Here is a 49,774-nt window from a genome sequence, read left to right on the forward strand (position 1 = left end):
CCCGGCTGCCCAAGCTTGCCCCAGCTGGATACGGTTATGGCGTCCACGGATTGGCGAGCCCTCAATTGCCTGCCACAGCGATTGTAGAGCCAATCCGCGGCTGTAGTACTAAGGGAACCCCCAGATTCAGGATGGGCGGGGCGCTCGCGCCGACTGGGGCCAGGTTAATACTGCAGTCGTGGAGCGGGAGCCGGCCATCCATCTTGGCAATGCACGACTGCTGGAGTTGGGGTATCTCAATGTGTCAGCAGAGGCAACATTGCTCTACCAATAGCTTCAGCCCCAAACCGCGGCTGTAGTACTAACCTGATAGGAATTTCTCCATGAAACCCGGTGAAGGGTCGCTTCTTGATGTTGGAAAAAGAGCCAGGCGATGGGGAAAAAAGTAAGATAGCTATTATAAGTCTCAAGGCTAACTAATTTTAGGGCTTTGTGTTGGTTGGCAGCTAATCGTTCGTACCAGGCACGAATTGTCGGTTTATAATCGTCGAGGGAGTCGTGGGTGATTTTGAAGCCTGCGCGGTTGGCTGCTTCAAGATGTTTGTGATGTAAGACAAGCATCGATCCGGGAAAGAAAATTTGCAGCGCGAGCGCGCTTACCGGATAAGGTTCCTTATTAAAGGAGAAAAACTGATGTACTGCTATTCCCCCTGGTGTTAAAGCCTCGTAAATTTTACGATAAAGTCCATACAACTCCTGGGGTCGGACATGCTCTAAGGCGCCGATGGAGAAGATGCGATCATAGCTTCGATTGTCAAAAGAATCAGTCACGAAATTCTTGAGCTTGACATCAAGGTTCAGCTCCTGCTGAGCATATGCCAGTTGCTCTTTAGCAAGAGTGAGTCCGCATAACTTACCTTGATGGCCCGAATCTCGAAGGAATTTTAGCATTGCCCCCCAACCACAGCCTAAATCTACAGCAGTCATAGACCACATGTGAACGGAGCTAGCTTGTTGGGCAAAACTTTGGGATCCTCTCAAATGGGGATCGAAGCTTTCAGACACAAGCCCACTCGTCTGTTCACTATCCATGTGTTTTTGCTATAGAATTTTCTCTTGTCCACTGAGATTTAAAAGCTTACGCAGGTATTCCACTTTGTTTGCTTGTGCTTGTTCTAGAGTATCTTTTTCGCTGAGAAATCGGGCACAGGTATAAAAACGATATTGGGCATCGAGAAAAAGGGCGTAAAAATCATTGGAAACATCGTAGTGGGCTTCAATTCCAACTGCATGATCTGGCTTTAACATTTCATCAATATATGCCTTGCGCTTTGACTCTGAAGGATACCTTTTCGCAAAGTTCTCCAACCAAGTCGGTTTCGGGTTTTTCCAAAATTGCCAATTCTTAACGGGATCCAAAGGAAAAGGAGTCTGGATTCGGTATTGCGCGATTGCGTACAGCAATCCCCTATCGATGAAATCCGAAACAAGTTTTGAGAATCTTGCTAGTTGCACCATACTCCAAACTCCAATTGAGGCATTGCTCTGAGCTCAACTTTTGTCCTTTTGGATTTTAAGCAGCGTAGCAGAGGCATTCCAGCAGCGTATCAATAATACCAATTTGAGCAGCGGATGCACGCTTTCCAAAGAACATAACCCCCATATTGAGGAAATTTCGGAGATCAGAATCTAGCGCACAAGCCACGAGAATTGGTATAACTGGCGGTGGCGAATTCTGCCACAGTCGGGGATCTCGAAAAAAACACCGGCTATGGCTCTCGCCGGACAGCAGCTAGGGCGTCTTTTGCTCAAATTGGTATGACGGCTCGCTCGATGCGGTTGCGCTTCCGGTAGCTGCTTCGGTCAGAGGGGCCTGTCCGGGACTCGTTGCGTTTGTGGGGGATGGTCAGTCGAATGTTGGTGAGCGTAACGGCGGATGGCCCGGCTGCTGTAGGCTTTGTCGGCGACGAGCCGGTGGGGCTGGCACTTGGGCCGGCCGGGACCGTGCCCGTTGAGCTGCACCGGGCGCATCAAGGGTAGGAACATGGACGCATCGTGCTGGTGGCCTGCGGTTAGGGCCAGGACCAGTGGCTTGCCCATGCCATCAGTGCGTAGGTGCACTTTGGTACTGATACCAATTCTCGTGGCTTGTGCACTAAATTTCGACCTACAAAACTCCCTCAATATGGGAGTCATATTCTTTGGAAAGCGTGCATCCACTGCTCAAATTCGCTGCGCGCGAGCCTCGCGCGCAGTGCTGGTGAGCCTGGACCGCCGTGCTGTCGATGAAGTGCTGGTTCCAATCCAGCTGGCAGCGCTGCTGGGCCAGTTGCTGCAACTCCGTCCCAATGCGCTCCCAAATACCGGCCTGGCGCCAGCGGTAGAAACGGTTAGCGACTGTGGGCTAGGGACCGTAGTGCCAGGGCAGCTCGCGCCAAGGTGCCCCAGTGCGCAGGATCCAGAAGATGCCGTTGAGAATGCGGCGGTGGTTGTGGGCCGGTCGTCCGGTGCTTGGCTGGGGCATCAGTGGCTGCAAGCGGTTTCACTCCCAATCGGATAGGTCAGATTCGCTCATGCGGCCAACTTTAGGCCGCTCTACCTAGTTTGCGAATGCGCCCTAGTACTACAGTCGCGGTTTGCATCTGGAACTAGCCAGTAGAGCGATGTTGCATCTGCTGGCAAATTGAGATGCTCCAACTCCAGCAGTCGTGCATAGCCAAAGCCGTTGTAGGCGCGCTAGCTCGCGCTTGAGCTCGAACGAGCGAATGCCTTGAATGCTGTCGATGCTGCCCACATCGAGCAGCGACAGCTCTAAGGGGAGGCTTTTAGTTATACCGTCTGCAGGTGTTCGCCCAGCAGTCGGCAGCGGTGCCCGATACGCTACCAAATAGGTCGTGTCTTGGACTGAGACCTTTCGGCCGCGGGTATAGTAGACATTGGGCGCGAGTCCCAAAAGTGGCGCAACGCCAGAGAGCAGCCCTGAGGTGACATTTCCGGGCCGGCCGCCGATGCGGATGCTGCGCCAGCTCGGATCGAAGTTTTGCAACTGCCGTGTGAGCGGGAACCGGTTGCCGGCGAGCAGCTCGGTCAGCTGGGAGGCGCGGGCTGGCTGCCCCGCTGCAACTAGGGCAGCAGTGATCGCGGCCAGTCCAATGGCTGGCTAGCGGCGCATGGGGAGGTTCGAGCGCAAGTGCCTGAGTTCGTCAAGAGACTAGCGCTCTGACCTTAGCACAGCTGGCGTCCTGACAAGCCTTGCGCGCTCCTGGGTCGTTGCTGCCAGCAATGGCGGTTAAGCTGGTGTCTATCGAGCGACCGCCCCAGCGCCATGAGCGACAGTTCCCAACAAACGACGGATTTTGTCGGCCTGCACATCCACAGCGACTACAGCCTGCTCGATGGCGCCTCGCAGCTCCCGGCGCTTGTCGATCGCGCGGTCGAGCTAGGCATGCCCGCGATCGCGCTGACCGACCACGGCGTCATGTACGGCGCGATCGAGCTAATCAAGCTCTGCCGCAACAAAGGCATCAAGCCCATCATCGGCAACGAGATGTACGTCATCAACGCCGATGACATCCAGACCAAAGGCCGCTACCGCAAGTACCACCAGGTGGTGCTGGCCAAAAACACCCAGGGCTACAAAAACCTAGTCAAGCTCACCACCGAGTCCCACCTGCGCGGGGTGCAAGGGCGCGGGATCTTCGCTCGCCCCTGCATCAACAAGCACCTGCTGGCGCAATACAGTGAGGGACTGATCGTCACCAGTGCTTGCCTGGGTGGCGAGGTGCCCCAGGCCATCCTGGCGGGCGAGCTCAAGCGCGCGCGCGAGATCGCCCAGTGGTACAAAGCCGTCTTTGGCGAGGACTATTACCTCGAAATTCAGGATCACGGCTCGCCCGAGGACCGCATCGTCAACGTGGAGCTGGTCAAAATCGCGCGCGAGCTGGATCTGAGCATCGTGGCGACCAACGACTCGCACTTTATCTCCTGCAACGACGTTGAGGCCCACGACGCGCTGATCTGCATCCAAACCGGCAAGCTCATCACCGAGGACAAGCGCCTGCGCTACAGCGGCACTGAATACCTCAAATCGGGCGAGGAAATGGCGCAGCTATTTCGCGATCACCTGCCCGATGAGGTCATCCAGCAAGCCCTGGCCACCACCCGCGAAGTTGCCGAGAAAGTCCAGCCCTACGACATCCTGGGCGAGCCGCGCATCCCCGACTTTCCCGTACCGGCCGGCCACACCGCCGATAGTTACCTGGAAGAGCTTACCTGGCAGGGACTGCTCGAGCGCTTGGAGTGCAACGAGCTCAGCGAGGTCGGCAGCGACTACAAAGAGCGCCTGCAGCACGAGCTCAAAATCATGCAGCAGCGCGGGTTCTCCACTTACTTTCTAGTGGTTTGGGACTACATCAAGTTCGCCCGCGACAACGACATCCCAGTCGGTCCGGGGCGCGGCTCGGCGGCCGGATCGCTGGTGGCCTACGCGCTGCGCATCACCAACATCGATCCCGTCCACCACGGCCTGCTGTTCGAGCGCTTTCTCAACCCTGAGCGGTCTTCCATGCCCGACATTGACACTGACTTTTGCATCGAGCGGCGCGAGGAAGTCATCGACTACGTAACCCGGCGCTACGGCGAAGATCGCGTGGCCCAGATCATTACCTTCAACCGCATGACTTCCAAGGCCGTGCTCAAAGATGTGGCGCGGGTGCTGGGTATCTCCTTTGCCGAATCCAACCGCATGGCCAAGCTCATCCCAGTGGTACGCGGCAACCCCACGCCCCTGGCCACCATGGTCTCGGAGGAAACGCCCGAGCCGCAGTTCAAGCAGGAATACGAAAACGATCCCCAAATCCGCCGCTGGGTGGATATGGCCATCCGGATCGAGGGCACCAACAAAACCTACGGCGTCCACGCGGCCGGCATCGTTATCTCGGCCCAGCCGCTCGACGAAGTGGTCCCGCTGCAGACCAACAACGACGGGGCCACCATCACCCAGTACTTTATGGACGATCTGGAGTCGTTGGGCCTGCTCAAAATGGACTTTTTGGGCCTCAAAAACCTAACGACCATCCAGCGCACTACCGAGCTCGTGGCCAGCAACCGCGGCGTCAAACTGGATCCCGACGAGCTGACGCACCAGGAGCGCGAGGCCCAGCGGCTGGCGCTGGAGCAACAGCAGTCCCAACCGGACGACGTCCGCAAGGCCTACCAGCTGCTGCAAGACGGCTACCTGGAAGGGGTGTTTCAGCTCGAGTCGTCGGGCATGCTCAAGGTCGTCCAGGACCTGGGGCCCACCAGCGTTGAAGACCTATCCTCCATTTTGGCCCTGTACCGGCCCGGCCCGCTCGATGCCGGCCTTATCCCCAAATTCATCAACCGCAAGCACGGCCGCGAGGCCACCCAGTACGACCATCCCTGGCTGGAGCCCATCCTGAAAGAGACCCATGCGGTCATGGTCTATCAGGAGCAGATCATGCGCATCGCGCAAGAGCTCGCCAGCTACTCGCTGGGACAAGCCGACCTGCTGCGCCGGGCCATGGGCAAAAAGAAAATCAAGGAGATGGAAAAGCACCGCGAGATGTTTATCGACGGTGCGACTCAAAACGGCATCGACCGCCAATTTGCCGAGGATCTGTTCGAGCAGATGCGGCTGTTCGCCGAGTACTGCCTCAGCTACGACACCGAGGTCGTCACCCTCGAGTACGGGTTGATGCCCATCGGGCGCATCGTTGAGGAGCGGATCGCGTGCCAGGTCGTCAGCGTGGATCCCAACGGCTACGTCTACACCCAGCCTGTGGCCCAGTGGCACTACCGCGGCCAGCAACCGCTCTACGCGTACGAGCTCGACAATGGCGCCTGCATCCGCGCTACCCCCGACCACGAGTTCATGACGGCCCAGGGGGACTGGCTGCCCATCGATGAGATCTTCGAGCGCGGCTTGGAGCTCAAATCCGTTGCCCGAGCCTCCCCTAGCGAGCCGCTGCCGCCAGCAGCGGCAGAACCCTTCACGGTGCCGGGGCGAACCGCTGCCAGTTGAGCTCGCCGCCCCCATCCGCAAACCAGCGCAGCAGCGCGGCCGGCTGCCCAGGGGCCAGTCCCGGCTCCCCGATCGCGGCCCGGGGCGCTTCGGTGGCGAGCGTGATCGCCACCTCGGGCGCGCAGGCGCCCCAGCGCACCAGGTTGCACGCCCCTTCCAGCAGCGGCAGCGTGGTGCCGGCGAGCGTGCCGTCGCTCAGTCGCGCTGTGCCGCCAGCCACGGTGACCGTGCGACCGTCCCAGGGGTAGTCCCCTTCAGGCAGACCCAGCGGTGCCAGGGCATCGCTGACTAAAAACGCCCCCCGCTCGCCCTGCACGGCGCGCAACAGCAGTTGCAGCATGGTGGGACAAACGTGGACGCCGTCGGCGATGGTGCCGCAGCGCACCCCAGAGGCGGTTAGCGTCGCTCCCAGCAGGCCCGGTTCGCGGTGGTGCAGGCCCGGCATGGCATTGAAGGCATGGGTCACCATGGAGGCCCCTTGCCCGAAGGCGGCGCGCGCTTGCAGCTCGTCGGCTAGCGAGTGGCCCAGACTGACGGTCGTGCCGCGCGCGCGCAACTCGGCAATGGCATGGCCGTCGGGATCGAGCTCTGGCGCTAGCGTGACGATGCGCACGGCATCGCCGCGATCGCCCAGCAACTGCCGCACGCGCTGGGCCGTTAGCGGCTGCAGCCACTGTGCCGGGTGAGCGCCGCGCTTGTCCGGGTTGAGGAAGGGCCCTTCCAAGTGCGCGCCCAGGATGCGCGCCTCGCGCGCGGGTTGGGCTGCCCGGTACTGCGCGATCGCGGCCAGCGCTTGCTGCACCCGCTCCGGGGCGCTGGTGATGAGGGTGGGCGCGTAGGCATCGATGCCCTGCTGCCACAAAAAGGTGCCCACCTGGGCCAAGCGATCGCGGTTAGCCGGGGTTAGCTCGGGAAAGGCCAGGCCCAGCGCCCCGTTGACTTGCAGGTCTACCCCGCCGCGCGAGATCCAGTCGCCGGCGACATCGTACTGCGGCTGCGTTGGGGCTGAGGCCGGCGCTTGGGCCATGGGAGCAATTGCAGCGATCGCGCCATCGGCGCCGACGCTGATGCGCTGCCGGCCTTGCCCGCCAGGGACCCGCGCGTTGGTAATATCGAAACCGCTTGCCATTGCAGCCCTAGCGCCCCAAGGAAACGACCATGCCCGCCAACGAGCCGGAAGTCGGCGTCATTATGGGCAGCGACTCCGACCTGCCCACCATGCAGGGGGCCGTAACGGCCTGCGATGCCCTGGGCGTGGCGTGCGAGCTCGCTATTGTCTCCGCTCATCGTACCCCAGATCGGATGGTGGACTACGCCCGCAGTGCCAGCGATCGCGGGCTCAAAGTGATCGTGGCGGGCGCGGGTGGGGCCGCTCACCTGCCGGGGATGGTGGCCTCGCTCACGCCGCTGCCGGTGATCGGCGTCCCCGTGCCCAGCCGGCACTTGCAGGGGATGGACTCGCTCTACTCCATCGTCCAGATGCCGCCGGGCATCCCAGTGGCGACAGTGGCCATCGGCAATGCCCGCAATGCCGGCCTGCTGGCCGTCCAAATCCTGGCAGCCCAACGCCCGACCCTGCAGCAAGTGCTGCAGCAGTACCGCCAGCAGCTCGGCGATGCCGTGCGCGACAAGCAAGCCCAGCTCGAGCGCACCGGCATGCGCGAGTACCTGCGCCAGCAGGAGGGTCAGTAGGTGCTTGCGCGATCGCGCTGGGCCCGGCTAGGGCAACGCTGGGGGTGGCTGAGCGCGCTCGTAGCCCTTTTGGCGCTCGTCAGCGGCGCTTGCGAGCGCGAACCGCAGGTGCTCCAGCCCACCTACAGTACCCGCGAGGAGATCTTTCAAACCGAAGTCGTCAACCTGGGGCTGGAGCGCTTGGGCTTTGCCGTGGATGCCCCCGGCAAGCAGTTGAGCTACGCTACCGCGCACGCCGCCATTGCCGAAGGCAACTCCGATTACGCGGCCAACCACTGGAACCCGCTGCACGACCCCTTCTTTCAAAGCAGCGGCGGCGAGAGCGCCCTGCAGCGCTTGGACACCATCGTTGCGCCGGCGCTGCAGGGCTATCTGGTGGATGGGCAAACTGCTCGGGCTGTCGGCCTGAGCAGCCTGCAACAGCTGCGCCAACCCGAGATTGCCGAGCGCTTCGATACCGATGGCGACGGCCGCGCCAACTTGCTGGGCTGCAACCCGGGCTGGCAGTGCGAGTCCGTCATCGAGCACCACCTGCAGGAGTACGGCCTCGAGGACACGGTCGAGCAGGAGCAGGGCATCTACAGCGACATGATGGCTGATGCCATCGAGCGCTTCGAGCGCGGCGAGCCCATTTTGTACTACGGCTGGATTCCGTCTTGGGTTGGGGCCGTGCTGCAGCCTGGCAGTGACGTGCAGTGGCTGACCGTCCCTTATACCTCGCTGCCGCAGCGTCCCTTAACCGCCGAGAATACCCAAATGAACGGCCAAAATTTGGGCTTTCCGGCCAATCAAATCCAGACTCTGGCCAACGCTGGCTTTGCCCAGCGCCATCCGGTCGTGCGGCGCTGGCTGGAGCTAGTTGAGATTCCCATTAGCGATCTCAACGCCGAGTACCGCTACATGCGGCGCAACGATGCCACCCCAGCCGACATTCGCGATCGCGCCCAAGACTGGATCGCGCAGCACGAGCACCAGTTCGAGCGTTGGTTGGAGCGCGCCCGCAACGCCGCCCGGTGACGCGCGCTCTATCGGCCAGGGGCTTCAACGTATCCAACGATACAGAAAAGCGCGCGCGCTGCCCGCCAGAATGAGCGCGACTGCGATTGTTGGTGCTTAGCTAGCCCGCTTAAATCGCCCCAGCTACTGGCGGGCTAACCTGCGGTGTCCGCGCCCAGCGCGCGTTTGGAGCGTTCAAGGAAACCTGCATGTCTCTGCTCAGATCGAAAGTTGCAACATCAGCCGCAGCGCCGCCACACCGGCGCAGCGCTTACATAGAGCCGCTGGCAACGCTGCTGCGCTGGTTCTCCCCCGCTTGGCTGGGCTGCATCCCGCTGGTCGCCGCGATCGTCGTTCTCTGGCACCAGGCGGCGGCCGCCCTGGGCGTCGACAACTACGACGCCCCCCAAAGCCCGCAAGAGTTGGGCGTGGTGCTCGACTCCATCTTTTTGACGCTGGCGGCAGTGCTCGTGATTTTCATGCACGTGGGCTTCGCCATGCTGGAGGCGGGCTTTAGCCGCCAAAAAAATGCTGTCAACATCCTGGCCAAAAATGTGGTCGTGTTCAGCTTGGCCTCGCTTGCCTACTGGGCGATCGGCTATGCCTTGATGTACGGCGAGGGGAACCCGGTTATCGGCCTGAGCGGCTGGTTCCTGACGGGGTTGGACGATCCCTACCCGGAAGGCATACCGCTATCAATCGACTTTCTGTTCCAGATGGCGTTTGCCGCGACGGCCGCCACTATCGTCTCGGGAGCGGTGGCCGAGCGCGTCAAGCTGAGCTCGTTCATGGTCTTTAGCGTACTGCTAGTCGGGATTGCCTATCCCATCACCGGCCACTGGGGCTGGGCCGGCGACGGCTGGCTCAGCCAGCTGGGCTTTGCCGATTTTGCCGGTTCCACGCTGGTGCACTCGGTAGGCGGCTGGGCTGCCCTAATGGGCGCTGCCATTTTGGGGCCGCGCGAGGGCAAGTACCGCGAGGACGGCACACCCACTGCCATTCCCGGCCACAACATGGCCCTGGCGACCCTGGGCGGCTTCATTCTCTGGATCGGCTGGTTTGGGTTCAACCCCGGTTCGGAGCTGGAGGCTACCGCCAATGTTCCCGGAATTGCGGTCATGACCAACTTGGCCGCCGCTGCCGGCGCCGTGGCCGCAACGCTGACTTCTTGGGCGCGGGACGGCAAGCCCGACCTTTCTATGATGGTTAACGGCTTTTTGGCCGGCCTGGTGGCCATCACCGCCGGCTGTGCCTACGTCACGGATCTGGGCGCCATCATCATTGGCGGCATTGCGGGCTTTATTGTCGTGCTCTCAGTGGCTTTTTTCGAGCGCGCCCAAATCGACGACCCGGTGGGGGCCATCTCGGTCCACCTGATTGCCGGCATTTGGGGCACCCTGGCCGTGGGCATCTTTGCAGTCGCGCCTGGTAAAGACGTAGAAGCCGGCATCGACCAGTTTCTGAGCCAGCTGCTAGGCGTCGGCGCCGTGGGGCTGTTTACGGTCGTGGTCACCGGGATCTTTTGGGCCCTGGTGCGTGCCATCATGGGCATTCGCGTTACGCCCGAAGAAGAAATCCAGGGCTTGGACATTGGCGAGCACGCCATGGAGGCCTATAGCGGCTTTGTCAAAGAAGCGGATGCTTTTAGCAGCAGCGGCAGCTTCGGCAGCATGGGCGCTAGCTCGCGCGGCTCCCAGGCCCGCTAGCAAACGGGACCGGATGTTCCGGCAAGTCCGCCGGGCGCATCCCTAAGTTTGAGCTGCCCGGCCAGAATGGCACCATTGGGAGCAAAGCCAGCGTCGAGGCAGCCCAGCCAGGAGCGGCCCATGGATACCAAATCGTTCAAGCGCTCGCTTCAGCACTCGCCCAACTACCACCGCCGGGGCTTCGGCTATGAAGCCGAAGTCGCCGATGCCATGCAGTCGGAGTACCAAAGCGAGCTCATCCGCGAAATTCGCAACAACGGCAATTGGCTGACGCGCGGCAACGTTACCATCCGCCTCGCCGAGGCATTCGGCTTTTGCTGGGGAGTCGAGCGGGCTGTGGCGATCGCTTACGAAAGCCGCGAGCATTTTCCCAACGAGCGCATTTGGATCACCAACGAAATCATCCACAACCCCGGCGTCAACCAGAAGCTGCGGGATATGGAGGTGAGCTTCATTCCCGTTCGGGACGGCCAGAAGGATTTCTCGGTCGTTGACTCGGGCGATGTTGTGATCCTTCCGGCCTTTGGCGCGAGCGTGCAGGAGATGCAGCTGCTCAACGACAAGGGCTGCACCATCGTCGATACCACCTGTCCCTGGGTCTCCAAGGTTTGGAACTCGGTCGAGAAGCACAAAAAACGCCAGTTTACCTCCATCATCCACGGCAAGTACCAGCACGAGGAAACCATCGCCACCAGCTCATTTGCCGACAAGTACCTGGTCGTGCTCGACTACGACGAAGCCAGCTACGTTGCCGACTACATTCTCAACGGCGGCGACAAGGACGAATTCATGCGCAAGTTCGGCGAGGCCTGCTCGCCGGGCTTTGACCCCGACCGGGATCTGGAATACGTGGGGGTGGCCAACCAGACCACCATGCTCAAAAGCGAGACCGAGCAGATCGGTAAGCTGTTCGAGCGCACCATGCTCAAAAAGTACGGCCCCAGCGAAGGGAGCCAGCACTTTATGAGCTTCAACACCATCTGCGACGCCACCCAGGAGCGCCAGGACGCCATGTTCGATCTGGTGGAGGAGGACCTATCGCTGATGGTGGTCATTGGCGGCTTCAACTCCTCCAACACCACCCACCTGCAAGAAATCGCCATCGAGCGCGGCATCCCCTCCTACCACATCGATGGCGCCGAGCGCATCGGTCCGGGCAATCGCATCGAGCACAAGCCGCTGGGTCAGGGCCCCACCGTGACCGAGGGCTGGCTCCCCGAGGGGCACATCACCATCGGGGTTACCTCAGGTGCCTCCACCCCTGATCGCGCTGTCGAGGAGGTCCTGCAGCAGATCTTTGCGCTCAAAGCACCGGCCGAGCCGGCGCCCGCGCGCTCGTAGCCGGCGGGCGCGCTCAGCGCTCGCTGAGGTAGGTGCTGCGCTCGAGGCTGCGCCGGTAGTTGCGCAGCAGCCGCTGCGATGCCTGGGGATCCAGGCCGTGCCGTTCGGTGCGCTGGCGCAGGCGCTCGAGCAAATCGGCAGGGCTGTAGCCCACGGTTTGGAGGATGTCGGCGATCGTATCGCCCCCCTCGATGCGCTCGATGGAATAGCTATCGGCGGTGGCGCGGATGCAGGCCACGTTGGGATGGCCGAACAGGTTGTGGGCATTGCCCATGATTTGCTGGTAGGTCCCTACCAGGAACATGCCCAGGTAGTAGGGCTCGCGGCCATCGAGCGGATGGAGCGGCAGGACGCGCTCGGACTGGCCCGTCTGCGGCGAGACGAAGCGGTCGATCTGGCCGTCGCTGTCGCAGCTCAGATCGCCCAGCACGCCGCGCTGCGTGGGTGCCTCGTCCAGGCGATGGAGGGGCATGATGGGAAACAGCTGCTTGATCGCCCAGCTATCGGGGGCTGAGCGGAAGATGGAGCAATTGACGTAGTAAATCGCTGCCATGACCATCTCTAGGGCCGCGCGTTCCTCGCTGTTGGCAGCGCACTCGCGCACCAGCGCCAGCAGGCGATCGCAGCAGGCCCAGTAGAGCCGCTCGGCGCGCGCGCGCTCGGCCAGGCTGAGGTAGCCAAAATCAAACAGCCCCACCGCTTCTTCTCGGAATTGAACGGCGTCGTGGTAGGCCTCTTGGTAGTTGCCCGCCCCAAGCGCATCGTAGGTCTCCCACAAGTTGCGGATGATGCGGGGATCGCCCGCTTCGCGGCGGGCCGGTAGCGCCGTTGGGGGTTCGCTGCTGCCCAGCACGTCGAACGCGAGCACGGCATGGTGGGCGGCAATGGCGCGGCCGCTTTCGCTAATGAGGGTCGGGACTGGGACCGAGCGCGCCTCGCACGCCTCTTTGACCTCCGCCACAATGTCGTTGGCGTAGTTTTGCATGTTGTAGTTTTTGGAGGCCTGCCCCTGGCGTTTGGAGCCGTCGTAGTCGACCGCCAGGCCGCCGCCCACATCCAGATAGCGCAGGGGGACGCCCAACTGGCGCAGCTCGACGTACAGCTGGCTGGCCTCGCGGATGGCAGCCTTAATGGTGCCGATCGCCGCGATCTGAGAGCCGGCGTGAAAGTGCAGCAGCTGCAGGCAGTCCAGCATGCCAGCTTGCTGCAGCCGCTCGACTACCTCCAGCAACTGCGGCGCGGTGAGGCCGAACTTGGCGTGATCGCCGCTGGAGTGCCCCCAGTGACCCGAACCGGAGGCGCTGAGCTTGGCCCGAACGCCCAAAAGGGGGCGGATGCCCAAGTCGCGGCTGAGCTCGATGGCGGTTGCCAGCTCGCTGGGGTGCTCCAGCGTCAGTGCCGGCGTAGGACCCAAGCGCTGCGCCAGCAGGGCCATCTCGATGTACTCGCGGTCCTTGTAGCCGTTGCAGACCAGCAGCCCCGCCGTTCCGGGTTGGGCATCGAAGGTGGCCAGCGCAATTGCCAACTCGGGCTTGGACCCCACCTCCAGCCCGCAGCTTTGGGCGCTGCCAAATTGAGCCAGCGCCTGGCGGCAGTGGGCGTACTGGTTGCATTTGAGCGGAAAGACGCTGTAGTAGGCGCCCGGGTAAGCGTAGTGCGTGATCGCGCGCTCGAAGCAGGCCTGCAGCCGGGCCCAGCGATCCGCCAGGATGTCGGAGAAGCAAACCAGCAGCGGCGGGTTCAGGCCGCGCTCGCGCAGCGCGCCTACGATCTCGTACAAATCCAGCTGCGGCCCGCGATCGCCGCAGGGCGAGACCGTCACGCGCCCGGCCGCATTGACGCTAAAGTAGGGCTCGCCCCACTGGCGCACGCCGTAGAGCGCCTCGCTGTCGGCGGCGTGCCAGGCGCCACCCGCTTGGTGATCGCTGGCGGCGGCCCGCGTGCTGGGATCGGCTGCCATAGCAGCTCCAAATGCGGTCTCAGCTTAAGCTGACGGGGGGCTCGTAGCCCCAGCGCTCGATGAACGGATGCCAGCGATCGCGCACGCGCTGCGCGGTCTGGGCATCCAGGGCGTGCGGTTTTTTTTGGTACTGGCTGACCGAGTCGAGGTAGCGGGCAAAGGCGTCCCGGTCAATCTCAAAGCCATCCCAGTGCAACGTAGCGTAGATGCGCTCCAGCTCGCCCAGCGGATCGGCCTCAAACTGCTCGAAGCAGACCTCGGCCAGTTGCCCGGCCGGCAGCGCTGCCGTCTGCTGGAGGCACGCCTCCATCAGGCGCGGGTAGGTTTGCAAAATCCACTCGTCGCAATCCAGGCCCTCAACCGGTTGCAGGGCAAAGGTGCGAAACAGCTGGCGGTAGAAGGTCTGCATGGAGCTAAAGACGCGGTACGGGTTGCGATAGATGTGGATGAATTGGGCCTGGGGCCAGAGCGCCTGCAACAGGGCAACGCGCCCCGAATAGACCGGGTTTTTGATCAAAAGCGATTGCTGGGGGTGCTGGCACCAGACCTTGCTCAAAAAGTAAACGAAGGTGCGCTGCCAGGCCTCGCTCTCATCGTTAGTGCAGCCGTCGAAAAAAACGCCGCGATTGAAGTTGCGGGCAAAGTGCTGCGGGAAGTAAATCCCGTGGTAAAAAGACAGCGGCGTCATGTTGGCCAGTGCAATCTCATCTTCTTGGGGCGAATCCGGCTCGACCGGAATGCGGTCGATGAAGCGCTCGGCCGGCAGCGCGCGCTCCAGCAGCGGGCGCAGGGTGCGCGCCAGGCTCAACATTTCCCAGGGCAGCCCCGTCGCCAGCGGCGAGACGTAGTTGAAGGCCCGCGACTTGCTCAGGACGTTGTAGAGATGGGTCGTCCCGCTGCGCCAGTGACCGATGATGAACACCGGCGCCGGCATGGCCTGGGCCCGGCGCGCCAGCCCCAGGGCAGCCGCGCGCTCGGCCAGCGTGAACGGCCAGCGCAGCAAGACGGCGCTGGCAATGGCAGCCAGCTGGGGCCACTGCTGGTGCGGGATGGGGCCGTTGCCGGCCAGTACCTTTAGCAGCGTTGCCGGGTTGCTGCCGCTGAGCGGATGGCGGAGGCCGGGGCGGGCAGCGGGCATGGCAAGGGCGGCGTTCGGCCCCGACGAGCCTAACAAGCCGCCCTGGGCGCGCGCGATCGCGGCAGCGATTCAGCGTCTGATAAGATTCGAGCGCTAAATTCTGCTCGGATGTTGGAATCCATCGGTGGTGAGGAGCGGATGAGATGAGTGCCCAGCAAGATGCCCTAAGCGTTCTCGAAGCGACAAGCCGCACGTTCTACATTCCCATCGTGCGCTTGCCCGGCGAGCTGCAGGCCGCCGTGGCCTCTGGTTATTTGTGCATGCGCGCGATCGACGAAATTGAAGACTCGCCCCAGCTGCCCAACGCGGCCAAAGCCGAGCTGCTGCGCGGCATCAGCACCACGCTGCAGGCTTCCACCGAGCGCGATGCCCCAGGTAACTTTGCCCCAGTTTGGGGCGATCGCCGCGCGCAGCTAGCGGAAGTGACGTGTCGCATTGGCGAATGGGCAGTGCTGGCGCCGGCTTCCATCGCGCCGCGCGTTTGGGATGCCACGGCTGCCATGGCGGACCGGATGGCCTACTGGGCCGAGCGCAACTGGGCGGTACGCACCGAGGCCGATCTGGATCGCTACACGTTTGGGGTCGCCGGGGCGGTGGGCCTGTTGCTCTCGGATCTGTGGGCTTGGTACGACGCAACGCTCACCGATCGCACCCAGGCCATTGGGTTTGGTCGCGGGCTGCAGGCGGTCAACATCCTGCGCAACCGCAGCGACGACTGGGCGCGTGGCGTTGACTTTTTCCCCAATGGTTGGACCAGCAGCGACATGCACGCCTACGCGCAGCGCAACTTGCAGCTGGCGCGCGCCTACACGGCCGCTCTCCCGCAGGGGGCGGCGCGCGAGTTCTGCCAGATCCCGCTAGCGCTAGCCGAGTCCACGCTCGCGGTCCTGCAGCAGGGTCGCGAGAAGCTCACGCGCGCCGAGGTCGAAGCCATCGTCGAGGGTGCTACCGAGGCGACGGCGGACCCAGTGGCAGGCAGCGAACGGGGCTAGCCGAACAGGCTCGCCAGAGAGCGCACCATGTTTTGGGGGTGCAGCGAGTCCTCGGCGGCAGTGGGCTCGTAGCCGCAGTGCACCATGCAGTCGGCGCACTTGGGATTGCCGCTGGCGCGCCCGTACTGGCTCCAGTCGGTTTGTTCCATTAGCTCCTGGAACGTATCGAAGTAGCCGTCATCCAGCAGGTAGCAGGGCTTTTGCCAGCCCAGCACGCTGTAGCTGGGACTGCCCCACGGCGTGCACTCGTAGTCCTTTTCGCCGGTGAGAAAGTCGAGAAACAGCGGGTTGTGGTTGAAGCGCCAGTTTTTCTCGCCGGCCTTGAACGGCGCTAGCATCTCGCGGAAGAGCGCGCGGGTCTGCTCGCGCTGCAGAAAATGGTCTTGATCGGGGGCTTTGTCGTAGCTGTAGCCGGGCGAGACCATCATGCCGTCGACGCCCAGGCTCATGACGTAGTCGAAAAACTGCTGCATCTCGTACGGATCGGCGCCCTCAAAGACCGTGGTGTTGGTGGTGACGCGAAAGCCCTTGGATTTGGCGGTCTGGATGGCTTGAACGGCTTTGTCAAAAACGCCTTGTTGGTTGACGCAGCTGTCGTGTTGCTCGCGCAGGCCATCGAGGTGGATGCTAAAGGTGAGGTGACTGGAGGGCTGGAACTTGTCCAGGTATTGCTCGAGCAGCACGCCGTTGGTGCACAGATAGACGAACTTGCCGCGCGCGATCAGCCCCGAGACGATCTCGTCAATTTGCGGGTGCAGCAGCGGCTCGCCGCCCGGAATGGAGACCACCGGCGCCCCGCAGGTCTCGGCCGCATCGAAGCACTCCTGGGGCGTGAGGTTGCGCTTGAGGACTTCCTTGGGGTGCTGGATTTTGCCGCATCCGGGACAGGCTAAGTTGCACCGAAACAGCGGCTCCAGCATGAGCACGAGCGGGTAACGCTTGCGCCCTTTGAAGCGCTGGGTAAGAATGTATTTGCCAACGGTAAGTGCTTGCTTGATATTGATTGCCATAGTGCGCTCCTCACAATAGTGAATTTTTTAAAGATCGGGCGGGGGTATTACTCAAGTTTGGCATAGCCGCGCTCGAGGAACCAGCGAACGGCATCCCGCAGGGCGCCCTCGAGCGGCGATTGGGGCAGGCCCAACTCGCGCACTGCCTTGGAGCAATCGCAGTAGAGCGGTCGGGCCGCCATGCGCACCCCCTCCAGCGGAACTGAGGGAGATTTGCCCGCGAGCGCCAGGACGCGCTCGTCCGCCCAAGCTGCAATTGCGGGCAACCAGGGGGGCACGGCGACCTTGGGGGCGGTCAGGCCTGTTAGCTCGGCCAGGCGATCCAGCAGCGCCTTGAGCGCCAGGTTTTGGCAACCGAGCAGGTAGCGCTCGCCCGAGCGCCCGCGCTCTAGCGCCAGCAAGTGCCCCCAGGCCGCATCGCGGACGTCGATGGCATTGAAGCCAGTGGGCATATAGACCGGCATCTGGCGCCGCAGGAACCGCAGCACGATATCGCCAGCTGGGGTGGGTTTGGCATCGCCGGGACCCAGTGGTGTGGTGGGAATGGCGACGACGACCGATTGGCCGCTGCTGGCGGCCGAGAGGGCGGCCTGTTCGGCCCAGTACTTGGAGCGCTCGTAGGGACTGGCCAACGACTGGGGGCTGGCTGAGTGAGCTTCGTTGGGGAGCGAAGCCCGCCGGCTCGTGTCGAGGTTGACAGCCGAGCCGGTAAAGACTGTGCGCTCGATCCCGGCCTGGCGGGCTGCCGCTAGCACGTTTTGGGTGCCGCGGACGTTGCTGGCATGCAGCCGGTGGCGATCCGCCCACCACAGCGAGTTGCACGCAGCCAGATGGAACAGGTACTGGCACCCGCGCATGGCCCGGGCCAGCTCGGGATCGTTGAGATCGCCGGTGATGGTCTCGACTGCCAAGCCCTCGAGGTTGTCGCGCTGGCTCTGAGTGCGCACCAAGGCGCGCACGGCATAACCTTGCTGGCACAGCAGGTGGACCAGGTGGCTGCCAATAAAGCCGTTTGCGCCGGTGACGAACGCGCGCGCGCTCATGAGCGCCCCCTGGTGGCAGCATCGCTCCTCCATGGAAGCAGATTGGGCTGCCATCCTAGAGGGGCCCGATTAGCGCTGGCTGAGTCCTGTTGAGCCCCGATGCGCCCATCGATGCCGTCTTGGTGCCCCAAGGCATGGAAGCGCGCGCCGTCCGGCGCGGCTTGCGGCGCGCTGGCGCACCGCAGCCAACGCTGGTTGCGCTCCCCATGGGGCCGAGCGCAACGGCCGCCTGCCTGGGGCAATGGTTGCAGCAGAGGGCGTTCTGGCATCCGCCCCGCTGCCTGCTGCTGGGGTTGGCCGGGAGCCTCAGCGATCGCTACCGCGTAGGCGATTTGGCCGTGTGTGCGACGGGCTACTGCCGCTGCGACCCGGACGGAGAGCGGCAAGCCAGTTACGATCGCGCGCTAACGGCCTGGCTGCAGCAGCGCCTCGGGGCTCGCGCGGGGGTAGCCCGCGCACTGACCCACGATCGCTTGGTCGCTTCGGCCGCGCGCAAGCGCGAGCTGGCGCGTGCCTATTGCAGTGACGTGGTGGAGATGGAGGGCTGCGCCGCCCTGCAGGCGCTGGGGGCAGGTGGCGCCCGACTGGCGATGCTGCGCACCATTGGCGATGGCTGCGATCACGACCTGCCCGATCTGAGCCCAGCGCTGGGTGCAGACGGCTCGCTGCGATCACTGCCGCTTGCAGGGTGCCTGCTGTGCCAGCCCATCCGCGCGGGCCGTTTGGTCCGCGGCAGCCTGCGAGGGGTGCGCGTTCTGGAGCGCGCGGTGGCCTATTTATTCTCGGGGGCGGCGGGATAAACGCGGCCCTTCCAAGCGCCACCGCGCCCCTGCCAGTGGCGGCGGGCCGAATCCAGCGCCATCAGCGCGTACAGCATCGCGATCGCCGGCAACAGCAGCGCCAGCGGCGCGGGTTGCCGGTAGTAGCGCAGCGTGGGCACGTAGGCTGCCGCCATGAGCCCCCATCCCAGTGTGCCCGCCCCCGCAATGGCCGGTTTGCCCGCCATAGCACCGCCCATGGCGCCGGCCGGTGGGACAGCGTAAGCCAGCAGCAGGCCCAGGATCGCGGCTAGCAGCAAAATCAGGGAGCGGTGGAGCTGGACAAAGGCCGTGCGCGCCACGACGTGCCAAATTTGCCCCAGCGAGCCATAGGGCCGCAGGCTGCGCGTGGCAGTGCTCAACCCCAGCCAGATGCGGCCCGAGGGGCCGCGTTGCTTGATGGCGCGCGCCAGCGTGCAGTCATCGATTAGGGCGTGACGCACGGCCTCCAGCCCGCCCGCTTGCACCAGCGCCGCGCGGCGCACCAGCAGGCAACCGCCAGCCGCTGCGGCCGTCGGGCGCTGGGGATCGTTGGCCCAGCGGAAGGGATAGACCAGGCGAAAGAAAAACACGAAGGCCGGCACCAACAGCCGCTCCCAAACGCTGCGGCACTGCAGGCGCACCATGACCGAGACCAAATCCCGGTTGCCGCTGCGGGCCTGGGCGACCAGCCGGCGGACGTTGACCGCATCGTGGGCGATGTCGGCATCGGTAAGCAGCCAGTAATCGGGCGGGTGCTCCCCAGCGCTGGCATGATGGATGCCTTGCTGCAGCGCCCAGAGCTTGCCGGTCCAGCCGGGGGGCGGCTCTCGGCCGGTTACGACTGTAACCTGCTCCTGGGCGCCGACCTCGCGGGCTGCGGTGCGGGCAGCTTGGGCCGTTCCGTCCGTACTGCCATCGTCCACGACCGTGACCGTTAGCGATCCTGGGTAGCGCTGGGCCAGCAGCGACTGCAACGCCTGGGGCAAAAACGCTGCCTCGTTGCGGGCGGGCATGATGGCGCCCACCGAAGGGGGCGCCTCAGTGCCCAGCTCGGCCTCGGCGGGGACGGTCTCCTCCAGGATGGGTCGGGCGCGCCAGAATTGGCCCCACCCGAGCAGCAGGCCCACCCAAACAGCCAGCGCCATGACTGTCAGGCCTAGTGCGATTGCAGCCATGGGACAATTGCTAAGTTGCGAGCGCGGGCACTAGGATTGGCGCTGGTCTTAGGCTGTGGCAGGCGAGGAGCCCTTCCATGCAAGCACCGAGTTCGGTCACCGCCGCCGCCCTCTTCAGCGCGATCGCAGCCGGCCAGGAATACCTGTTGGGGCTGCAGGCGCCAGCCGGGTACTGGCAGTCGGAGCTCGAATCCAACGTCACCATAACAGCCGAGATCGTCCTGCTCCACAAGATCTGGGGCACCGAGGGCGACCGCCCGCTGGATAAAGCCGCGGCTTACCTGCGCCAGCAGCAGCTCGACAATGGCGGCTGGTCGCTGTTTTACGGTGATGGCGGCCACCTCAGCACTGCTATTGAGGCCTACATGGCGCTGCGGCTGTTGGGGGTCCCCGCTAGCGACGCGGCCCTGGGGCGAGCGCGCGATTTCATCCTGGCGCGCGGCGGCATCAGCAGTGCGCGCATTTTTACCAAACTCCACCTGGCGCTCATCGGCTGCTACGACTGGCGCGGCGTCCCCTCCATTCCGCCCTGGCTGATGCTGCTGCCCGAGCAGTCGCCGTTTACAATTTACGAGCTCTCCAGTTGGGCGCGCGCCAGTACAGTCCCGCTAATTGTGGTCTGCGATCGCAAGCCGGTCTTTGCCACAGACCCCGCCATTAAACTGGACGAGCTCTACGCCGAAGGCCGCGATCGGGTCCGCTTTGAGCTGCCCAAGCGGGGGGACTGGCGCGACGGCTTCGTGTGGCTGGACGATGCCTTTAAAGCCGCCGAGGACTGGAACCTCGTCCCCGGGCGCGAAGAAGGCGTCCGCGCGGCCGAGCGCTGGATCCTGGCGCACCAGGATCCCAGCGGCAACTGGGGCGGCATCATCCCGGCCATGCTCAACTCGCTGCTGGCGCTGCGCTGCCTGGATTACGACGTTGCCGATCCGGTGGTGCGGCGCGGCCTGCAAGCCGTGGACCGCTTCGCTATCGAAACGCCGCAGCACTACCGCGTGCAAGCCTGCATCTCGCCGGTGTGGGACACGGCTTGGGCGCTACGGGCCCTGCGCGATTCGGGGCTGGAGGCCGAGCGGCCCGAGCTGGTGCGCGCCGGCGATTGGTTGCTGGCCCAGCAAATTTTGGACTACGGTGACTGGGCCGTTAAGAACCCGCGCGGCGAGCCGGGCGGCTGGGCCTTTGAGTTTGACAACCGCCACTACCCCGATTTGGACGATACGGCCGCGGTGGTCATGGCGCTGCAGCGCGTGCGCTTGCCCGACGAGCGCCACAAGCGCGCTGCCATGGAGCGGGCAGTGCGCTGGCTGGCCTCAATGCAGTGCCAGCAGGGGGGTTGGGGCGCCTTCGATGTCGACAACAACCAGGCGTGGCTCAACGAGCTCCCCTACGGCGATCTGCAGGCCCTGATCGACCCCAACACCACCGATGTCACCGCCCGGGTGCTGGAGATGCTGGGCCACTGCAACCTAGCCATGCACCCCGATAGAGTCCAGCGCGCGATCGCCTATCTGAGCGGCCAGCAAGAAAGCAATGGGGCCTGGTACGGCCGCTGGGGCGTCAACTACATCTACGGCACCAGCGGCGCCCTGTCGGCGCTGTGCGAGACGGCGCCGCAGTCGCAGCAGCGCGTGATCGCGCGCGGGGCCGCTTGGCTCGCGGGCTGCCAGAACTCGGATGGCGGTTGGGGCGAGACCTGCCGCAGCTACGATGACCCCACGCTGCGCGGGCAGGGCAACAGCACCGCCTCCCAAACCGCTTGGGCGCTCATCGGCCTGATTGCTGCCGAGCGCACGGTGGGCGGGCTCGCGCGCGAGGCAATCGAGCGCGGCGCGGGCTATCTGCTCGCCACCCAGCAAGCCGATGGCAGCTGGGACGAGGCCGAGTTCACCGGCACGGGCTTCCCCGGCCACTTCTACATCCGCTACCGGCTCTACCCGCAGTACTTCCCGCTCAAGGCCCTGGGCGACTACCGCGCCTGGGCGGGCGCTAGTCCGCCAGCGGGCTAAACGAGCGCACGGCCAGCACCGGCCCGATGGCCGCAACAGTCATGACCTCCGGGCGTAGCTCCCCGGTTACGCGCACCGGGGTTTGGGTCCGGCAGAGCTCGGCCGGCGGGTCCTGGAGCTCGTAGGCCTCGCCGTCGTCGGCGACCAGCGCCCAAGCCCCCGGGCCGATGTCGCGCCGCTCCACGCGGCCGGTAACCGTCACGCTCACGTTGCCGGCCGCTCCTGATGGCTCGCCAACCCGGCCAAGCCCACGCAGAGCATCGCATTGATCCCCAAAAAGCTGCGGGCGATCGCGCCGCTGCCCAGCCCCCAAACAGCCGGGTCGGCGACGGCACTAACGCCCAGGCAGGCTGCTGTCCCCAACGAGGCGCCCACGGCAAACCACCGCCAGCGCGGATGCCCCAGCAGCAGGGCCACCAGCGCGAACGGCAGCAGGACGCTGGCAAACAGGGGATTGAGCTGGGTCGTTCCGGGCACGGCATTGCCCAGCTCGGGGAGCGAGCTGCCCAGCAACCGCATGGGCCACTGCGGCGCGTCCCACAGATACACCCCGCGCAGGAAAAACAGCCCGGAGCTGCCCGCCAGCAGTCCGCCCGCCAGCGGCCAGCTCCAGTTGAGCGGAAAAACGGTGCGCAGCAACCACGCCAGCAGGTACGAGCCCACCACCATTGCCAGCTTGGGCAGCACCATGGTGGGGGCGCCATCGATCCAGAACCAGGGGTTGAGGTAGCCGTTGCGGCGCAGCCAGCGCCAAAAGTCGCGCACCCCGATGCGCCCCTGCTCCGCCCGCTGGACGGCCGAGGCGGCATCCAGCTGGCCGGCCCCAAAGTGATTGAGCGGATCCTCGGCCACGGCGCGGGCGCTGCGCGCGAGCGCCTGGCGAACGGCCGCCGGCTGCTCCAGCCCGCTGGCTTTCATGAGCGCGACCGCACCCGAGACGTGGGGGGCAGCGGTGCTGGTGCCCTGAAAGCCGGCGAAAACGGCGCCCTCGGTTTGGGGATCGATGGTGTTTTGGACGATCTTGCCCGCCTCGCTGCCGCCGGGGGCGGCAATGTCAACGCCCGCGCCGAAGTTGGAGTAGGGCGTTTTTTCATCGGCCGGGTCCAGGGCCGAGACGCCAATGACCTGCGGGTAGCGGGCGGGGTAGGCTGCCGCGTTGCGGTTAGCGTTACCGGCAGCCGCCACCACGACAGCCCCCTTATCGGTGGCGTTGGCGATCGCATCTTCCAGCACGGCGCTTGCCCCCATGCCGCCCAGGCTTAGGTTGATGGCATCAGCGCCGCGATCAGCGGCCAACCGGATGGCTTCGGCAATGTCGGTTACCGTGCCGCTGCCGTTGCGCCCCAGCACCTTGAAGGGCATGATGGCGGCTTTGGGGGCAATCCCAGCAACGCCATAGTGATTGTTGGTCGATTGCGCGATGGTTCCGGCCACGTGGGTGCCATGCCCGACATCGTCGCTGGCTTGGGCGCGGTTGTTGACAAAGTCGTGCCCTTGCAGCAGCTCCGTCCGCGCCAGGTCGGGGACGCGGCTGACGCCCGTATCGATGACCGCCACCTTGATGCCGTCGCCTTTGGTCTCTTCCCAGGCGCGCTCTTGGTTGATGCTGCGCAGGTTCCACTGCTTGGGATAGCCCGGGTCGTTGGGGACCTCAAAGGCCCGGTAGCGGTAGTTGGGCGCAATCGCCTCGGTGAGCTCGCTGAGCTCGGAGCGCCGCAGCGCGGTCAGCCGTTCGGCATCGCCGCGGATGGTGTAGAGCCGCTCGCCGCGCGAGAACTGACTGTTGAGCTGCGGCTCGACCCCGTAGCGATCGCGCAGGGTTTCGAGCTCGCGCTCGACGGTGGCGGCCGGCACGCCGTCGCGAAAATCCAGGGCAATGGAGTCAAAAGGCGGGCGGTTGGGGGAGCCGGCCAGCCCGACTAACAGGCCTACAGCAACCAGCGCGAGGCCCCCAGTCAGCAGCAGCTTGCGCATGGCTATCCTCTCCGGTTGGCACCCAGCCGGTGCCCTCAAAGCCGTACTGCCAGCTTAGCCAACGGCTGTGCGGCTGCCCACAACCCTGGGGCTGGCGCTATTCGGGGTCGCGGTAGGCGCGAATCATGGCCTGGGTTCCCTGCTGGCGGCCGTCCTCGAGCTGGGCGACAGCCTGAAACAGGCGCTCGGCCAGCTGCGTGCCCGGGAGCTCGCTGGCATCGGGCACGCTCTCGCGCACCAACCGCAGGTCTTTGAGCATGTGGCCGATGGCAAAGCCAGGGGCCAAATCGGAATCGGCGGCGGCCAGTTTGGGGCCCAAGTTGGCCAGGATCCAAGACCCGGCAGCGCCGGTGCTGCAAACCTCTACCACCGTATTGGGATCGAGCCCCTGCTGGCGCGCTAGCTGCATGGCCTCGCACAGCGCGACCACGTGCAGCGAGGCCAGGGTTTGGTTGCAGAGCTTGACCGCCTGGCCGCTACCCACCGGGCCGCAGTGGCGGATGGTTTGGCCCATGACCGCAAACAGCGGATAGCAGCGCTCGAACTCGGCCGGCTCGCCGCCAGCCATGACCGTCAGCGTGCCGTTCTGGGCACCCACATCCCCGCCCGAGACTGGCGCATCGACCAGCGATAGCTCCTGCTGCTGCAACTGGCCTGCTATCCGGCGCGTGGCCTCGGGCCCGATGGTGGTCATATCCGCCACGAGCGTGCCGCGGCGGGCGTGGGTGGCGACCCCGCCCTCGCCCAGCAGGACGCGCTCGACATCGGGGACATCGCCCAGGCAAGTCACTACAATATCGGCCGCGGCGACCGCCTCGGGCAGCGAGGCAGCTACGGTCGCGCCAGCCTCGGCGGCCGTTTGGATGCCGGGGCGCTCGGGACTGCGATTCCAGGCTGTTACCGCGTACCCCGCCCGGGCGAGGTTGGCTGCCATGGGACCGCCCATGACGCCCAAACCGAGAAAGCCAACGTGGGGTGCGCTCATGGGGTTGCTCCGTGCGCGTCGCGTGCCAGCTTAGCTCGCCTGGCGCTTGCCCGTTACTGGCCCTGTAAGCCCCGGATGGCCTCCAGTAGGGCGCGCGCTTTGTTGAGGGTTTCTTGGTATTCCTGCTCGGGCTCGGAGTCGGCCACGACCCCAGCGCCCGCTTGCACCGAAACCCGCTGGCTGCCCTCGCCCGGTTGCACCACCATGGTGCGAATGGCAATGGCGGTGTTGAGCTGGCCTTCAAAATCGTAGTAGCCGTAGGCGCCAGCGTAGGGACCGCGCGGTTCAGGCTCGAGCTCGTTGATAAGCTCCATGGCCCGGATCTTGGGGGTTCCGGTGACCGTCCCGGCCGGAAAGCAGGCAGCAAACAGGTCCCAAGCGCCGCGATCGGCGGCGAGCTTGCCCGCGATGTTGCTGACCAAGTGCATGACCCGGGAGTAGCGCTCGATCGCCATGAGCTCGTCCACGCGAACGCTGCCGGTTTGGCAGGCGCGGCCCAAATCGTTGCGGCCCAGATCCACCAGCATGACGTGCTCGGCGATTTCTTTGGGATCCGAGCGCAGCGCCTGGGCGAGGGCCTCGTCTTGGGCGGGGGTCTCGCCGCGCGGGCGCGTCCCGGCAATGGGGCGCAGCGTGGCTTGCAGCTCCCCGTCACCATCGCGGCTCGCTTTGACCATGACCTCGGGTGAGGAGCCGATGAGCTGCCAGTCGCCCAAGCTGTAGTAGGCCATGTAGGGGGACGGGTTGATGGCGCGCAGGGCGCGGTAGAGCTCGAAGGGATGCCCTGGGTAGGTGGCTGACAGGCACTGCGATAGCGACACCTGGAAGATATCGCCCGCGCGGATGTAGGCTTGCGCCTGCCGAACGCTATCGCAAAAGCGCGCCTGGGTGGTGTTGCTGTCGTAGCGCGGCGGCGCGGCCGCTGGCGGCGGCGCCCAGCGCAACAGGGTAGCCTGGGCCGGCAGCGGTTGCTGGAGCTCATCCACCAGCTGGCGGACGCAGGCACTGGCCCGCTCGTAGGCGGCCTGGCACTCGGTGGTGGGATCGCGCAGGTCGGCATAGGTGATCGCCCAAATGCGGCGCTGGATTTGGTCGAAGGCAATCAGGCGATCGACCTGCATCCAGACGCCGTCCGGTAGCTCGCGCGCCGAGGTTGGGTGGAGGCTAATGCTGGGCTCGATCCAGCGAATGGCCTCATAGCCCCAAACCCCGAACAGGCCACCCAATCCGGGGGGTAGCTCGGCCAGCTTGACGGGCTGGATGTCGGCCAGGCAAGCCTGCAGGATTTGAAACGGGTTGCCCGAGTGCCGCTTGCAGGTGCCGTCGCGGTAGGTCTGGGTCGTGCCATCGCCGCTGGCGTGCAGCACCCAGATGGGATCGCAGCCCAAAAAGCTGTAGCGCCCCAGGCGCTCGCCGCCCTCAACCGACTCCAGCAAAAAGTTGTAGGGGTGACCGGCGCAGGTTCGGTACCAAGCGGAAACGGGCGTTTCCAGATCGGCGATCCAGGCCTGATAGACCGGGACGAAGTTGCCCTGTTGGGCCAGCGTGCGAAAGGTGGCGAAATCGGGCGCGATGGGCATGGCCTAAGGCGTCATGGCTACGCCAAAAAGGACTGGGGGTTACCCCAGTCCCAAACGGCTGGTTTTGGATGCGGGTGGCTAGACTTCGTAGGGCTCTTGCCCCGAGAACTTGAGGGTTGCCGGCTCGGGGTTTTTGCCGATGCTGCGATCGATTTTGCCCACGTAAGGACGCCCTTGGTTGGCCGTTTCGGGGAAGACCCCATCTTTGGGGTGGAGGTATTCGATCTCGCCGTTGGGATAGATGCGATAGATCTTGAAGTCTTGAATTTTGGGCTTGAACTTGGTTTTGAGTTGGGTCCCTAGCGCCAGGCACTGTTCTTTGCGGGCAAAGTAGCAGACGTTTTGGCCCTCGTTCATGATGGCCGCACCACCGGTGGGCATCTCGAATGCCTGCTCCTTGGAGCTAGTCCAGGTAATGGCGTATTTTTCTTCAGTTTCGGCGGCGGTGAGCAGCCCGCCCGTGCTGCCGCCGAATTGGGGGAATTGTCCGGAAAACTGTTCCGCCATGGTCCTACCGTCCAGTGCTAGAGCCTGTCTGTTCGTGCATACTACCACCGGCGGCGCGCGCCGCTCGTTGCAGGCGTTATCAAACGTAACGCGCCCTCAGCGCTGGAGGCGGTGTTGCCGGCTGGCGCGCTCGCGTGCCGATGGGTTGGCTTGCCGCTGCGCCACGGCACGCTCGGCTTGGCTGCCCGCAATGGGCACGGTAAAGCAAAACCGGGTGCCGCAGTCTTTGCCGGCCGACTGGGCCCAAATCGTCCCGTTCCAGCTTTTGACCGCCTGGCGGCAAATGGCTAGGCCCAGCCCCGTTCCGCCCGTGGTGCGCTGTAGCGCGCCTTCTTCCTGATAGAACCAGTCGAAGATGCGCTCGAGCTGCTCGGGTTCGATGCCGCGCCCGGTATCGGCGATGGCGACCTCAACTCGTTCGCTGTCCTGTTGCCGGGCTTCAAGGGTGACCTGCCCGTCAGCTGGGGTGAACTTGCAAGCATTGTCCAGCAGCTTGGCCAGCACCTCGACCAGCCACTCGCCGTCGGCGCGAACGAAGGGCAGATCCGGGGAGATGGCCTGCTCGATTGGGGGCAGTTCGTTGCCCTCGGCACTGTTGGCGCCGATATTGCCGCACGCGAGCTGGGCGCACTCGGCCACCGAGACGGCCTCGGGGTTCCACTCCACGCGGCCGCTCTCGAGCTGGGAAAGGGTCAAAAAGTCCCGCACGAGCTTGCGCATGCGCTCGGCATCGGCGAGGGCGGTTTGCAGCATGGTCTGCCGCAGCTCCTCGCCCATGTCCGGCTCGCTGGCCAAGCTCTCCAGGCAGACTTGAACGGTCGAGAGCGGGGTCCGCAGTTCGTGCCCGGTAATGGCAACCAGATTGGAGCGGGCGCGATCGAGGGCCTCAAGTTGCGTATAAGACTCGGCCTGGACTAGAGCCGTGCCCACCTGGGTGGCGACCGCCTCGACCAGCTCGATGTCTTGCTGGTTCCACCCGGCCCGGTCGGCGCGGCCCCGATGCAGCTCCAGCATGCCCTTGAGCCGGCCGCTGTACAGCACCGGCACCAGCAGCCAGGCATCGATCGAGTGGCGCTGAGCTAGCGATAGCAGGGATTCGTTCCACGGATCGCCCAATGGGCCCTCGGTGAGGCGCGCGTCCCGAGTGGCGCTCTCAACGTAAATTGACGCTTGTTGCGCCATGGCGGCCTGCGCGAGCGGATTGTCGCGCAGCGGCCACTGCACGCCGCGCAGCGCGCTGACCTGGGTGCCTAGGAACTCACTATCGATGGTGGCGGCCGCATCACTCTCGCTGCAGCGGTAAACGATGCAGCGCGACGCCTTGAGCGCTTCGCCCAAGCGTTGCACCGCGATCTCGAGGATTTCGTCCGGATCGAGCGAGCGCCGGATGACCGCGGTCATCGAGTGCACCAGGCGCTCTTTTTTCTCTTTGGCGGTGAGCGAGCGGTAGGCTTTGAGCAGCTTGTACTGGCCGGCCTGCAGGTAAGTCACCAACCGCTCGACAAAGGGATCGGGATTGGCAACGGGACGGCCGGCCCCATCGCCGCCGCTCGAACCCTGGCCCGGCAGCTGCAGGTAGGCCTTGCGGGCGCGCTCGGCTTTGTCTGCCAGCTCCGGCCGGTGCACCACGATGCGATCCAGCAGGATCCGGGCAGCGGTCTGGCCGACACTGGGGTCAAAAGTCCAGATGCCTTCAAAGCGCCGGGAGGGCTCGATGTCCAAATCGCTGCGCGACTCGGGACGCGCCCGCTCCCGGCAAATCAGGCAGGTGGCGTACTGCTGCCCCATGACCACCAGATGCCACTCGCGCGCGAGGGCATCGTCGGGGGCAAAGGCCACCGTTTCGTAGGTTTGGGAGCTGTTGCAAAACTCGGTCTCGGCCGCCGAGAGCACATAAACGTGATCGCTTTTGCGCGCGATGCGCTGGTAGCGGTGCGCTTCCTGCCGGTAGTAGCGCTCGCGCTGGAAGCTCGCAATGACCAACGGCTGCTCCGAGCCCGCCAGGACCCGATCTTCCATGGCGTGGGAGAGCGCCGTAAGCGAGGATTTGAAATAAATTTGCGGGCGCAACTGGGGCAGAGCTTCAACTAACTCTGCCAGCACGGAGCTCGGCATGCTATCGATGGGGGGACTATCGCGCGCTATCGGGCATCGATCGCCCAGCCGGCCCCGGCTGCAGCGGCTCTCAAACGCCTTAAGGGCAACTGCTGCGGCATCCGCACGGGCTTTCGGGGGCTCAGGCCCTATCGTACAAAAAACGTCACAGCTGCCTTCGAGCACGGCCGCTTATGGCTCGCTCCCCAACCACCGGCGCGATCACGCTCGTCACCGGCCCGGCCCACTCGGGCAAAAGCGAATGGGCCGAGCTGCTCGCGCGCCGCAGCTCGCGTGCGGTGACCTACGTTGCGACCGCCCGCGCCGACCCCGACGATCCGGACTGGCAAGCGCGCATCGCACGGCACGCGGCGCGGCGGCCTGCCAGCTGGCAGACTCAGCAGGTGCCCGTGGCACTCGCTGCAACGGTGGCGGCAGCCGAGCCGTCCCAGTGCTTGCTGATCGATTCGTTGGGCAGTTGGGTGACCAACCTACTGGCGCAGGAGCCTGCCGAGTGGCAGGCCAGCGTGGGAGGGCTGCTGCAGAGCCTGGAGCGAACGCCGGCCCAGATCGTGCTGGTGGCTGAAGAGACCGGATGGGGCGTCGTCCCGGCTTACGCTGCCGGTCGCACCTTCCGCGAGCGCTTGGGGGATGCCATCCGGCGGGTGGGCGCCGCGGCCGATGCCAGCTATTTGGTCGCCGGCGGCCGAGCGCTCGAGCTCAGCGCTTGGGGTACGCCGCTACCACCGCCCGATTAGCGGTGGCCCGCCAGCTGGCGGGCAGGCCGCCGCGGCACGGCGTAGCGCCAAAAGTCGCAAGCCAGGGTGGTGTTGGGAAAGATCGCCTGGGCTTCTTGGCGCAGGTCCTCAAGCTGGAGCGGATTGCCCGGGGCGTAGCGCGGACTGAAATGGGTCAGGATCAGCTGCCGAACGCCTGCTCCCAGGGCCACTTGCGCCGCCATGGTGGAGGTGGCGTGCTGGCGCTCGAAGGCAAGCTGCGCGTCTTGGTGGGCGAAGGTGGCCTCGTGGATGAGCGCGTCGGCATCCTGGGCGAGTTCCAGGGCCGCGTCGCAATAAATCGTATCGGTGCAGTAGGCGATCTTGCGGCCCGGCTCGTCGGGCTCGCGCAGATCCGTGCCGCGGATTCGCCGCCCGTTGGGGAGCGTCACGGTCTCGCCGCACTTGAGGCGCCCGTAGATGGGCCCGGGTGGGATCCCCAAAGCCGAGGCCTTCTCCGGTTTGAAGCGCCCGGGGCGGTCCTTTTCGGCAATGCGGTAGCCAAAGGTAGGAACGCTGTGCGCCAGCGGGCGGCAGCTGACGCTAAATTCGCTGTCTTCGTAAACTGTGCCGGTTGCCACGGCATGTACGCGCACCCGGTTGCCCCAGTTGATGCGAGCGTGCTTGCTGCAGGTTTGGAGGTAGTCGGCTAGCTCGGGCGGCCCGTAAACATCAATGGGCGAGCCCATTCCCGACAGGCCGCAGCTCGCCAGCAGCCCGGGCAAGCCAAAAATGTGGTCGCCGTGCATGTGGGTGATGAAGATCCGCCGGATCTGGGAGGGTTTGAGGTCGCTGCGCAGCAGTTGGTGCTGGGTGCCCTCGCCGCAGTCGAGCAGCCACATCTCGCCCCGCTGGGGCAAGCGCAGCGCCACGCTGGAGACGTTGCGCGATCGCGTCGGAACGCCCGAACTCGTGCCTAGGAACGTGATCTCCACAAATGGCTCCCAACGGCTCCCCGCAACTTATCCTGACACAGCCGGCTGTTTCCCCGCGCGTGGATTGACGGTCCTGGCGCTCGCAACTAGAGTTGGAGAGGTTCTGCGCCAGGCACCACCAGCGCGGTGCCGCCGTCGTGCAAGCGGAGGCGAGCGGCAAGCGAGGGAGTCACCATGCGCACCAACCAAGCAACCGCCCGTAAGTGGTTATCGCGCTCGCTAGGCGGCGGGCTCGGTCTGGGGCTGCTCGGGCTGGCATGGGCTGCTCCAGCGCAAGCGCTCGAGCTCCGCGTGGCGATCGAGCGGCAGGCCCAGCAGGTGAAGGTGGGCGCCTCCACCAATGCCGTCGTTCGCAACGCCGCCGGCCGCAAGCTGGGCGAAATCGAGGCGCGTCAGCCGCTGCAAGCGCACCCGCAAGGCAATGGCATCGTACTCAAAGGGTGGCGCGCGTCCCAGCTGCAGATCGAGCCCAGCGGCGATGGCTACGTTTGGATCGGCGATCGCTGGTACCGCGGCAGCACGCAGCTGGTCGCCGGCGAGCAGGGGGTCACCGCCATCAACCGCATCGGGCTGCAACCCTATCTCTACAGCGTGGTCGGCGCCGAGATGCAAGCGGAGTGGCCGCTGGCGGCGCTCAAAGCCCAGGCCGTGGCTGCCCGAACTTACGCCCTCTACCAGCGTGATCGCGCCCGGGCGCGCCCCTACGACTTTGGCGACACCACAACTTCACAAGTGTATCGCGGGATTGCGAGCGAACACCCGCGCTCCCAGCAAGCCGTGCGCCAAACCTCGGGCCAGCTCGTGACCTACAACGGCGCCCCCATCTTGGCAGCTTTCCACGCTGCCTCCGGCGGCTACACCGCCAATGTGGAGGATGTCTGGAGCCAGCGCTTGCCCTACCTGCGCGGCGTGCGGGATTTCGACCGGCAATCCCCCTACTATCAGTGGCAGCAGACGCTATCCGCCCGCACCATCGGCCAGCGCTTGGCGGGGGTAGATGCGGTCCAGGCCATCGAGCCGCAGCAGCGCACGCCGCGGGGCCGCGTCGCCGCCCTCAAGGTAGTGGGCGAGGGCGCAACGGTGCGCCTGAGCGGTCCCGACTTTCGCGAGGCTCTCGATCTGCGCAGCACGCAGTTTCAAGTCACCGAAACGCCCCAGGACTTTCGCTTTCGCGGCCGCGGATTCGGCCACGGCATTGGCCTCAGTCAGTGGGGGGCGCGCGAGCTGGCCCAGCGCGGCAACAACTACCGCCAAATCCTGGGACACTACTACAGTGGGGTCAAACTGACTGCTTTGGAGCAGTTGGCCCGCAATCGCAACCCGGCAGCCGAGGATACGCGCTCTTAACCCATGCGCCCAGCTTGCTTGCTCGCGGCATCGGGGGCTGCCATCGCTGCCACCGGCAGCGGGATGGCGGTGGCTCAAGCCCAATCTGATGGCTTCCAGCTGACTTATCCGCCCAAGCAGCACGAAACCACGGCCGAGCGCATCTTTTTGCTGGGGACAGCCCCGCCCGCCGGGCAAGTCTATGTCAACGGCGACCCCATCGAGCGCAGCCAAGCCGGCCATTTTGCCCCCAGCTTTCCGCTCGAGCCCGGGGTCAATCGCTTCGAGCTGCGCTACCGCGATCACACCATCCAGCGCCAAGTGACGCGCCTCGAGCGGGGGCCTAAGCCCCCCGAAGGCTTGGGGTTTGTTGAGGGCTCGCTCGCCCCCAGCCGCAACATCGCCCGCTTGCCTGATGAGCCGGTTTGCTTTAGCGCCGCGGCGCCGCCGGGGGTCGAGGCCCAGGTGCAACTGGCCGGGCGCGAGATTCCGCTCTACGAGCGATCGCAGGCGGTCGAGCTAGCTCCCAGCCACGCTGTGCTGACCGGCCAAAACGCCCCCGAGCGCTCGCAGGCCCGCCGCTATCGCGGTTGCACGACATTCGCGCAAGCGGGGCGCCTGGGACAACCCACCTTCGTGCTGCGCCAGGGGGGCAATCGCGCCACCCAGACTGCCGAGGGCCAGGTCGCGATCCTGCCGCCCACCCAGCTGGATGTGGTGGCGGTTACTGCCGAATCGGGCGATACGCGCACCGGCCCCGGCGATAACTACGCCCGCCAGACCCCGCTGCCGCAAGGCACCCAGGCCCAAGTCACCGGCACCCAGGGCAAGTGGCTGCGCCTGGGCTACGGCAACTGGATCCGCGAGGCCGAGGTGGAGCGCATCGGGCGCGGTCCTACCCCCGAGACACGCATCGCCAGCATCCGCTCCCGCCAAGCCCAAGGCGCCACCGAGTTCGTCTTTCCGCTGCAGGTGCCGGTTCCGGTGAGCGTGCGCCAGCGTGATCACAGCCTGACCCTGACCCTGCACAACACCACGGCCCGCACCGACACCATCCGCATCGATAGCCCCATCCTCAAGCGCCTAGATTGGGAGCAGCTCGATGGCGAGCGCGTCCGCTACCAGCTGCAGTTCCAGGGCTCGCAGCAGTGGGGCTACCAGCTGCGCTACGAGGGCACCCATTTAGTCCTGAGGTTGCAGCACCCGCCCGAGCGGAGCGGCACGGACTCTTCGCAGCCGCTGGCGGGGGTCGCTATCCTGCTCGATCCCGGACACGGTGGCGAGGAGCTAGGTGCTCGGGGGCCCAACGGCCGTCCTGAAAAAGCCGTCAATCTGAACGTCTCCCAGCGGTTGCGCGCTGCGCTCGAGCAACGCGGCGCCAATGTTGTCATGACCCGCCGCCGCGATCGCGCGGTCTCGCTGCAGGCGCGCGCCGATCGCATTGCCGCTGCCCAGCCCGCGATCGCGCTCTCGCTCCACTACAACGCCCTCCCCGACGGCGGCAAACCGGCGCAAACGGCGGGTGTTGGGGCCTTTTGGTACCACCCGCAGGCCCAGGGGTTGGCTCAGTTCCTGCACGACTGGCTGGTCTCGGAGGCCGGGCGCCCCTCCTATGGGGTGTTTTGGAACAACCTGGCCCTAACTCGCCCCAGCGCGGCCCCGACTGTGCTGCTGGAGCTGGGCTTTATGACCAACCCGCAGGAGTTTGAGTGGGCCACCGACCCGCAGCAGCAACAGCAGCTCGCGCAGTCGCTGGCTGAGGGCATTGCGGCTTGGTTTGCCCGCCAGCAGCGCTAGCGGCCCAGCAGTTGTTCCTGCTGCTTTTCTTTGAGCGTGCCGCGCCAGGTTTCGCGATCGATGCCGATGGCCATGCGCTCGTAGGCTTGCATTGAGGCCTCGGGGTCAAAGGGATCGAAGGCGCCTTCTACAATTGCCTGGTCCACGAGCGCGCGCGCGTAATCGCGATCGCGCTGGCGTGGGAATTGCGCGCCGGCCAAAAACACGCCGTAGAGCGTGCAAACCACCCCCAGCAAAAAGCCCAGCGTAAAAATGCTTATCATGCCCAGCCCCGAGCGCTTGCCGGCTGTTGGTATTGTCGCGCGCGCTGGCGGCTAGGGCCCATCCAGCTGCCAGGCATTGCCGTTGGGGACCGCGCTCAGCACGCGCTGCTCGGCCGCTAGCGGCAATGTGCGCGCCTCGATGGGCGCGTACTGCCAGCCTTGGATCCGGTCGCAGCCCGCGAGCAGCTCCAGCCACAGTTGGGCCAGATCGTCTTGAAAGCCCTCGAGCGCGCTGCCGCTGGGCTCGGCCATGGGCGGGGCCCAGATGCGGGCGAACAGACCGGTTGACTGCCCGGGGGCGCGCTCGCCTTCTAGGCCAACGTAGCGATCAAGCTGGGCTTGGGCCTCCCCCTGCCAAACCAACAGAGCCCAATACCCCGGCTGGAGGTCTGCCCCCTGGGGCGAGCGGGTCAGCAGGTGGGGCGGCGGCTCGCCCGCGATGGCGTGGCGCAGGCGCTCGCGGTGGCGCGGTTCGGGCGAGGTGGGGTAGGGGATGGCGTAAACGTAAAAGCTCTGCTCGGGCATGGACGCTGGGGCAGCGTTCGCTTGTGCGGCGTTCGCGCAGAAGGAGGTCGGTTCTGCCTTCGATCCTAGATACGGGGAGCGCCCGCCTTCAATTGCCGCTCTAGCGCCAGTAAGGCGCCATTGAGTGCCAGCGCCAACCCCGCCAGCGCGATCGCCCCGGCCCAAATTTGGGCCGGCTGGTTTTGCTGCACCCCATCAAACAGCAGCGTTCCCAGTCCGCCAGCGCCGAACTTGGCCCCGATGGCTGCGATCGCCAGCGTCACGGTCGCTGCCAACCGCACCCCAGCCAAAAACGGGTTCAAAATCAGCGGGAACTCCACCCGCCACCAGCGCTGCCAAGCCGTCATGCCCATGCCGCGGGCGGCTTCGCGCACCCCCGGATCCAGCGAGGCCAGCGCCGTTGCCGTTTGGCGCACCAAGATGGCCTGGGCGTAGAGCACCATGGCAGCCACGGCGGTGCGCGCCGATAGGCCCAGCAGCGGAACGAGCAAGACCGCCAGTGCCAGGCTAGGCACCGTGTAGAGCATCCCCAGCGCGCCCAGCACGGGCAATTGCAGCCAGCGGTAGCGCTCGATCGCCCAAGCCAGCGGCAGGGCCAGGGCTACCGCGACAGGCAGCGCCGAGGCAATCAGCTGCAGGTGCGCCAGCAGCAGTTCCCCAACTTCGCGCGGATGCTGCAGCAGGTACGCCATCAGGTTGGCTGGGTGGCGGCCGCCAGCGCGCGGATCTGCTCGAGCCCGATGGCCCCCACGCGCTCCCCCCCATCGAGCACGGCAAGCCGCTCGGCACCGGCGGCAAGCAGCTGCGCCAGGGCGCGGTATAGGTCATCGTGGCGGGCGAGGGTGGGGGAGGCCGGGAGATCGCCGGTGGGCGGGATCATGGCAGCCTCGACGGCGTGTGATCGCAGCCACCGCAGCTCCCCATCGCCGGCGATCAGATCGCGTACGAAGGCGCTGTTAGGCGCAGCCAGCAGGCGATGGGGGGTGTCGAACTGCTCGATCTGCCCTTGGCGCAAAACCAGCACGCGATCGGCGAGGTAAAAGGCTTCTGCTACATCGTGGGAGACGAACAAAACCGTTTTGGGCAGCTGCTGCTGCAGAGCGCGCACCAGCTGCTGCAGCGTTCGGCGGGTAATGGCATCCAGCGCCCCGAAGGGTTCGTCCATGAGCAAAACCCCCGGATCCCCAGCCAGGGCGCGCGCGATGCCCACCCGCTGCCGCTGCCCGCCCGAGAGTTGGGCCGGGTAGCGGTGGCGGTACTCGCGCGGCGGCAGCTGCACCCACCCCAGCAGTTGCTCGGTGCGCGCCCGCTGCCGGGCGCGGGACCAATCCAGCAGCCTAGGGACGACGGCCACGTTCTGGGCAACGGTCATGTGCGGGAATAGCCCGCCCTGCTGGATGACATAGCCCATGCGCCGCCGCAGTTGGGTGACCCGGAGAGTGCGGATGTCGGTCCCGTTGAGATAGATGCGGCCGCTGCTGGGCTCGCAGAGGCGATTGACCGTTTTGAGCAGCGTCGTTTTGCCGCAGCCTGAAGGCCCTAGCACCACGACGAACTCGCCGGCCGCCACGGCCAGGCTGCAATCGCGCAGGGCCGGCTGGCTGGCCTGCCGAAAGCGCACGCTGACGCCGTCAAAGGTGATCGCGCTCATGGGGCAGGCAGCAAATAGGCCTCGGTCAGCAGGGAGCGGGCCACGGCGGCCGGTTCCTGTTGCTTGCCCGTGACCCGGTAGTTGAGCTGCCGCATGCGCTCGGTGGTGATGTGGGGTGCCAGCTTGTTGAGAGTTGCCTGCAGCCCGCGCCGCTGCGCCAGCAGTTGGGCGCGCACCACGGGCGCAACTTGGTAGGGCGGAAACAGGTTGCGATCATCGGCCAGTACGACCAGATCGCGGGCGGCAATCTCGCCGTCGGTGGTAAAGCCCACGACGGCATCGGCCTCGCCGGCCAGCAGCGCGCGGTAGCGCAGGCCCGGGTCGACCGCTTTATAGGCTGCCAGCTCGAAGTTGCCATAAGCCTGCTTGAGCCCGGGCAGGCCGTCCGCGCGCGCTCGAAACTCGGGTGGCCCCGCCAGGATCAGCTCGCTGGCGCGAGCGGCAAAATCGGAAACGGTCTCGAGCCCGTATTGGCGTGCGGTGGCAGTCGTAGTGACCAACGCCTGGCTGTTGCTCATGGGCGAAGGTTGCAGCCAGCGCAGGTCGTAGCGCTGGCGGTACGCTTGCGCCACCCGGCGGTAGACCGCTTCCCGGTCGGCACTGGGTTCGCCCTCCAAGACGGTCAGCAGGGCCGTCCCCGTATACTCGGGGTAGCAGTCGATCTCGCCGCTGGTTAGGGCCGCGTGCGCCACAGGGGTCCCCCCCAAGTTGAACTCGCGCTCGACGGCGTAGCCGTTAGCGTCTAGCAGTTGCGCGTACGCCTCACCCAGGATGCGCTGCTCGGCAAAGTCTTTGGACCCAATGCGGATGGGCTCGCGCGCGGTCTCGCTCCCGCTGCCGCAGGCAACCGCCACGAGCGCGACTGCTACCGCCAGCACGCCCCAGCGCCCGAGCCGTCCGAAAATGGCCCCTGCCTCGTTGCGCTCTCCGAGCCCTTTGTTATAACAAAAGTAAAACCGATCGGGGGCAGTCCCCCAGATCGAGCGAGCGCTGTCGAGCTTGCGGGAGAGGGACCGATGCTAGCGCGCATTCTGGCTGCTGTGGATCGCTCGCCCGTCAATGAGGTCGTCTTCGAGCAGGCGCTCTATCTGGCGCGCCTCTCGGGCGCGACGCTCTATCTGCTCCACGTGCTGACCTCGCGCGAGCGTGCGGCCCCCAACCTGCAACCGGGCCTGTCCGTGACCAACCTCTACTTCCCGCAGTACGGCGGCGAGATGATTCGCGACTACCGCCACGAGTGGGGAAGCTTCGAGCGCGAGAGCCTGGATCGCCTGCAAGCGTTGGTGGGGCGCGCGCAAGCCCAAGGCATCTCGGCGGAGTACGTGCAGGTTGCCGGCAAGCCCAGCCGCCGCATTTGCGAGTTTGCGCGCGATTGGAACGTCGATTTGGTGGTGGTGGGCCGGCGCGGCCGGGCCGGCCTGCGCCGCCTGTCATTGGGTCGGGTTAGCAACCACGTGGTCAACCACGCCCCCTGCGCCGTCTGGGTTGCCGATGCCTCGCGCCCGTCCCAGGCTGAGGCTGAGGCCGATGGAGCAGCAGCCCTCGCCCAGCCTTAGGCCTGAGCGCGACAGGCCGCAGCCATGTGCTACCGTCGGCTGCCGAGGTGCGCCACCGCGCCCGCGATCGCGGACAGCAAGAGAGCGCTCATGCCACGCGGAACGCGAAGCCTGTTTGCGCTGGCGCTGCGAAGCAGCCTGGTTTTCTCCGTGTGTTTCCTGTCGGTGGGCGTGGCCGATGCCTCGGCTTCGCCGGATCCGCTGCTCAATCAGGAGTCCTCGCTACCGGCAGGCCAACCCGATTGGGTGCAGCTGCAGTCTGAGGGCCAAGCGCAAGCCGAAGCTGATCGCGCCCTGGAGCAGACGGTAACGCTGCTCAACGTTCTGTTGGGCGTGCTGGCGCTGCTGCTGGCGATTTTTATTGCCACCCTCTGGTTGCTGCGGCGCGCGATCGTCCGCGAGGTGGTAGCAACGGTCCAAAGCCACCTGCAAGAGGTGGATGCGTTGCAAAAGCGCGTCGCCGAGGCCGATCGGCAAGCCAGCGAGCTGCTCGAGAGCGCCCAGCAGCGCATCCAACAGCTCAGTCGCGAGGCCGAGCAGCTGCAGCAAGAAATCGGCACTCAGCGCGAGACGCTCTCGCAGCTGGTCTCGGAAGCCTCGCAGCAGCAGTCACAGGTCCTTGGCGATCTCGGCACCCACCGCAGCAGCACCGCCCAAAAGCTGCAGGACTGGGAGGCGACCTTCGGCCAGCAGCTGAGCGAGCTGCAACAGACTGCCCAGCAGCGCAAGGACGAGCTGCTGGCGCAGCTGCAGCAGTCCCAGGACGGGTTCGAATCGCAACTGGCCCAGCTGCGCGAGGCGTTGCAAGCCCAACAGCAGCAAGCAGCCCAGCAGCTGCAGTCGCACGCGCAGCAGCTGACTCCCCAGCTGGATGAGGCCGAGCAACAAGCCCAACAACAGCTCATCCAAGCCCGCGATCGCCTACTCGAGACCCTGCAGCAGCGCGAGCGCGAGCTCACCGAGCAGGCCTCGCAGCTGCAATCGGAGCTGCAGGCGCGCCAAAGCAGCAGCCTGGAAGAGATCGAGCGCGCGCGCACCGACTTTCAGAACCGCTTCTCGGGCTTCCAGACCGAAATCGAGCAGCACAAAGACCGCCTCATTCAGGGCTTTGACAGCGCCAAGGCTGACTTTGACACCCAGCTCGAGCAGCAGCAGTCGGCGGTCCAAACCCGCCAGAGCCAAGCCCAGGAGGCGATCGAGAGCGCTCAATCCCACTTTTCGCAGCGCGCCTCGCAGCTGCAGGCGGATCTGGAGCAGCAGCAAGATCGCATCCGCCAGACGCTGGCGGGGCTGGAGTCCGAGTTTAAAGAGCGCCTGGACCAGCTGCAGTCGGATGCCGACGGCCACAAAGACCAAACCATCCGCCAGCTGCAAGCGTTCCGCGCCGAGACCGAATCGCAGAAAAACACCATCGGCGAAAAGCTCGATGCCCTGGTTGCCGAGCTCAAGCAACGCCTGGACGAGCTGCGCTCGAGCGCCGAGTCGCGCCAGGGCCAGACCCTACAGCAGCTAGAGCAGTGGGAGCGCGAGACCAGCGAGCGCCTCTCGCAGCTGCAGGCCGAGGCCCAGAGCCAGAAAGACAAAATCCTGCAAGAACTGGCCGAGTTTTCGCCGCAGTTTGTGGCGGAGTCGTTTGCCAGCGAGACGCAGCAGCAGCTGCGCGAGAGCAAGGAGCAACTGCAAGCGCTCTCCGGCGAGCTGGAGACGCTCAAATCCCTCCACCCCGAGCTGTTCTGGCGGATCGAGGACTACATCCAGCAAGGGGACGCCCAGCTGGCCGAGGGGCAGCCCGAGCGCGCGCTAGCCCAATATGAGGGCGCGCTGGAGCGCCAGCCCGAGGGTCCCGAGCTGCACTACCGGCGCGGGATTGCCCTGGAGGAGCTGCAGCGCTACGAGCAGGCGCTGGAAGCCCTGGATGGGGCCCTCAAGCGCAAGCCCGACCACGCCAAGGCCCTGTTTCACCGCGGCGTGGTGCTGGGACGGCTGCAGCGCTCCCAAGACGCGATCGCTAGCTTCGATGAGGCCCTGGAAGTCCAGCCCGACTACGCCGAGGCCTGGATCAATCGCGGCGTGGCCTTTGGCAAGCTCAAGCAACCGGAGCAGGCCTTGCAGTCGTTCGATCGCGCCCTAGAGTACCGCAGCCAGGATCCCATTGCCTGGCGCAATCGCGGCTGTGCCCTCCAGGAGCTGGAGCGCTACGAGGAAGCGGTCGCCGCCTTCGATCGGGCCCTGGCGCATCGCCCCAAGGCCATCAAGACCTGGGAAAACCGCAGCTACGCCTGCTACCAGCTGGGCAACTACAACGAGGCCATCCAGAGCCTGGATCGCGTGCTAGAGCTGGACCCCGAGCGTGCCAGCGCGCACTACAACAAAGCAGCCTACTACGCCCTGCAATCCCAACTCGAGCCGGCCTTGGCTAGCTTGCAAAAGTCCATCGAGCTCGAGCCGCGTTACCGGGAGACGGCCGAGCGCGATTCCGACTTCGATGCGCTGGGCGAGAGCGAGCGGTTCTGGGATCTGATCGAGGGGTAGCTAGCCGCGCTCCTGCACGCTACGGGCGGCCTCGAGCGCCATCTCGCACAGGATCTGGTGGCTGCTTTGGGCGCGATCGGTGGAGGGAGGCTGGCGCTGCTGGTAGCTGCCATCGGACTGCAGCTCCCAAGCCTGGCAGTTGTCGGCCAGCATGATGCCCAGAATTTCGGCCAGCTCTTGCTGAATGTTGGCATCCAAAACTGGGGTCACGGCTTCCACGCGCCGGTCGAGGTTGCGCTGCATCCAATCAGCGCTGCCCAGGTAGTACTCGCTCTCGCCAGCGTTGTAAAAGTAAAAAATGCGCGAGTGTTCCAAAAAGCGCCCGACAATACTAATGACGCGGATGTTGTCGCTGACGCCTTCTACCCCCGGGCGCAGGCAGCAGATGCCGCGCACGATCAAATCGATGCTGACCCCGGCGCACGAGGCCCCGTAGAGGGCGGCAATAATTTGGGGATCCACCAGCGCATTCATCTTGGCGACAATGCGCCCCGACCCCCCATTGCGGCAGTTTTGCGCCTCGCGCTGGATTAGGGCGACCATGCGATCGCGCAAGTTCACCGGCGCCACCAATAGCTGGCGGTACGCCCGCTGGTGCGAGTAACCGGTGAGGTAGTTGAACAGGTCGGTGAGATCGGCCCCCAACTCCGTCCGGCAGCTGAGAATGCCCAAATCCGTGTAGAGGCCAGCGGTTTTGGGGTTGTAGTTGCCCGTGCCGATGTGGAAGTAGCGGCGGATGCGATCCGACTCGCGCCGGACCACCAGGGCAACTTTGGTGTGGGTTTTGAGCCCCACCAGCCCGTAGATGACGTGGACGCCTGCCTGCTCGAGCTTGCGCGCCCAGATGATGTTGTTTTCCTCATCGAAGCGCGCCCGCAGCTCGACCAGGACCGCGACTTGCTTGCCCCGCTCGGCCGCTCGGATTAAGGCATTGACAATCGCCGAGTCCCCCGAGGTGCGGTAGAGCGTCATTTTGATGGCCAGCACCTGGGGGTCCTCGACCGCTTCTTGGATGAAGCGCTGCACGGTCGTTCTAAAGTCGTGGTAAGGGGGATGGATTAGCAAGTCCCCCGCGCGAATGACCGAAAAGATATCCTGGCCGACCTCTAGCCGCCGTTGGGGGTCGTCCTCGCTGAGGGAGTCGCTAGCACTGGACTGCGCGCGCTCGGTGCGCTGCAAGCGAGGCGGCGTTACCGGCGTCCAGGGGGCATCTTTGAGCTGGGGCAGCGGCAGCTCTGCCAGCGACATCAGATCGTTCAAGCCCAGCAGGCCGTCGAGTTCGTAGACATCGCCCTGGGCCAAGCCCAGCTCGCGCATCAGCATGTTGCGGACGTTGGTTGGGGTGGAGGCATGCAGCTCCATCCGCACGGCCGAGCCGCCACGGCGCCGCTTGCACAGCTCCTGCTCGATCGCCAGCATGAGGTCGTCGGCCTCGTCCTCTTCGACGGTGAGGTCGGCGTTGCGGGTAATGCGGAACGGGTAGCACTCCTGCACCTGCATTCCGGGGAACAACGACTCCAGGTTGTGGGCAATCGCCTGCTCGAGCGGGACCCCCGTCCAGACCGAGACGGACTGCTCCGGGTCTTGGGGCGAGTGACCCAACTCCTCGGGGAGCTGGATGAAGCGCGGCAGCACCTTGGGGACCTTGATGCGCGCGAACAGCTCCTGGTCCGTCTCGGGCGAGCGCACCACTACTGCCAGGTTCAAGCTCAGGTTGGAGATGTAGGGGAAGGGGTGACTGGGATCCACCGCTAGCGGCGTGAGCACCGGGAAGATCTGCTCTTCAAAAAACGCTTGCAAGTAACTGCGCTGCTCCTGGTGCAGGTCCACATAGTCGATCAGGTGGATGCCTTCCGAGGCCAGCTGCAGCCGCAGGTTGTACTCAAAGTGCTGGTCCTGCTGCTCCACGGTGGGATGCAGACGCTCTCTGATCGCCTCGAGCTGCTGCGACGGCGTCCGCCCGTCGGGCGTCAGCTGGGTAACGCCTGCCTCCACCTGCTGCTTGAGCCCGGCCACGCGCACCATGAAAAACTCATCCAAATTGGAGCTAAAAATGGCCATAAATTTGAGGCGCTCTAGCAGCGGAGTGCGCGAATCGAGTGCCTCGTGCAGAACGCGCTCGTTAAAGGCTAGCCAACTCAGCTCCCGGTTGAAGTATAGCAAAAACACATGGATCGTGAACAGATAAGTGGGCTTGTCTCTGAGAGCTTCAACTCCTAGTTCGAGAGAGCCCCAGAGTTTTGCCCAACAAGCTAGCTCCGTTCACATGTGGTCTACGACTACTATAGTACTGGGGGTCGCGCAGCTTGGGGAGGGATTGCGAGGTGAGCGAAACGGTCATAGCGCACCAGCGGTAGCAGCTAGTTGCCCATCTAGTGTAGTGCGGACGTTTTTTGTTAACTTGATAGAAGCCAATGCTGCCGCGATCGCGGCGTGTCCGCCGATCGCCGGCGTTGCGCTTGGCAGGACGCGTTCGGGTAAAAAAACATGCTCAAGCAAGCAATCGCTCAGGTCAAAGCTTGGTTCCCGGCTCCGGCGGCAAGCGCCCACTGCGACGGGCCTTGCGGCGTCTACGATCCGGCTTCCGCACGCATCGCGGCTGAGGCGGTCGTCTCGCTAACCAACAAGCTACTCAACCTGGAGCCGCCGCAGGGCAACGACCAGCGCTCGCTGGTGGACTACCACAATACCATGTCGCGCTTCATCAAAATTAAGGAAGAGCAAGCCGAGATCGCCAAGCGCGAGCTGCTGATCCTGTGGACGGACTACTTCAAGCCCCATCACCTCGAGCAGTATCCCGACCTGCACGACAAAGTGTGGAAGGCTACCAAGCTCTGCTCCACCTGCAAGCAGCAAGTGGATCTCGATAGCGCCAATCAGCTCATGAGCTACGTCAAAGAGATCCACGACATCTTCTGGACCACCAAGGAGCGCAGCGACGTCGTCTGGTACAAGGCCAGCTAACGGCTCCCTAGCGCGCTGCAGCTACGGGGAGCTGCTGCTGTGGTTGTTGCGGCGCCGGCGGCGCTTTCGCGTCGCCGGCCATTCAATGGCGCCGCTGCTGCAGCCCGGCGAAGAAATCCTCGTTGACCCCCAAGCCTACCGGCAGGCCGAACCGGCCGTGGGGGATCTGGTGCTAGTGCAGCACCCCCAGCGGGAGGGGCTGCAGCTGCTCAAGCGCGTGACGGCCGTGCAGTCCGATGGGGACTGCTTCGTTGAGGGCGAGAACCCGGCGCACAGCACCGACAGCCGCACCTTCGGCTGGATTCCGCCCGGCTGCCTGCTCGGTCGCATTACCAGCCGCTTTGCGTAATGCCCCCTGACTTGGGGGCTCCGGCAGCTGCCAGAACTGGTGCAGCCGCCCCTGCCACTGCTGCCAGTAGGCAGCGAGCTCGCGGCGATCGAACCAAAACACCTCCGCCGGCATCTCGGGCAGCGCAACGACCAACAGCGCCCCCTCCAGCGCGAGCGCGCAATCCCGATAGCACTGCCAGGCAGCGCCCCAGTAGGCAGCCAACTGCAGCGGCGCATCGTACAGGCGCTGCACTGACCCTTTGGGGCGATCGGCAGTTTTCCACTCGCACAGGCAGGGGGTGCTGCGATAGCTGGCAATGCAGTCGATGCGGCCGCCGTACTGCCACTGTGGGTGGGCGACAAAGCCCTCGACCAGCTGCACCCGCTCGATCGCGGCCAGCACGGGCTGCACGCTCTCCCAATAAGGGCGGACGCCTTCCGGACAGCTTGGGGGTTGGCCCCGCAAGTAGCGCCGAATTTGGGCGTGCGTCCCCGTTCCGCGGCGGCTGGCCTGCGCGGCAATGCGCTGCGCCCGGGCAGGGCCCTGGCGCTGCCGCCAGCGCGCCAACGCTTCCCGCTGGGCTTGCGGCTTGGTCGCTTGCAGTACAGTGGTGACACTGGGCCAGTGCCGGCCGCGCTCGTCGACCAAGTAGGCGCGACTGCCCCGACGGAAACTGCGGGCGCGGTAGTGGGGCAGTTGGGCGCTAGGACCCGACACGCTCGCTTGCCCCCGGGCAGTGCGCTTGGATGGCGCGGCAGCATTCGTCCACTGGGGCGCGCTGGGCCATGGCGGCCACTAGGGCTTCGTAAGCGCGCCAGTACTGCTCGAGCAGCTCGCTGGCTCGTAGAGTCGCCCAGCGTTCCTTGCGCTGGCATGCCTGCGCCGAGCAGCCCGCGTCGCCGAGCGCTGCACGGATGCGGGCGTGATCGTCGCGCCCGCCGCGGGCGTCGCCGTAGACCTTGCGCTCAGCGGCCTGCCCGGCCATCCACACGGCGCAAAACCGATCCAGCAGCAACCTAACCTCGCGGCCGTCGGCCAGGCCCGCATCCAGCGAGGCCGTGTCGAATGCCACACCACCGACGCCGGGGTACTGCCGGCGGAGCGCCTCCCAGGCCGAGAGCGTATAGCCCGTGATGGGAATGCCCAAAAAATAGGCCACTAAGAAATGGCCGGCTTCGTGGCGAACGACTCGCTCGCGGTGCTGGGGCGAGAGCCGGGCCAGCCCATCGCGCAGCAGCAGCGCGCCGCGCCCCTGCCAGGCCAGGGTGTCGGCAGTGGCGGCCGCCAGGACCGCCCCAACCGTAGCCGCCGGAACGACCGGTGAGATGCCCGATGCCGGCCCAAACGTGCCCAGCAGCGCCAGGGCAAAAATGCCCACCGCTAGCAGGTTTAGCGCACTCGATGCCACGGTCGCGCTCCGGCTCTTGGGAGCCATTATGCCCGAGCGGCGCCGCTAGCTGCGCAGCTCGGCGCCGAATTGCGTCACCAGCGCCGAGCGCACGCGCTCCTGGCAGGCCTCGATCTCGGGCTCGGTCAGGGTGCGATCGCGGGCGCGATAGCGCAAGCGGAAGGCCAGGCTGCGCTGGCCCTCGGGCGCGCGCTCGCCGCGGTACTCGTCGAATAGCTCGACGGCCTCTAGTAGTTCGCCCCCCGCCGCGTGCAGGGCGTGGGTCAGCTCGCCCACCGAGCGCGCTAGGGAGACAAAAAAGGCCAGATCGCGCTCGGCAGCCGGGTAAGCCGAGACGGGCTGAAAGCGCGGGCACTGCTGCTCCTCGGCCCCAAGCGCTTGCTGCAAGACGCTCAGGTGCAGGCTAAAGGCGTAGGTGGCTTCGGGTAGCTCGCGCTGCTGGCAGAGCTCGGGATGGAGCTGCCCGAACGCGCCCAAATAGCGCTCCTGCCACCACAGGGCCGCCGTGCGGCCCGGGTGCAGCCGCGCATCGCTGTCGCTGGGCTGGTAGGTAACGGTCAGTTGCAGGCGCGCGAACGCGCTCTCGAGCAGGCCCTTGGCCTCAAACCAGCTCATGGGAGCGCTTTGGCCCGAGCGCTGCCAGCGGCCCTGGGGGAAGCGCTCGCCGCCCATGATGCCGGCCAGCATGCTTTCCTCTTGCAGCTGCGTTGGCCCGCGCCAAAAGCGGCGGCCGATTTCAAAGGCGTTGAGCGCCCCGTTGCCGCGGGCGTGATTGAGCGCGCACGCCTCAATGGCACTGCCGATCAGATCCGGGCGCAGCGCCGAGTATTCGCGAAAGAAGGGATTGGCCAGTTGGATCTCGTCACCTTGCGGTTTGACCAGCGAGTAGTGGACCGCTTCGGTCAAGCCAATGGCGCGAAAGGCCTCGCGCAGCCGATGGTTGATGCGCTGCTGGAGCGAGAGCCCCCCGGGCTGGGTCCGCGCCGGCAGCGTCTCGCAGAAGTGATCGTAGCCGTAGAGGCGGGCTACCTCCTCGACCAGATCCACCTCGCGCGTCAAGTCGCGGTAGCGGTGGGCCGGCACGGTCACCGTCCAGCTCAGCGCCCCATCGCGGTCTTGTTTTTGCAGCTGGCAGCCCAGTGCCCCCAAGGTCCGCTCGACGGCTTCCGGCGGGAGGGGCTCGCGCGAGTCCCCTTGCCGGATGGGGCCCAGCAACCGCTGGAGGTAGGCATGGCGCAGCTCGATGCGCTGGCGCCAGTCCTGCTCCTCGGGACGAGTGCCAGCAGCGGCTTGGCCCCCAACGTCCCCACCGGCCAGCGACTGCAACAGCTCCGCGGCGCGCCGGTTGGCAACCTCGAGTGCGGCCGGGTTGACGCCGCGCTCGTAGCGGGTTGAGGCCTCGGTCCGCTCGCCCTGGCTGCGCGCGGAGCGCCGGACGGTCGCGGGGTCAAACACTGCCGCTTCCAGCACGATGGTGCGGGTGGTGGCATCCACCTCAGTGGCTTCGCCGCCCATGACCCCCGCTAGGGCCACGGGGTGATCGTTGGCCGTAACCAGCAGCGCTTGTGGCGAGAGGGTGCGCTCGCTCCCATCCAGGGTGCGCAGCGACTCGCCCTCGCGGGCAAAGCGCACCCCTAGAGTCAGGTCATTACTACCGGTAACCGCTTGCAGGCGATCGTGATCGAAGGCATGGAGCGGCTGACCCCACTCCAGCAGGACGTAATTGGTGGCATCCACCACGTTGTTGATGGGGCGAATGCCAGCTGCTTGCAACTGCCGCTGCAACCACTGGGGCGAGGGGGCCACTTGCAAATTGGCAATGAGCGTGCCGATGTAGGCGGGACAGGCCTGGGAGGAGGCAACGGCAGCTTGCAGCGGTTCCGGCTCGGCAGCCGATGGGGTCACTGCCGGCGGATTGGGCAGGTGCAAGGTTGCGCCGGTCAGCGCTGCCACCTCCCGCGCAATCCCCACCATGCTGAGCGCATCCGCCCGATTGGCGGTTGTGGTGACATCCAAAATGACGTCATCGAGTCCCAACCAGGGGCGGGCATCGCTGCCCAACTGCTGCGGGGCTTGGGCAAAGGTATAGATGCCCTCAGCCGATTGAGCCAATCCCAACTCGGCCAGCGAGCAAATCATGCCCTCGGAGCGAACGCCGCGCAGCTCGCTGGCACGAACGGTTAGCTCGGCAGCCGGCAGGTCGGTGCCCACCGTCGCGACCGGCACGATCTGGCCGGCCCGGACGTTAGGGGCGCCGCAGACGATCTGCGCGGGCTCGGTGCCTCCTAGCTCGACGCGGCACACGCTCAAGCGGTCGGCGTGCGGATGGGGCTGGCAGTCTTGTATGCGACCCAGGACGACGCCATCTGCCCAGGTTCTCAAATCCTCAATGGCCTCGACCTCAAAACCGGCCAGGGTTAGGGTCTCGGCCAGCGCTTGCGGCGAGCGCTCGGTTGCCACCAGCTCCCGCAGCCAATTGACAGAGATGCGCATTGCTTCAGTGCCCGAGCGGCAGCCTGCTTATTTTAGCCGATCCGGCGGCTGGCCCGTAAAATGGGCCATGCTGCTAGCACCGCTTGCCCCGTGAAGCTATTTGTCTACCACACCCCCGAGCAGACGCCGGCCGACGCGCTCCCCGACTGCGCGGTCGTGATCGATGTCCTGCGCGCCACCACAACCCTGGCAACGGCGTTGCACGCCGGCGCCCAGGCCGTTCGGGTCTTTAGCGATATTGACAGCCTCATGCAGGCCAGCGAAGCCTACCCATCGGCCAGCTGCGTTCGAGCCGGTGAGCGCGGCGGCGCCAAGGTGGAAGGCTGCGATCTGGGCAACTCCCCGCTCGATGCCACCCCCGAGCACGTTGGCGACAAGCAGCTACTTTTGAGCACTACCAACGGCACTCGCGCGTTCCAGCGCGTCGAACGGGCAGCCACGGTCATTGGCGCCGCCCTAATCAACCGCGAGCGCTGCGTGTCCTACCTGCGGCAAGCGCAACCCCAAACCGTCTGGCTGGTGGGCTCTGGCTGGCAGGGCAGCTACTCGCTCGAGGACACGCTCTGCGCCGGCGCGATCGCGGATGCGCTGCTGGGAGACGGCCCGGAGGCCCGCGATGGCATTGGCAACGACGAAACCGTCGGCGCGATCGCGCTCTACCGGCAGTGGCAGAACGCGCTGCTGGAGATGTTCCGCTACTCCAGCCATGGGCAGCGCCTGCTCGGGCTGGGCGGCGACGACGACTTGGCCTACTGCGCCCGCCTGGACGCGCTGGCGGTACTCCCCATCCAGCAAGCGCCAGGGGTGTTGGTGGCCCAGTCTTCCTAGGCCCAATCGAGCCCATCGGGGCCGAAGGATGGCCCAACAGCAGCGCCTTCCAGCGCCAGCAGCCATTGCTTGCGCCACACTCCGCCGCTGTAACCGGTTAGCCGGCCATCGGCCCCAATGGCTCGGTGGCAGGGAATCAGGATGGGAAGGCAATTGTCGCGATTGGCTCGGGCCACGGCGCGCGTTGCCTTGGGACGGCCGATGCGCCGGGCCAACTTGCCGTAGCTGACCGTTTCGCCGTAGGGCACTTGCCCTAGGGCGTGCCAGACAGCCTGCTGGAAGGGCGTCCCGGCGAGCTGCAACGGTAAGTCAAAGCGTTGCCGTTGGCCGCTAAAGTACTCGCCCAGCTGCCGTTCGGCAGCGGCTGTGGGGGCGGGGCGACCGGTTAAAAAGCAGCAACCCAGCCTGGCTTGCAAGCGCGCCAGCTGAGTCTCGTGCTGCTGGCCATCGGCAAAGGCGAGCAGGTAGAGGGTTCGTTCAGTTGCCCCGGCCAGTAATGGTCCCAGCGGCGTGGCAATCGCCACCGATGATGGCGAGTACGAGGGCCGGGCGCTGCTTTCGACCGTGCCATTGCCGTTGCTCGTGCAGCTCGCCGACCCTGCCACCGCCGGGCGCCTCGGTGTCGACCGTCTCCGGTTCCGAGCGATGACGTTGGTCTATCTCGCGTTCGACGCTGACCGGGTCACGACTTTCGACGCCCATTACTTCCCGGAGGAAGACACCCCGGTAACCCGCATCTCGGAACCGAAGAACTACCGGAGGACCCGCGAGCCGGGGGGCCGGACCGTGCTGTGCGCCGAAATTCCGTGCGAGGTCAGCGACGGGACATGGGAGGCGTCGGAGACGACGCTCGCTGCGACCGTGGTCGCCACCCTGCGCGACCGCGGTATCGCCATCCCGGAACCGGTCGCGGTGACCGTCCGGCGGCTCCGGCGCGCGTACCCCGTGGCCTACCGCGGAACACCCGAACGGCTGATGCAGGTCGCGGACTGGGCGGGGTCGCAGCCCAGCCTCGTGACGTTCGGGCGGCAGGGCGCGTTCGCCCACAACAACACCCATCATTCCATGGCTATGGCGCGCGATGCGGTCTCCGCCCTGCGCCCAGACGGTTCGATCGACTCTGCCGCATGGCTCGACGCCCAACGCCACCACGCGGCGTTCGTGGTCGAGGACTAGCCCGGGCAACGGACCCCTCAGTCCCGCTGTCAGGCTGTGGAGCGCGGCGTAGCGGTGCGAACCTCACGGAGGACCGCGGGGACCACCGCCCGCAGGTACCGCCCGAGGCGCACGAACGAGCGCCCCTGCTGGCGGAACCGGTAGGTGATCGGTACCTCGGCGTAGCGGTAGCCCTTGCCGAGCAGGTCGAGCGTCAGGACCTGAGCGTAGTTGTAGTCGTGGATGATCTCG

The 49,774-nt window shown here is 65.5% G+C and carries 44 protein-coding genes and 1 pseudogene; 17 read left to right on the forward strand and 28 right to left on the reverse strand.

Annotated elements, in window-relative coordinates; translation table 11 throughout:
- Nucleotides 1–276: 276 nt before the first annotated feature.
- The 4 genes from BRC58_07360 to BRC58_07375 form a co-directional block, all read right to left on the reverse strand.
- A complete protein-coding gene (locus BRC58_07360) occupies nucleotides 277–1,032 on the reverse strand; it encodes a hypothetical protein (GenBank protein ID PSP17037.1) in 756 nt (251 codons plus the stop codon).
- A gap of 9 nt (nucleotides 1,033–1,041) precedes the next feature.
- Nucleotides 1,042–1,458 carry a hypothetical protein gene (locus tag BRC58_07365; protein PSP17038.1) on the reverse strand — a complete coding sequence of 139 codons (417 nt, stop codon included), beginning with the start codon at nucleotides 1,456–1,458 and terminating at the stop codon, nucleotides 1,042–1,044.
- A gap of 345 nt (nucleotides 1,459–1,803) precedes the next feature.
- On the reverse strand, nucleotides 1,804–2,136 hold the full coding sequence (locus BRC58_07370) for a hypothetical protein (protein ID PSP17039.1): 333 nt from the start codon (nucleotides 2,134–2,136) through the stop codon (nucleotides 1,804–1,806).
- A gap of 208 nt (nucleotides 2,137–2,344) precedes the next feature.
- Nucleotides 2,345–2,464 carry a hypothetical protein gene (locus BRC58_07375; protein ID PSP17040.1) on the reverse strand — a complete coding sequence of 40 codons (120 nt, stop codon included), beginning with the start codon at nucleotides 2,462–2,464 and terminating at the stop codon, nucleotides 2,345–2,347.
- 801 nt (nucleotides 2,465–3,265) lie between these two features.
- Here BRC58_07375 and BRC58_07380 point away from each other — a divergent pair.
- The gene (locus BRC58_07380) at nucleotides 3,266–5,983 is read left to right on the forward strand and encodes a trans-splicing intein-formed DNA polymerase III subunit alpha N-terminal partner DnaE-N (protein PSP17041.1); all 2,718 of its coding nucleotides are present in this window, start codon (nucleotides 3,266–3,268) and stop codon (nucleotides 5,981–5,983) included.
- Here the strand turns inward: BRC58_07380 and nagA are convergent.
- Nucleotides 5,952–7,112, reverse strand: a complete 1,161-nt coding sequence (nagA, locus tag BRC58_07385) for an N-acetylglucosamine-6-phosphate deacetylase (GenBank protein ID PSP17042.1) — start codon at nucleotides 7,110–7,112, stop codon at nucleotides 5,952–5,954. The two genes, BRC58_07380 and nagA, sit on opposite strands and share 32 nt — an antisense overlap.
- A 29-nt stretch (nucleotides 7,113–7,141) precedes the next feature.
- Here nagA and purE point away from each other — a divergent pair, with 29 nt between their 5' ends.
- The 4 genes from purE (at nucleotide 7,142) to BRC58_07405 (ending at nucleotide 11,718) form a co-directional block, all read left to right on the forward strand.
- Complete coding sequence (gene purE, locus BRC58_07390) at nucleotides 7,142–7,675, forward strand: 5-(carboxyamino)imidazole ribonucleotide mutase (protein PSP17043.1); 534 nt, start codon at nucleotides 7,142–7,144, stop codon at nucleotides 7,673–7,675.
- Entirely contained in the window at nucleotides 7,676–8,692 is a 1,017-nt protein-coding gene (locus BRC58_07395; GenBank protein PSP17044.1) for a proline/glycine betaine ABC transporter substrate-binding protein ProX, read from the forward strand.
- 188 nt (nucleotides 8,693–8,880) lie between these two features.
- Entirely contained in the window at nucleotides 8,881–10,377 is a 1,497-nt protein-coding gene (locus BRC58_07400; GenBank protein ID PSP17045.1) for an ammonium transporter, read from the forward strand.
- Nucleotides 10,378–10,497: 120 nt separating this feature from the next.
- Nucleotides 10,498–11,718, forward strand: a complete 1,221-nt coding sequence (locus tag BRC58_07405) for a 4-hydroxy-3-methylbut-2-enyl diphosphate reductase (protein PSP17046.1) — start codon at nucleotides 10,498–10,500, stop codon at nucleotides 11,716–11,718.
- Nucleotides 11,719–11,731: 13 nt separating this feature from the next.
- On the opposite strand, the gene BRC58_07410 is transcribed toward BRC58_07405, so the two are convergent.
- Both BRC58_07410 and BRC58_07415 read right to left on the reverse strand, forming a co-directional pair.
- Nucleotides 11,732–13,678 carry an arginine decarboxylase gene (locus tag BRC58_07410; GenBank protein PSP17047.1) on the reverse strand — a complete coding sequence of 649 codons (1,947 nt, stop codon included), beginning with the start codon at nucleotides 13,676–13,678 and terminating at the stop codon, nucleotides 11,732–11,734.
- Between the two features lie 19 nt (nucleotides 13,679–13,697).
- Entirely contained in the window at nucleotides 13,698–14,816 is a 1,119-nt protein-coding gene (locus BRC58_07415) for a sulfotransferase (GenBank protein ID PSP17048.1), read from the reverse strand.
- A 143-nt stretch (nucleotides 14,817–14,959) separates the two neighbouring features.
- Here BRC58_07415 and BRC58_07420 point away from each other — a divergent pair, with 143 nt between their 5' ends.
- The gene (locus BRC58_07420) at nucleotides 14,960–15,808 is read left to right on the forward strand and encodes a phytoene/squalene synthase family protein (GenBank protein PSP17049.1); all 849 of its coding nucleotides are present in this window, start codon (nucleotides 14,960–14,962) and stop codon (nucleotides 15,806–15,808) included.
- On the opposite strand, the gene hpnH is transcribed toward BRC58_07420, so the two are convergent.
- Entirely contained in the window at nucleotides 15,805–16,818 is a 1,014-nt protein-coding gene (gene hpnH / locus BRC58_07425; protein PSP17050.1) for a hopanoid biosynthesis associated radical SAM protein HpnH, read from the reverse strand. The two genes, BRC58_07420 and hpnH, sit on opposite strands and share 4 nt — an antisense overlap.
- A gap of 47 nt (nucleotides 16,819–16,865) precedes the next feature.
- Nucleotides 16,866–17,861, reverse strand: a complete 996-nt coding sequence (locus BRC58_07430) for a dihydroflavonol 4-reductase (protein ID PSP17079.1) — start codon at nucleotides 17,859–17,861, stop codon at nucleotides 16,866–16,868.
- A gap of 89 nt (nucleotides 17,862–17,950) precedes the next feature.
- Between BRC58_07430 and BRC58_07435 the strand changes: the two genes are divergently transcribed.
- Nucleotides 17,951–18,661, forward strand: coding sequence for a phosphorylase (locus BRC58_07435; GenBank protein ID PSP17051.1), 711 nt, complete (start codon nucleotides 17,951–17,953; stop codon nucleotides 18,659–18,661).
- Here the strand turns inward: BRC58_07435 and BRC58_07440 are convergent.
- Nucleotides 18,634–19,836, reverse strand: a complete 1,203-nt coding sequence (locus BRC58_07440; protein PSP17052.1) for a glycosyl transferase family 2 — start codon at nucleotides 19,834–19,836, stop codon at nucleotides 18,634–18,636. The genes BRC58_07435 and BRC58_07440 overlap by 28 nt on opposite strands.
- A gap of 77 nt (nucleotides 19,837–19,913) precedes the next feature.
- Between BRC58_07440 and shc the strand changes: the two genes are divergently transcribed.
- Nucleotides 19,914–21,842: a squalene--hopene cyclase gene (shc, locus tag BRC58_07445; protein PSP17053.1), complete on the forward strand. Its 1,929-nt coding sequence runs from the start codon at nucleotides 19,914–19,916 to the stop codon at nucleotides 21,840–21,842.
- Here the strand turns inward: shc and BRC58_07450 are convergent.
- From BRC58_07450 to BRC58_07475, 6 genes are all read right to left on the reverse strand, one after another.
- A complete protein-coding gene (locus BRC58_07450) occupies nucleotides 21,823–22,050 on the reverse strand; it encodes a hypothetical protein (GenBank protein PSP17054.1) in 228 nt (75 codons plus the stop codon). The two genes, shc and BRC58_07450, sit on opposite strands and share 20 nt — an antisense overlap.
- Nucleotides 22,047–23,816, reverse strand: coding sequence for a peptidase S8 (locus BRC58_07455; protein ID PSP17055.1), 1,770 nt, complete (start codon nucleotides 23,814–23,816; stop codon nucleotides 22,047–22,049). The genes BRC58_07450 and BRC58_07455 overlap by 4 nt, the downstream gene beginning before the upstream one ends.
- Nucleotides 23,817–23,913: 97 nt before the next feature.
- Complete coding sequence (locus BRC58_07460) at nucleotides 23,914–24,801, reverse strand: oxidoreductase (GenBank protein ID PSP17056.1); 888 nt, start codon at nucleotides 24,799–24,801, stop codon at nucleotides 23,914–23,916.
- Between the two features lie 53 nt (nucleotides 24,802–24,854).
- Complete coding sequence (locus BRC58_07465; protein PSP17057.1) at nucleotides 24,855–26,381, reverse strand: anthranilate synthase component I; 1,527 nt, start codon at nucleotides 26,379–26,381, stop codon at nucleotides 24,855–24,857.
- 78 nt (nucleotides 26,382–26,459) lie between these two features.
- Nucleotides 26,460–26,888 (reverse strand): Photosystem I reaction center subunit II, encoded by a 429-nt coding sequence (locus BRC58_07470; GenBank protein ID PSP17058.1) that lies wholly within the window; start codon nucleotides 26,886–26,888, stop codon nucleotides 26,460–26,462.
- 96 nt (nucleotides 26,889–26,984) lie between these two features.
- Entirely contained in the window at nucleotides 26,985–29,003 is a 2,019-nt protein-coding gene (locus tag BRC58_07475; GenBank protein PSP17059.1) for a histidine kinase, read from the reverse strand.
- A gap of 173 nt (nucleotides 29,004–29,176) precedes the next feature.
- Here BRC58_07475 and BRC58_07480 point away from each other — a divergent pair, with 173 nt between their 5' ends.
- Entirely contained in the window at nucleotides 29,177–29,740 is a 564-nt protein-coding gene (locus BRC58_07480) for a bifunctional adenosylcobinamide kinase/adenosylcobinamide-phosphate guanylyltransferase (protein PSP17060.1), read from the forward strand.
- Here the strand turns inward: BRC58_07480 and BRC58_07485 are convergent.
- Nucleotides 29,737–30,693, reverse strand: coding sequence for a ribonuclease Z (locus BRC58_07485; protein PSP17061.1), 957 nt, complete (start codon nucleotides 30,691–30,693; stop codon nucleotides 29,737–29,739). The genes BRC58_07480 and BRC58_07485 overlap by 4 nt on opposite strands.
- 174 nt (nucleotides 30,694–30,867) lie before the next feature.
- On the opposite strand from BRC58_07485, the gene BRC58_07490 reads away from it, so the two are divergent.
- Together BRC58_07490 and BRC58_07495 are read left to right on the forward strand one after the other, a co-directional pair.
- Nucleotides 30,868–32,040, forward strand: a complete 1,173-nt coding sequence (locus BRC58_07490; GenBank protein PSP17062.1) for a sporulation protein — start codon at nucleotides 30,868–30,870, stop codon at nucleotides 32,038–32,040.
- A 3-nt stretch (nucleotides 32,041–32,043) separates the two neighbouring features.
- Nucleotides 32,044–33,816, forward strand: coding sequence for an N-acetylmuramoyl-L-alanine amidase (locus BRC58_07495; protein ID PSP17063.1), 1,773 nt, complete (start codon nucleotides 32,044–32,046; stop codon nucleotides 33,814–33,816).
- Here BRC58_07495 and BRC58_07500 read toward each other — a convergent pair.
- The 5 genes from BRC58_07500 to BRC58_07520 form a co-directional block, all read right to left on the reverse strand.
- Nucleotides 33,813–34,079, reverse strand: coding sequence for a hypothetical protein (locus tag BRC58_07500; protein PSP17064.1), 267 nt, complete (start codon nucleotides 34,077–34,079; stop codon nucleotides 33,813–33,815). The genes BRC58_07495 and BRC58_07500 overlap by 4 nt on opposite strands.
- A gap of 51 nt (nucleotides 34,080–34,130) precedes the next feature.
- The gene (locus BRC58_07505; protein PSP17065.1) at nucleotides 34,131–34,604 is read right to left on the reverse strand and encodes a hypothetical protein; all 474 of its coding nucleotides are present in this window, start codon (nucleotides 34,602–34,604) and stop codon (nucleotides 34,131–34,133) included.
- Between the two features lie 65 nt (nucleotides 34,605–34,669).
- On the reverse strand, nucleotides 34,670–35,296 hold the full coding sequence (locus BRC58_07510; GenBank protein PSP17066.1) for an ABC transporter permease: 627 nt from the start codon (nucleotides 35,294–35,296) through the stop codon (nucleotides 34,670–34,672).
- Nucleotides 35,296–36,255 carry an ABC transporter ATP-binding protein gene (locus tag BRC58_07515; protein ID PSP17067.1) on the reverse strand — a complete coding sequence of 320 codons (960 nt, stop codon included), beginning with the start codon at nucleotides 36,253–36,255 and terminating at the stop codon, nucleotides 35,296–35,298. The genes BRC58_07510 and BRC58_07515 overlap by 1 nt, the downstream gene beginning before the upstream one ends.
- Entirely contained in the window at nucleotides 36,252–37,133 is an 882-nt protein-coding gene (locus BRC58_07520; GenBank protein PSP17068.1) for a quaternary ammonium transporter, read from the reverse strand. The genes BRC58_07515 and BRC58_07520 overlap by 4 nt, the downstream gene beginning before the upstream one ends.
- Before the next feature lie 138 nt (nucleotides 37,134–37,271).
- Between BRC58_07520 and BRC58_07525 the strand changes: the two genes are divergently transcribed.
- Together BRC58_07525 and BRC58_07530 are read left to right on the forward strand one after the other, a co-directional pair.
- Nucleotides 37,272–37,811, forward strand: a complete 540-nt coding sequence (locus tag BRC58_07525; GenBank protein PSP17069.1) for a universal stress protein — start codon at nucleotides 37,272–37,274, stop codon at nucleotides 37,809–37,811.
- A gap of 90 nt (nucleotides 37,812–37,901) precedes the next feature.
- Nucleotides 37,902–40,343: a hypothetical protein gene (locus BRC58_07530; GenBank protein PSP17070.1), complete on the forward strand. Its 2,442-nt coding sequence runs from the start codon at nucleotides 37,902–37,904 to the stop codon at nucleotides 40,341–40,343.
- Here the strand turns inward: BRC58_07530 and ppk1 are convergent, their stop codons facing one another.
- Nucleotides 40,344–42,527, reverse strand: coding sequence for a polyphosphate kinase 1 (gene ppk1 / locus BRC58_07535; protein ID PSP17071.1), 2,184 nt, complete (start codon nucleotides 42,525–42,527; stop codon nucleotides 40,344–40,346).
- A 303-nt stretch (nucleotides 42,528–42,830) separates the two neighbouring features.
- Between ppk1 and sodN the strand changes: the two genes are divergently transcribed.
- Both sodN and sodX read left to right on the forward strand, forming a co-directional pair.
- Complete coding sequence (sodN, locus tag BRC58_07540; GenBank protein PSP17072.1) at nucleotides 42,831–43,307, forward strand: superoxide dismutase, Ni; 477 nt, start codon at nucleotides 42,831–42,833, stop codon at nucleotides 43,305–43,307.
- 85 nt (nucleotides 43,308–43,392) lie between these two features.
- The gene (sodX, locus tag BRC58_07545) at nucleotides 43,393–43,656 is read left to right on the forward strand and encodes a nickel-type superoxide dismutase maturation protease (protein PSP17073.1); all 264 of its coding nucleotides are present in this window, start codon (nucleotides 43,393–43,395) and stop codon (nucleotides 43,654–43,656) included.
- 27 nt (nucleotides 43,657–43,683) lie between these two features.
- On the opposite strand, the pseudogene BRC58_07550 reads toward sodX, so the two are convergent.
- From BRC58_07550 to BRC58_07560, 3 genes and pseudogenes are all read right to left on the reverse strand, one after another.
- Nucleotides 43,684–44,355, reverse strand: a pseudogene (locus BRC58_07550) (exonuclease).
- Entirely contained in the window at nucleotides 44,342–45,046 is a 705-nt protein-coding gene (locus BRC58_07555; protein ID PSP17080.1) for an ATP-dependent Zn protease, read from the reverse strand. Before BRC58_07555 ends, BRC58_07550 begins: the two are co-directional and overlap by 14 nt.
- Nucleotides 45,047–45,091: 45 nt before the next feature.
- Nucleotides 45,092–47,539 carry a phenylalanine--tRNA ligase subunit beta gene (locus tag BRC58_07560; GenBank protein ID PSP17074.1) on the reverse strand — a complete coding sequence of 816 codons (2,448 nt, stop codon included), beginning with the start codon at nucleotides 47,537–47,539 and terminating at the stop codon, nucleotides 45,092–45,094.
- A gap of 90 nt (nucleotides 47,540–47,629) precedes the next feature.
- Between BRC58_07560 and BRC58_07565 the strand changes: the two genes are divergently transcribed.
- Complete coding sequence (locus tag BRC58_07565) at nucleotides 47,630–48,367, forward strand: 2-phosphosulfolactate phosphatase family protein (GenBank protein ID PSP17075.1); 738 nt, start codon at nucleotides 47,630–47,632, stop codon at nucleotides 48,365–48,367.
- Here the strand turns inward: BRC58_07565 and BRC58_07570 are convergent.
- Nucleotides 48,364–48,972 (reverse strand): cysteine methyltransferase, encoded by a 609-nt coding sequence (locus tag BRC58_07570; GenBank protein ID PSP17076.1) that lies wholly within the window; start codon nucleotides 48,970–48,972, stop codon nucleotides 48,364–48,366. The genes BRC58_07565 and BRC58_07570 overlap by 4 nt on opposite strands.
- 40 nt (nucleotides 48,973–49,012) lie before the next feature.
- Here BRC58_07570 and BRC58_07575 point away from each other — a divergent pair, with 40 nt between their 5' ends.
- The gene (locus BRC58_07575; protein PSP17077.1) at nucleotides 49,013–49,543 is read left to right on the forward strand and encodes a hypothetical protein; all 531 of its coding nucleotides are present in this window, start codon (nucleotides 49,013–49,015) and stop codon (nucleotides 49,541–49,543) included.
- 29 nt (nucleotides 49,544–49,572) lie between these two features.
- Here the strand turns inward: BRC58_07575 and BRC58_07580 are convergent.
- Nucleotides 49,573–49,774 (reverse strand): glycosyltransferase (locus tag BRC58_07580; protein PSP17078.1); only part of this gene is annotated, 202 nt, incomplete at its 5' end.

The organism is Cyanobacteria bacterium QS_8_64_29, assembly GCA_003022125.1.
In the GTDB taxonomy this organism is placed as follows: Bacteria; Cyanobacteriota; Cyanobacteriia; order Cyanobacteriales; family Rubidibacteraceae; genus QS-8-64-29.

Coding starts and splice junctions, on each gene's coding strand:
- BRC58_07360 (PSP17037.1), bottom strand. CDS start 1,032: ATGGATAGTGAACAGACGAGTGGGCTTGTGTCTGAAAGCTTCGATCCC.
- BRC58_07365 (PSP17038.1), bottom strand. CDS start 1,458: ATGGTGCAACTAGCAAGATTCTCAAAACTTGTTTCGGATTTCATCGAT.
- BRC58_07370 (PSP17039.1), bottom strand. CDS start 2,136: ATGACTCCCATATTGAGGGAGTTTTGTAGGTCGAAATTTAGTGCACAA.
- BRC58_07375 (PSP17040.1), bottom strand. CDS start 2,464: ATGCCCCAGCCAAGCACCGGACGACCGGCCCACAACCACCGCCGCATT.
- BRC58_07380 (PSP17041.1), top strand. CDS start 3,266: ATGAGCGACAGTTCCCAACAAACGACGGATTTTGTCGGCCTGCACATC.
- nagA (PSP17042.1), bottom strand. CDS start 7,112: ATGGCAAGCGGTTTCGATATTACCAACGCGCGGGTCCCTGGCGGGCAA.
- purE (PSP17043.1), top strand. CDS start 7,142: ATGCCCGCCAACGAGCCGGAAGTCGGCGTCATTATGGGCAGCGACTCC.
- BRC58_07400 (PSP17045.1), top strand. CDS start 8,881: ATGTCTCTGCTCAGATCGAAAGTTGCAACATCAGCCGCAGCGCCGCCA.
- BRC58_07405 (PSP17046.1), top strand. CDS start 10,498: ATGGATACCAAATCGTTCAAGCGCTCGCTTCAGCACTCGCCCAACTAC.
- BRC58_07410 (PSP17047.1), bottom strand. CDS start 13,678: ATGGCAGCCGATCCCAGCACGCGGGCCGCCGCCAGCGATCACCAAGCG.
- BRC58_07415 (PSP17048.1), bottom strand. CDS start 14,816: ATGCCCGCTGCCCGCCCCGGCCTCCGCCATCCGCTCAGCGGCAGCAAC.
- BRC58_07420 (PSP17049.1), top strand. CDS start 14,960: ATGAGTGCCCAGCAAGATGCCCTAAGCGTTCTCGAAGCGACAAGCCGC.
- hpnH (PSP17050.1), bottom strand. CDS start 16,818: ATGGCAATCAATATCAAGCAAGCACTTACCGTTGGCAAATACATTCTT.
- BRC58_07430 (PSP17079.1), bottom strand. CDS start 17,861: ATGAGCGCGCGCGCGTTCGTCACCGGCGCAAACGGCTTTATTGGCAGC.
- BRC58_07440 (PSP17052.1), bottom strand. CDS start 19,836: ATGGCTGCAATCGCACTAGGCCTGACAGTCATGGCGCTGGCTGTTTGG.
- shc (PSP17053.1), top strand. CDS start 19,914: ATGCAAGCACCGAGTTCGGTCACCGCCGCCGCCCTCTTCAGCGCGATC.
- BRC58_07455 (PSP17055.1), bottom strand. CDS start 23,816: ATGCGCAAGCTGCTGCTGACTGGGGGCCTCGCGCTGGTTGCTGTAGGC.
- BRC58_07460 (PSP17056.1), bottom strand. CDS start 24,801: ATGAGCGCACCCCACGTTGGCTTTCTCGGTTTGGGCGTCATGGGCGGT.
- BRC58_07465 (PSP17057.1), bottom strand. CDS start 26,381: ATGCCCATCGCGCCCGATTTCGCCACCTTTCGCACGCTGGCCCAACAG.
- BRC58_07470 (PSP17058.1), bottom strand. CDS start 26,888: ATGGCGGAACAGTTTTCCGGACAATTCCCCCAATTCGGCGGCAGCACG.
- BRC58_07475 (PSP17059.1), bottom strand. CDS start 29,003: ATGCCGAGCTCCGTGCTGGCAGAGTTAGTTGAAGCTCTGCCCCAGTTG.
- BRC58_07480 (PSP17060.1), top strand. CDS start 29,177: ATGGCTCGCTCCCCAACCACCGGCGCGATCACGCTCGTCACCGGCCCG.
- BRC58_07490 (PSP17062.1), top strand. CDS start 30,868: ATGCGCACCAACCAAGCAACCGCCCGTAAGTGGTTATCGCGCTCGCTA.
- BRC58_07495 (PSP17063.1), top strand. CDS start 32,044: ATGCGCCCAGCTTGCTTGCTCGCGGCATCGGGGGCTGCCATCGCTGCC.
- BRC58_07500 (PSP17064.1), bottom strand. CDS start 34,079: ATGATAAGCATTTTTACGCTGGGCTTTTTGCTGGGGGTGGTTTGCACG.
- BRC58_07505 (PSP17065.1), bottom strand. CDS start 34,604: ATGCCCGAGCAGAGCTTTTACGTTTACGCCATCCCCTACCCCACCTCG.
- BRC58_07510 (PSP17066.1), bottom strand. CDS start 35,296: ATGGCGTACCTGCTGCAGCATCCGCGCGAAGTTGGGGAACTGCTGCTG.
- BRC58_07515 (PSP17067.1), bottom strand. CDS start 36,255: ATGAGCGCGATCACCTTTGACGGCGTCAGCGTGCGCTTTCGGCAGGCC.
- BRC58_07525 (PSP17069.1), top strand. CDS start 37,272: ATGCTAGCGCGCATTCTGGCTGCTGTGGATCGCTCGCCCGTCAATGAG.
- BRC58_07530 (PSP17070.1), top strand. CDS start 37,902: ATGCCACGCGGAACGCGAAGCCTGTTTGCGCTGGCGCTGCGAAGCAGC.
- sodN (PSP17072.1), top strand. CDS start 42,831: ATGCTCAAGCAAGCAATCGCTCAGGTCAAAGCTTGGTTCCCGGCTCCG.
- sodX (PSP17073.1), top strand. CDS start 43,393: ATGGCGCCGCTGCTGCAGCCCGGCGAAGAAATCCTCGTTGACCCCCAA.
- BRC58_07560 (PSP17074.1), bottom strand. CDS start 47,539: ATGCGCATCTCTGTCAATTGGCTGCGGGAGCTGGTGGCAACCGAGCGC.
- BRC58_07575 (PSP17077.1), top strand. CDS start 49,013: ATGACGTTGGTCTATCTCGCGTTCGACGCTGACCGGGTCACGACTTTC.